Annotated in this window: 60 protein-coding genes and 1 pseudogene (2 of these 61 running past the window's edge); 49 read left to right on the top strand and 12 right to left on the bottom strand. The window is 66.7% G+C overall.

Annotation, left to right across the window (positions count from 1 at the left end):
- From ffh to trmD, 7 genes are all read left to right on the top strand, one after another.
- A protein-coding gene (ffh, locus tag ACFWU5_RS01425; RefSeq protein WP_379240684.1) for a signal recognition particle protein crosses the window boundary here: on the top strand, positions 1-1187 show its 3' portion. 379 nt of this gene lie to the left of the window's left edge; only the last 1187 of its 1566 coding nucleotides appear in the window; its start codon lies beyond the left edge, outside the window; the stop codon is at positions 1185-1187.
- 252 nt (positions 1188-1439) lie between these two features.
- Complete coding sequence (locus ACFWU5_RS01420; protein ID WP_379265757.1) at positions 1440-2258, top strand: nuclear transport factor 2 family protein; 819 nt, start codon at positions 1440-1442, stop codon at positions 2256-2258.
- 149 nt (positions 2259-2407) lie between these two features.
- Entirely contained in the window at positions 2408-3502 is a 1095-nt protein-coding gene (locus ACFWU5_RS01415) for an amidohydrolase family protein (protein ID WP_379265756.1), read from the top strand.
- Between the two features lie 210 nt (positions 3503-3712).
- The gene (rpsP, locus tag ACFWU5_RS01410; protein ID WP_379240687.1) at positions 3713-4150 is read left to right on the top strand and encodes a 30S ribosomal protein S16; all 438 of its coding nucleotides are present in this window, start codon (positions 3713-3715) and stop codon (positions 4148-4150) included.
- On the top strand, positions 4150-4392 hold the full coding sequence (locus tag ACFWU5_RS01405; RefSeq protein ID WP_056811833.1) for an RNA-binding protein: 243 nt from the start codon (positions 4150-4152) through the stop codon (positions 4390-4392). Before rpsP ends, ACFWU5_RS01405 begins: the two co-directional genes overlap by 1 nt.
- Positions 4393-4917, top strand: coding sequence for a ribosome maturation factor RimM (rimM, locus tag ACFWU5_RS01400; RefSeq protein WP_379240688.1), 525 nt, complete (start codon positions 4393-4395; stop codon positions 4915-4917).
- 3 nt (positions 4918-4920) lie between these two features.
- Positions 4921-5595, top strand: a complete 675-nt coding sequence (gene trmD, locus ACFWU5_RS01395; protein ID WP_379265755.1) for a tRNA (guanosine(37)-N1)-methyltransferase TrmD — start codon at positions 4921-4923, stop codon at positions 5593-5595.
- Between the two features lies 1 nt (position 5596).
- Here trmD and ACFWU5_RS01390 read toward each other — a convergent pair whose 3' ends face one another.
- The gene (locus tag ACFWU5_RS01390) at positions 5597-5965 is read right to left on the bottom strand and encodes a VOC family protein (RefSeq protein ID WP_379240690.1); all 369 of its coding nucleotides are present in this window, start codon (positions 5963-5965) and stop codon (positions 5597-5599) included.
- Positions 5966-6199: 234 nt separating this feature from the next.
- Between ACFWU5_RS01390 and ACFWU5_RS01385 the strand changes: the two genes are divergently transcribed.
- The 14 genes from ACFWU5_RS01385 to ACFWU5_RS01320 all read left to right on the top strand — a co-directional run bounded on the left by ACFWU5_RS01385 (position 6200) and on the right by ACFWU5_RS01320 (position 19790).
- Complete coding sequence (locus ACFWU5_RS01385) at positions 6200-7813, top strand: AMP-binding protein (RefSeq protein WP_379265754.1); 1614 nt, start codon at positions 6200-6202, stop codon at positions 7811-7813.
- A gap of 113 nt (positions 7814-7926) precedes the next feature.
- Positions 7927-9096 (top strand): alpha/beta hydrolase family protein, encoded by a 1170-nt coding sequence (locus tag ACFWU5_RS01380; RefSeq protein ID WP_379265753.1) that lies wholly within the window; start codon positions 7927-7929, stop codon positions 9094-9096.
- 47 nt (positions 9097-9143) lie between these two features.
- Positions 9144-11522, top strand: a complete 2379-nt coding sequence (locus ACFWU5_RS01375; RefSeq protein WP_379265752.1) for a Tex family protein — start codon at positions 9144-9146, stop codon at positions 11520-11522.
- A 45-nt stretch (positions 11523-11567) separates the two neighbouring features.
- A complete protein-coding gene (locus ACFWU5_RS01370) occupies positions 11568-12452 on the top strand; it encodes a hypothetical protein (protein ID WP_379240693.1) in 885 nt (294 codons plus the stop codon).
- Positions 12453-12609: 157 nt separating this feature from the next.
- Positions 12610-12951 (top strand): 50S ribosomal protein L19, encoded by a 342-nt coding sequence (gene rplS / locus ACFWU5_RS01365; RefSeq protein ID WP_379240694.1) that lies wholly within the window; start codon positions 12610-12612, stop codon positions 12949-12951.
- An 86-nt stretch (positions 12952-13037) separates the two neighbouring features.
- On the top strand, positions 13038-13802 hold the full coding sequence (gene lepB, locus ACFWU5_RS01360; protein WP_379265751.1) for a signal peptidase I: 765 nt from the start codon (positions 13038-13040) through the stop codon (positions 13800-13802).
- A gap of 22 nt (positions 13803-13824) precedes the next feature.
- Positions 13825-14529 (top strand): ribonuclease HII, encoded by a 705-nt coding sequence (locus tag ACFWU5_RS01355; protein WP_379265750.1) that lies wholly within the window; start codon positions 13825-13827, stop codon positions 14527-14529.
- 46 nt (positions 14530-14575) lie between these two features.
- Positions 14576-14881, top strand: coding sequence for a DUF2469 domain-containing protein (locus tag ACFWU5_RS01350; RefSeq protein WP_011210678.1), 306 nt, complete (start codon positions 14576-14578; stop codon positions 14879-14881).
- Between the two features lie 91 nt (positions 14882-14972).
- Positions 14973-15329: a YraN family protein gene (locus ACFWU5_RS01345; RefSeq protein WP_379234794.1), complete on the top strand. Its 357-nt coding sequence runs from the start codon at positions 14973-14975 to the stop codon at positions 15327-15329.
- A complete protein-coding gene (locus tag ACFWU5_RS01340; RefSeq protein WP_379265748.1) occupies positions 15329-16837 on the top strand; it encodes a YifB family Mg chelatase-like AAA ATPase in 1509 nt (502 codons plus the stop codon). Before ACFWU5_RS01345 ends, ACFWU5_RS01340 begins: the two co-directional genes overlap by 1 nt.
- Positions 16834-18003, top strand: coding sequence for a DNA-processing protein DprA (gene dprA, locus ACFWU5_RS01335; protein ID WP_379265747.1), 1170 nt, complete (start codon positions 16834-16836; stop codon positions 18001-18003). The genes ACFWU5_RS01340 and dprA overlap by 4 nt, the downstream gene beginning before the upstream one ends.
- A 102-nt stretch (positions 18004-18105) precedes the next feature.
- Complete coding sequence (locus ACFWU5_RS01330; protein WP_379265746.1) at positions 18106-19029, top strand: tyrosine recombinase XerC; 924 nt, start codon at positions 18106-18108, stop codon at positions 19027-19029.
- A gap of 87 nt (positions 19030-19116) precedes the next feature.
- The gene (locus ACFWU5_RS01325; protein ID WP_379240701.1) at positions 19117-19482 is read left to right on the top strand and encodes a YidH family protein; all 366 of its coding nucleotides are present in this window, start codon (positions 19117-19119) and stop codon (positions 19480-19482) included.
- Entirely contained in the window at positions 19479-19790 is a 312-nt protein-coding gene (locus tag ACFWU5_RS01320; RefSeq protein WP_379265745.1) for a DUF202 domain-containing protein, read from the top strand. The genes ACFWU5_RS01325 and ACFWU5_RS01320 overlap by 4 nt, the downstream gene beginning before the upstream one ends.
- A gap of 97 nt (positions 19791-19887) precedes the next feature.
- On the opposite strand, the gene ACFWU5_RS01315 is transcribed toward ACFWU5_RS01320, so the two are convergent.
- The 3 genes from ACFWU5_RS01315 to ACFWU5_RS01305 all read right to left on the bottom strand — a co-directional run bounded on the left by ACFWU5_RS01315 (position 19888) and on the right by ACFWU5_RS01305 (position 21339).
- Positions 19888-20403: a DUF1990 family protein gene (locus ACFWU5_RS01315; RefSeq protein ID WP_379266195.1), complete on the bottom strand. Its 516-nt coding sequence runs from the start codon at positions 20401-20403 to the stop codon at positions 19888-19890.
- A 61-nt stretch (positions 20404-20464) separates the two neighbouring features.
- Positions 20465-20947 (bottom strand): M23 family metallopeptidase, encoded by a 483-nt coding sequence (locus tag ACFWU5_RS01310; RefSeq protein ID WP_379266194.1) that lies wholly within the window; start codon positions 20945-20947, stop codon positions 20465-20467.
- A gap of 155 nt (positions 20948-21102) precedes the next feature.
- Positions 21103-21339 (bottom strand): hypothetical protein, encoded by a 237-nt coding sequence (locus ACFWU5_RS01305; protein WP_379265744.1) that lies wholly within the window; start codon positions 21337-21339, stop codon positions 21103-21105.
- 771 nt (positions 21340-22110) lie between these two features.
- Here ACFWU5_RS01305 and rpsB point away from each other — a divergent pair.
- From rpsB to ACFWU5_RS01280, 5 genes are all read left to right on the top strand, one after another.
- Entirely contained in the window at positions 22111-22998 is an 888-nt protein-coding gene (gene rpsB, locus ACFWU5_RS01300; protein ID WP_379240705.1) for a 30S ribosomal protein S2, read from the top strand.
- A 134-nt stretch (positions 22999-23132) separates the two neighbouring features.
- Complete coding sequence (gene tsf, locus ACFWU5_RS01295; RefSeq protein WP_379265743.1) at positions 23133-23957, top strand: translation elongation factor Ts; 825 nt, start codon at positions 23133-23135, stop codon at positions 23955-23957.
- A 169-nt stretch (positions 23958-24126) separates the two neighbouring features.
- The gene (gene pyrH / locus ACFWU5_RS01290) at positions 24127-24855 is read left to right on the top strand and encodes a UMP kinase (RefSeq protein ID WP_379265742.1); all 729 of its coding nucleotides are present in this window, start codon (positions 24127-24129) and stop codon (positions 24853-24855) included.
- Positions 24856-24901: 46 nt separating this feature from the next.
- Entirely contained in the window at positions 24902-25459 is a 558-nt protein-coding gene (gene frr, locus ACFWU5_RS01285; protein WP_379240709.1) for a ribosome recycling factor, read from the top strand.
- Between the two features lie 111 nt (positions 25460-25570).
- Entirely contained in the window at positions 25571-26452 is an 882-nt protein-coding gene (locus ACFWU5_RS01280; protein ID WP_379240980.1) for a phosphatidate cytidylyltransferase, read from the top strand.
- 6 nt (positions 26453-26458) lie between these two features.
- Here ACFWU5_RS01280 and ACFWU5_RS01275 read toward each other — a convergent pair whose 3' ends face one another.
- A complete protein-coding gene (locus ACFWU5_RS01275; RefSeq protein WP_379265741.1) occupies positions 26459-26821 on the bottom strand; it encodes a lipopolysaccharide assembly LapA domain-containing protein in 363 nt (120 codons plus the stop codon).
- Positions 26822-26922: 101 nt separating this feature from the next.
- Here ACFWU5_RS01275 and rlmN point away from each other — a divergent pair, with 101 nt between their 5' ends.
- Positions 26923-28032: a 23S rRNA (adenine(2503)-C(2))-methyltransferase RlmN gene (rlmN, locus tag ACFWU5_RS01270; RefSeq protein WP_379265740.1), complete on the top strand. Its 1110-nt coding sequence runs from the start codon at positions 26923-26925 to the stop codon at positions 28030-28032.
- A 296-nt stretch (positions 28033-28328) separates the two neighbouring features.
- On the opposite strand, the gene ACFWU5_RS01265 is transcribed toward rlmN, so the two are convergent.
- Positions 28329-31613, bottom strand: a complete 3285-nt coding sequence (locus ACFWU5_RS01265) for an AAA domain-containing protein (RefSeq protein ID WP_379265739.1) — start codon at positions 31611-31613, stop codon at positions 28329-28331.
- Positions 31614-32232: 619 nt separating this feature from the next.
- On the opposite strand from ACFWU5_RS01265, the pseudogene ACFWU5_RS01260 reads away from it, so the two are divergent.
- The 4 genes and pseudogenes from ACFWU5_RS01260 to ACFWU5_RS01245 all read left to right on the top strand — a co-directional run.
- Positions 32233-32361, top strand: a pseudogene (locus tag ACFWU5_RS01260) (23S rRNA (adenine(2503)-C(2))-methyltransferase RlmN); the annotation flags it as partial.
- Positions 32362-32426: 65 nt separating this feature from the next.
- Positions 32427-32891 carry a hypothetical protein gene (locus tag ACFWU5_RS01255; RefSeq protein WP_379265738.1) on the top strand — a complete coding sequence of 155 codons (465 nt, stop codon included), beginning with the start codon at positions 32427-32429 and terminating at the stop codon, positions 32889-32891.
- A 149-nt stretch (positions 32892-33040) separates the two neighbouring features.
- A complete protein-coding gene (locus tag ACFWU5_RS01250; RefSeq protein WP_379240714.1) occupies positions 33041-33247 on the top strand; it encodes a hypothetical protein in 207 nt (68 codons plus the stop codon).
- Positions 33244-33840: a nucleotidyl transferase AbiEii/AbiGii toxin family protein gene (locus tag ACFWU5_RS01245; RefSeq protein WP_379240715.1), complete on the top strand. Its 597-nt coding sequence runs from the start codon at positions 33244-33246 to the stop codon at positions 33838-33840. Before ACFWU5_RS01250 ends, ACFWU5_RS01245 begins: the two co-directional genes overlap by 4 nt.
- Before the next feature lie 4 nt (positions 33841-33844).
- Here the strand turns inward: ACFWU5_RS01245 and ACFWU5_RS01240 are convergent, their stop codons facing one another.
- Positions 33845-34648 carry a transglutaminase family protein gene (locus tag ACFWU5_RS01240; RefSeq protein WP_379265737.1) on the bottom strand — a complete coding sequence of 268 codons (804 nt, stop codon included), beginning with the start codon at positions 34646-34648 and terminating at the stop codon, positions 33845-33847.
- Between the two features lie 115 nt (positions 34649-34763).
- Between ACFWU5_RS01240 and ACFWU5_RS01235 the strand changes: the two genes are divergently transcribed.
- The 4 genes from ACFWU5_RS01235 (at position 34764) to ACFWU5_RS01220 (ending at position 39130) form a co-directional block, all read left to right on the top strand.
- Positions 34764-35186 (top strand): uL11 family ribosomal protein, encoded by a 423-nt coding sequence (locus tag ACFWU5_RS01235; protein ID WP_379265736.1) that lies wholly within the window; start codon positions 34764-34766, stop codon positions 35184-35186.
- Between the two features lie 124 nt (positions 35187-35310).
- The gene (locus ACFWU5_RS01230) at positions 35311-36900 is read left to right on the top strand and encodes a serine/threonine-protein kinase (protein WP_379265735.1); all 1590 of its coding nucleotides are present in this window, start codon (positions 35311-35313) and stop codon (positions 36898-36900) included.
- Positions 36901-37008: 108 nt separating this feature from the next.
- The gene (locus ACFWU5_RS01225; protein ID WP_379265734.1) at positions 37009-38133 is read left to right on the top strand and encodes a protein kinase; all 1125 of its coding nucleotides are present in this window, start codon (positions 37009-37011) and stop codon (positions 38131-38133) included.
- 43 nt (positions 38134-38176) lie between these two features.
- Positions 38177-39130 (top strand): LysR family transcriptional regulator, encoded by a 954-nt coding sequence (locus ACFWU5_RS01220; protein ID WP_379265733.1) that lies wholly within the window; start codon positions 38177-38179, stop codon positions 39128-39130.
- 66 nt (positions 39131-39196) lie between these two features.
- Here the strand turns inward: ACFWU5_RS01220 and ACFWU5_RS01215 are convergent, their stop codons facing one another.
- Positions 39197-39466 (bottom strand): DUF2631 domain-containing protein, encoded by a 270-nt coding sequence (locus ACFWU5_RS01215; RefSeq protein WP_379265732.1) that lies wholly within the window; start codon positions 39464-39466, stop codon positions 39197-39199.
- Positions 39467-39561: 95 nt separating this feature from the next.
- Here ACFWU5_RS01215 and dxr point away from each other — a divergent pair, with 95 nt between their 5' ends.
- The 5 genes from dxr to ACFWU5_RS01190 all read left to right on the top strand — a co-directional run bounded on the left by dxr (position 39562) and on the right by ACFWU5_RS01190 (position 46036).
- Positions 39562-40743 carry a 1-deoxy-D-xylulose-5-phosphate reductoisomerase gene (gene dxr / locus ACFWU5_RS01210; RefSeq protein ID WP_379265731.1) on the top strand — a complete coding sequence of 394 codons (1182 nt, stop codon included), beginning with the start codon at positions 39562-39564 and terminating at the stop codon, positions 40741-40743.
- Between the two features lie 39 nt (positions 40744-40782).
- Positions 40783-41979 (top strand): M50 family metallopeptidase, encoded by a 1197-nt coding sequence (locus tag ACFWU5_RS01205; RefSeq protein WP_379265730.1) that lies wholly within the window; start codon positions 40783-40785, stop codon positions 41977-41979.
- 113 nt (positions 41980-42092) lie between these two features.
- Positions 42093-43241 (top strand): flavodoxin-dependent (E)-4-hydroxy-3-methylbut-2-enyl-diphosphate synthase, encoded by a 1149-nt coding sequence (gene ispG / locus ACFWU5_RS01200; RefSeq protein WP_379240724.1) that lies wholly within the window; start codon positions 42093-42095, stop codon positions 43239-43241.
- Between the two features lie 82 nt (positions 43242-43323).
- On the top strand, positions 43324-44187 hold the full coding sequence (locus ACFWU5_RS01195; RefSeq protein ID WP_379265729.1) for a GNAT family N-acetyltransferase: 864 nt from the start codon (positions 43324-43326) through the stop codon (positions 44185-44187).
- Between the two features lie 58 nt (positions 44188-44245).
- Complete coding sequence (locus ACFWU5_RS01190) at positions 44246-46036, top strand: penicillin-binding transpeptidase domain-containing protein (RefSeq protein ID WP_379265728.1); 1791 nt, start codon at positions 44246-44248, stop codon at positions 46034-46036.
- Positions 46037-46056: 20 nt separating this feature from the next.
- On the opposite strand, the gene ACFWU5_RS01185 is transcribed toward ACFWU5_RS01190, so the two are convergent.
- Together ACFWU5_RS01185 and ACFWU5_RS01180 are read right to left on the bottom strand one after the other, a co-directional pair.
- Positions 46057-46260, bottom strand: a complete 204-nt coding sequence (locus ACFWU5_RS01185; RefSeq protein WP_379240727.1) for a hypothetical protein — start codon at positions 46258-46260, stop codon at positions 46057-46059.
- A gap of 227 nt (positions 46261-46487) precedes the next feature.
- The gene (locus ACFWU5_RS01180; protein ID WP_379240728.1) at positions 46488-46985 is read right to left on the bottom strand and encodes a peroxynitrite isomerase; all 498 of its coding nucleotides are present in this window, start codon (positions 46983-46985) and stop codon (positions 46488-46490) included.
- 114 nt (positions 46986-47099) lie between these two features.
- Here ACFWU5_RS01180 and ACFWU5_RS01175 point away from each other — a divergent pair, with 114 nt between their 5' ends.
- The 4 genes from ACFWU5_RS01175 to ACFWU5_RS01160 all read left to right on the top strand — a co-directional run bounded on the left by ACFWU5_RS01175 (position 47100) and on the right by ACFWU5_RS01160 (position 50948).
- A complete protein-coding gene (locus ACFWU5_RS01175; RefSeq protein ID WP_379265727.1) occupies positions 47100-48443 on the top strand; it encodes a TIGR03118 family protein in 1344 nt (447 codons plus the stop codon).
- A gap of 344 nt (positions 48444-48787) precedes the next feature.
- Positions 48788-49231, top strand: coding sequence for a hypothetical protein (locus ACFWU5_RS01170; RefSeq protein WP_379240730.1), 444 nt, complete (start codon positions 48788-48790; stop codon positions 49229-49231).
- A 92-nt stretch (positions 49232-49323) separates the two neighbouring features.
- Positions 49324-50151 carry an ABC transporter permease gene (locus ACFWU5_RS01165; RefSeq protein WP_379240731.1) on the top strand — a complete coding sequence of 276 codons (828 nt, stop codon included), beginning with the start codon at positions 49324-49326 and terminating at the stop codon, positions 50149-50151.
- Positions 50148-50948: an ABC transporter permease gene (locus tag ACFWU5_RS01160; RefSeq protein ID WP_379265726.1), complete on the top strand. Its 801-nt coding sequence runs from the start codon at positions 50148-50150 to the stop codon at positions 50946-50948. Before ACFWU5_RS01165 ends, ACFWU5_RS01160 begins: the two co-directional genes overlap by 4 nt.
- Here the strand turns inward: ACFWU5_RS01160 and ACFWU5_RS01155 are convergent.
- Positions 50942-51820 carry a helix-turn-helix domain-containing protein gene (locus ACFWU5_RS01155; RefSeq protein ID WP_379240733.1) on the bottom strand — a complete coding sequence of 293 codons (879 nt, stop codon included), beginning with the start codon at positions 51818-51820 and terminating at the stop codon, positions 50942-50944. The two genes, ACFWU5_RS01160 and ACFWU5_RS01155, sit on opposite strands and share 7 nt — an antisense overlap.
- A 399-nt stretch (positions 51821-52219) precedes the next feature.
- On the opposite strand from ACFWU5_RS01155, the gene ACFWU5_RS01150 reads away from it, so the two are divergent.
- A complete protein-coding gene (locus tag ACFWU5_RS01150; protein ID WP_101468584.1) occupies positions 52220-52579 on the top strand; it encodes a DUF4254 domain-containing protein in 360 nt (119 codons plus the stop codon).
- A 3-nt stretch (positions 52580-52582) separates the two neighbouring features.
- Here the strand turns inward: ACFWU5_RS01150 and ACFWU5_RS01145 are convergent, their stop codons facing one another.
- Complete coding sequence (locus ACFWU5_RS01145) at positions 52583-53305, bottom strand: GntR family transcriptional regulator (protein ID WP_379265725.1); 723 nt, start codon at positions 53303-53305, stop codon at positions 52583-52585.
- A 97-nt stretch (positions 53306-53402) separates the two neighbouring features.
- On the opposite strand from ACFWU5_RS01145, the gene ACFWU5_RS01140 reads away from it, so the two are divergent.
- The 4 genes from ACFWU5_RS01140 to ACFWU5_RS01125 all read left to right on the top strand — a co-directional run.
- Entirely contained in the window at positions 53403-54530 is a 1128-nt protein-coding gene (locus ACFWU5_RS01140; RefSeq protein WP_379265724.1) for a TIGR03364 family FAD-dependent oxidoreductase, read from the top strand.
- Entirely contained in the window at positions 54530-55210 is a 681-nt protein-coding gene (locus ACFWU5_RS01135) for a phosphonatase-like hydrolase (RefSeq protein WP_379265723.1), read from the top strand. Before ACFWU5_RS01140 ends, ACFWU5_RS01135 begins: the two co-directional genes overlap by 1 nt.
- An 89-nt stretch (positions 55211-55299) precedes the next feature.
- On the top strand, positions 55300-56346 hold the full coding sequence (locus tag ACFWU5_RS01130) for a 2-aminoethylphosphonate ABC transporter substrate-binding protein (protein ID WP_379265722.1): 1047 nt from the start codon (positions 55300-55302) through the stop codon (positions 56344-56346).
- Between the two features lie 28 nt (positions 56347-56374).
- Positions 56375-56526, top strand: partial view of an ABC transporter ATP-binding protein gene (locus tag ACFWU5_RS01125; RefSeq protein ID WP_379265721.1) — the start only. 1036 nt of this gene lie beyond the right edge of the window; only the first 152 of its 1188 coding nucleotides appear in the window; the start codon lies at positions 56375-56377; the stop codon falls past the right edge of the window.

Below are 56526 nucleotides of genomic sequence, written 5' to 3'. Positions count from 1 at the left end.
AGGGACATCAGCCGTTGCTGGTGGCCTGTGACCTGCAGCGTCCCGGCGCTGTCACCCAGCTGCAGGTCGTCGGTGAACGCGCGGGCGTGCCCGTGTTCGCCCCGCACGGCGGCACCTCCATCGGTGGCGGCGAGAACCCTCTCGGTATCACCGCCGCCGACCCGGTCGCAGTGGCCGCCGCCGGTATCGAAGAAGCCAAGGCCAAGCAGTACGACGTGGTCATCGTCGACACCGCGGGCCGCCTCGGCATCGACGCCGAACTCATGCGCCAGGCTTCGGGCATCCGCGACGCTGTGCAGCCCGACGAGACACTGTTCGTGCTCGACGCCATGATCGGCCAGGACGCGGTCAGCACCGCCGAAGCCTTCCGCGACGGCGTCGGCTTCACCGGCGTCGTGCTCACCAAACTCGACGGTGACGCCCGCGGTGGCGCGGCGCTGTCGGTGCGTCAGGTCACCGGCGCGCCGATCATGTTCGCCTCCACCGGTGAGAAGCTCGAAGACTTCGACGTCTTCCACCCCGACCGGATGGCCTCGCGCATCCTGGGCATGGGCGACGTGCTCACGCTCATCGAACAGGCCGAACAGGTCTACGACGCCGAACAGGCCGAAGAGACCGCGCGCAAGATCGGCAGCGGCGAACTCACCCTCGAGGACTTCCTCGACCAGATGCTGGCCATCCGCAAGATGGGCCCCATCGGCAACCTGCTCGGCATGCTGCCCGGCGCGGGCCAGATGAAAGAAGCGCTGTCGCAGATCGACGACAAGTCCCTCGATCGCGTGCAGGCGATCATCCGCGGCATGACCCGCGCCGAACGCGACAACCCCAAGATCATCAACGCCTCCCGTCGACTGCGCATCGCCAACGGCTCCGGCGTGCAGGTCTCCGAGGTCAACCAGCTCGTCGACCGATTCTTCGAAGCCAAGAAGATGATGGCGATGATGGGTCGACAGATGGGGATGCCCGGCGCGCGCCGCGGCAACAACAAAAAGGGCGGCAAGAAGGGCAAGAAGGGTGGGCGCGGACCCACGCCGCCGAAGATGCGCGGCGGATTCCCCGGAATGCCCGCCGGAATGCCGGGACTGCCGCCGGGCATGGACCTGTCGCAGATGCCGCCCGGTCTCGACCAGCTGCCGCCGGGGCTGGAAGGCATCGACCTCTCCCAGCTGAAGTTCCCCAAGAACTGAATCTTCACCAGTGAAAAGCCGTGGGGGGGGGTGTTAATACGTAACCCACCCCAGCGATTATTTGGGGGCGGCACCCCCCGTTAGCGTGTGCCGGGTCGCGCACTCGCGCACGGCCGGAATTAAAACCCCGTGGGGGTATCACTATTTGTACCCCCCACCACGGCTTTCTTGCCGGCCGGACAGCGACGTTTCCGGTTCGCCGTCTCGCACGATCGCCGACGCAGAACTGAAACACGTTCTAGCATGGACCGCATGTCGTTGGATCGGACCGCGCAGGATCTGCTGGCGGCGGTGCGGGAGTCGCCGCGTGCGGTCGCCGCGCACGACAAGGCCGCCTGGGTCGCGTTGTTCGCCGAGAACGCCGAGGTGCACGACCCGTACGGCTCGCGTGCGCATATCGGGGCCGAGGCGATCTCGCGGTTCTACAACGTCTTCATCGCGCCGAACGCCATCGACTTTCACGTCGACCGTGATCTGGTCGCCGGGCACACGGTGGTGCGCGATCTGCTCATCGAGACCAGGATGTCGACCGGCGCCACCGTCAGCGTGCCGATGCATCTGCGCTACGACCTGGTCGCCACCGACAGCGGCTGGCGGATCGCTCGGCTCGCCGCGCACTGGGAGTTGGGGGTGATGATCGTGCGACTGTTGCGCACGGGGCCGTCGGGACTGCGCGCGGGTGCGAAGCTCGGGGCGCAGCTCGTCGCGGAGCTGGGCGTGCATGGTGCGATGGGCATGATGGGGGCGTTGTCCGGCGTGGGCGGGGCGGGCAAGCGTGTCGTCCACAAGCTGTTCGAAGCGGCCGCTGCCGGCGACTCGACCGGCGTACACGCACTGCTCGACGCGTCGGCGGTGGTCGAATCGCCTGCCGGATCCCCGAGCTCGGTGGCGGAGTTTCTGGATCGCACGCGAGAGATGGAGTGGGACAAGATGATCGCCGCCGGGCGCACCGTCAGCGTGAGTATTCGGGTAGGCGCGTCGTACGGCGTGGCATTCGTGGACTTCGCCCGGGGGCGATCGCGCGTCACCGCGGTGCGGGTCTTTCTCGATGGTGATCCGGTGGGCGACTGAGGGTTCAGCCGTGGTCGTGAACCCTGCCGGTGGCCGCACGTGCACGGCTCTGTCCGGTGCGACCTCCTTCCTCGGTGGTGAGCCTCGGGGTCGTGCGTGCGCCGATCGCGCGCGGTAGGTTCGGACTCAGCCGACGTCTGGAGGTTCGTGTGCATCTGCGTGGTGTGGTTCTGCCCGGTGACGAGGAGCGCGACCTCTGGGTCGTCGACGGCACCGTGACGTTCGAGCCGGTGCGCGGAGCCGAAACCCTGTGTAGCGCAGGGTGGATCGTGCCGGGACTGGTCGATGCCCACTGCCACGTCGGCATCACCTACGGCGGCGGCGGCGAGACCCACGACGGCGCGATCGAACAGGCCGAAACCGAACGCGACGCCGGTGCGCTGCTGTTGCGCGACGCCGGATCGCCGATCGACACGCGATTCATCGACGACCATGTCGACCTGCCGCGGATCATTCGCGCCGGACGGCATATCGCGCGACCTCGCCGCTACATCCGCGAACTCGGCATCGAACTCGACGACGAGCGGGACCTGCCCGAGATCGTGGCCGAGCAGGCGCGGTTCGGGGATGGGTGGGTGAAGATCGTGGGGGACTGGATCGACCGCTCTGTCGGCGACCTGCGGCCGCTGTGGAGCGACGACATCCTGAAACAGGCCATCGACGCCGCCCACGCGAACGGTGCCCGCGTCACCGCGCACGTATTCGGTGAAGACGCGCTGCCCGGCCTGATCAACGCCGGCATCGACTGCCTCGAACACGGCACCGGCCTCACCGACGACACCATCGCCCTCATGGCCGCCCACGGCACCGCCCTCGTCCCCACCTTGATCAACATCGACACCTTCCCCGACATCGCCGACAGCGCCACCAAATTCCCCACCTACGCCGCCCACATGCGCGACCTACACCACCGCGTCCGCGACACCGTCGGCAAAGCCCACGAAGCAGGCATCCCGATCTACGCGGGCACCGACGCGGGCGGCTCCATCCGCCACGGCCGCATCGCCGACGAAATCACCGCCCTGACCGGCGCAGGCCTATCCCCCCACGAGGCCCTCGGCGCCGCCTCCTGGAACGCCCGCACCTGGCTACACCGCCCCAGCATCGAAGAAGGCGCCCCCGCCGACTTCGTCGTCTACGCCCACGACCCCCGCACGAACCCCCAATCGCTCACCGACCCACAATGGGTAGTCCTGCGCGGCCTGGTGGTGAAGACCCCCAACCCGGTCACCGGCCACCGCTGAATCGGCGTTGCGCGGCGATAGCGGAGGCGATTTCCTGGCTGGTTCGTTCGTCTGGCAGAATGAAGTCTCGTCCTTCCTGGACAAGTGTCAGCCCGTCTCCGGTTACGTACCGCGCGGCGGTCACGCACGACATGCGCGAAACCGGACCCGCAGCCCATGTGGGTCGCCGAATCGCGTGGTGACCAAACTACTGAAAGAAGACTGAACAGCATGTCTGTCAAGATCCGGCTCACTCGCCTCGGCAAGATCCGCAACCCGCAGTACCGCGTCGTCGTTGCCGACGCGCGTTCGCGTCGCGACGGCCGGGCCATCGAGTCCATCGGCCTGTACCACCCGAAGGAAGAGCCTTCGCTGATCGAGATCGACGCCGAGCGCGTCGCGTACTGGCTGTCGGTCGGCGCGCAGCCCACCGAGTCGGTGCAGCGTCTGCTGGAGATCACCGGCGACTGGCAGAAGTTCAAGGGCCTGCCGGGCACCGAGGGCACCCTGAAGGTCAAGGCCCCGAAGACCTCCAAGCTGGACCTGTTCAACGCCGCGCTCGCCGCCGCCGACAACGCGCCCACCACCGAGGCCGTCACCCCGAAGAAGAAGGCCGCCAAGAAGGAAGAGGCCGTCGCTGAGGAAGCCGTCACCGAGGCTGCCGAGTAATGACTGCTGTTGTTGCCGATGCCGTCGAACATCTGGTTCGCGGCATCGTCGCCAACCCCGACGACGTCCGTGTCGAGCTGCTCACCGGACGTCGCGGGCGCACCGTCGAGGTGCATGTCCATCCTGAGGACCTGGGCAAGGTGATCGGGCGCGGTGGTCGTACCGCGACCGCGCTGCGCACCCTGGTCGCCGGCATCGGCGGCCGTGGGATCCGGGTCGACGTGGTCGATACCGACGCCTAGATGGAACTCGTCGTAGGTCGGGTCGCCAAGTCGCACGGCGTGCGCGGCGAACTCGTCGTCGATGTTCGCACCGACGAGCCGGAGGTCCGGTTCGCGCCGGGCGTTGTGCTGCACGGCAGAATGCCGCGCAGTTCGGCGATCACCGACTACACCGTGAAGTCGGTCCGAGAACACTCGGGCCGACTTCTGGTCGCGGTCGACGGTGTCGATGACAAGACCATGGCCGACACTCTGCGCGGCACTTTGTTCGTCGTCGACAGCGAAAATCTACCGCCGTCCGACGATGACGACGCCTTCTACGATCACGAACTCGAAGGCCTTCGGGTCGAGTTCGCCGACGGAACGCTGGTCGGCACGGTCACCGAGGTGCTGCATTCGGCCGCGGGCGAACTGCTGTCGGTGCGTGCCGCCGACGACGGTCGCGAAATTCTCATTCCCTTTGTCACCGCCATCGTGCCGACGGTTTCGCTCGCCGATGGACTGGTGGTCATCACCCCGCCCGAGGGCCTGCTCGATCCGGAGTAATTCGTGCAACTCGACGTCGTCACGATCTTCCCGGAATATCTGGAGCCGCTGCGCACCGCGCTGCTGGGCAAGGCTGTCGACAAGGGCCTGATCTCGGTCGGGGTGCACGACCTGCGCAAGTGGACGCATGACGTGCACAAATCGGTCGACGATTCGCCCTACGGCGGTGGACCCGGCATGGTCATGAAGCCGACCGTGTGGGGCGACGCCCTCGACGAGGTCTGCCCCGACGACGCCCTGCTCGTGGTGCCCACCCCCGCGGGTGTGCCGTTCACGCAGGCCACCGCGCAACGCTGGGCCACCGAGAAGCATCTCGTGTTCGCCTGCGGGCGGTACGAAGGCATCGATCAGCGTGTGTTCGACGATGCCGCCCGTCGCGTGCGCGTGGAAGAAGTGAGCATCGGCGATTACGTGCTCATCGGCGGCGAGGCCGCGGTGCTGGTGATGACCGAGGCCGTGGTGCGCCTGATTCCCGGCGTGCTCGGCAATCAGCAGTCGCACCAAGAGGATTCGTTCTCCGACGGACTGTTGGAAGGCCCGAGTTACACGCGACCGGTGTCGTGGCGCGAGCTCGACGTGCCGCCGATCCTGCTGTCGGGCGACCACGCCAAGATCGCCGCGTGGCGCCGCGAGCAGTCCCTGGAGCGCACGGCGCAGCGTCGCCCCGACCTGCTGTGAGCTAGCCCGCGATGACGCGGGTGGTGATACAGAACGGGTGCCCGGCCGGGTCGAGGAGTACTCGCCAGCGCGGATCCTGTTGTACCGGTGCGGGTTTAGCGCCGATGGCCAGAGCGTGCTGTTCGCACAGATCCAAGTCGGCGTCGGCGGCCAGGTCCAGATGGACCGCGGCGGTGCCCGGCCACTGCGGCGGAAAATAGTCCTCCACGCGTTGCGCGGCCAGGGTCAGGCCCGACGGGATGCGGATTCCGACGCTGTGCGCGTCGTTCCACAAGACCCGCCCACCCAGCAGTCCGAGGTAGAAGCGGGCGAGGGATTCGGGGTCGTCACAGTCCAGTGAGAGGCCGGCCAGTTGAAAAGGCTCCGTCATCGGACCGACGCTACCGGGGGAGGATGCGTCCCGAGTTTGTTTTGCGGCAAAGACATTTGGGTATCCCACGGGGTAATTCGTTGTGCGAGCGTCCAATCCGAGGATTGCTGGTTCCGTTCGGAATGAAGCACTGCCACCGCTTTCGGTGAGGTTCGGGCGTGCGGTGTGCCACATTCTATGAGGTACCACCGTCGACGTGCGGCCGATCCTGCCGCGCGGCAAGGAGATCTGCTGATGCCCGAAGCCAGCTACAGCCGCGGACCCACCGATATCGCACTTCTCACCGACACCATCGGCGCGAACTACGCGCGCACCGCCGCCGCCCACCCCGATCGCGACGCGCTCGTCGACCAGATCACCGGCCGCACCTGGACTTATCGCGAGGCCGCCGCCGCGATCGACGCACTGGCCACCGGACTGGCGCAGCGGGGGATCGTCGCGGGAGACCGGGTGGGAATCTGGGCGCCGAACTGCGCGCAGTGGTATCTGGTGCAGTACGCGACGGCGGTGATCGGCGCGATCCTGGTCAATATCAACCCCGCCTACCGCACCAGCGAACTCGCTTATGTTCTCGGTCATTCCGGCGTGCGGATGCTGATCGCGGCGCCGGATTTCAAGGGTTCGGACTATGTGGCGATGATCGAGCAGGTTCGGCCGGAATGTCCTGAGCTCGAGCAGGTGCTCATTCTCGGCAGCTCGGAATGGGAAGCAGTGGCGCGCACGACCCCCGACCCGGTCGCGTTGGCCGAAATCGAAGCGACACTGTCGGCCGATGACGCGATCAACATCCAATACACTTCGGGCACAACAGGTTTCCCCAAGGGCGCGACCCTGAGTCATCGCAACATTCTCAACAATGGCTTCTTCGTCGGTGAACTGTGCGACTACACCGAAGCCGATCGCATCTGCCTGCCGGTGCCCTATTACCACTGCTTCGGCATGGTCATGGGCAACCTCGCGGCCACCACGCACGGTGCGGCCGTGGTGATTCCGGCACCCTCGTTCGATCCGGCCGCCACGCTGGCCGCGGTGTCCGCGCAACGGTGCACCTCGCTCTACGGCGTGCCCACGATGTTCATCGCCATGCTGGCCGAACTGGACGCCGGGCTCGACTACGACCTGACGAGTTTGCGCACGGGCATCATGGCGGGTTCGCCGTGTCCGGTGGAGGTGATGAAAAGGGTGATCGACCGGCTGGGAATGAGCGAGGTCGCGATCTGTTACGGCATGACCGAGACCAGCCCGGTATCCACGCAGACCCGTCGTGACGACAGCATCGACCGGCGCACCGCCACCGTCGGTCGTGTCGGCCCGCACCTCGAGGTGAAGGTGATCGACCCCGCCGACGGGCGCACCCTGCCGCGCGGCGAACCCGGCGAACTGTGCACTCGCGGGTACTCGGTGATGCTGGGCTACTGGGACCAGCCGGACAAGACCGCCGAAGCCATCGACGCCGACCGCTGGATGCACACCGGCGACATCGGCGTGATGGACGACGACGGCTACCTCTCGGTCACCGGCCGCATCAAAGACATGGTCATCCGCGGCGGGGAGAACATCTACCCCCGCGAAATCGAAGAGTTCCTCTACACCCACCCCGATATCGTCGACGCCCAGGTCATCGGCGTGCCCGACGACAAGTACGGCGAAGAACTCATGGTCTGGATCCGCCTGCGCGACGGCGCCACTCCACTCGACGCGGACACCCTGCGAGCCTTCTGCACCGGCCGCCTCGCCCACTACAAGATCCCGCGCTACGTACACCTGGTCGACGAATTCCCGATGACGGTCACCGGCAAGGTCCGCAAGGCGCAGATGCGCGAACTCGCCAGAGACCTGCTCGGCTGAATCGCTGGGGCACACCATGTTCCGATCTATCGCGGGCGGTCGCGCGGTTTGCTAGCGTATTCGCGACGGCCGGGCGGTTCGTAGCTCGGTTGCGAATAGTGATGGGGGAGACGGTGTTCCGTCGAGCGGCTGTGGTGTCCATGTCGGTCTGTGCGCTGGTTGCGACCAGTGCGAGCATCGCCGATGCCGGACCCGGTGGTGTCGGCGTGCTGCCGAGTCCCAGCGGTGCCTTGCCGGTGGGGTCGACCACGCTGCATCTGGTCGATGCCGGTCGGGTGGACCCGTTCCAGCCGGACCGGTCCAGGGAACTGATGGTGTCGGTGTTCTACCCGGCCACCGATGTAAGCCGTTATCCGCGTGCGCATTACGTGTCGACCGAGTTGATTCCCGGGCTGGAGAGCAAGCTCGGCATCGAACTTCCCGGCGCGCTGACCCACGCCCATCGGCATGCGCCGGCGCAGGCCGCTAGCAAGTATCCGGTGGTGCTCTACACGCCCGGTGCCGGTGTCTCGCGGGTGCTCGGGACCGGGCTGGCCGAGGATCTGGCCTCGCGCGGTTATGTGGTGGTGACGGTCGATCACACCTACGAATCGGGTCCGGCCGTGGAGTTCCCCGGCGGGCGGATCGTGCAACCCGCCGCGGCGCCGAACGGTTTCGATACCGCCCTTCGCGAAAAGTACATCGCGACAAGGCTGCTGGACTTCCGGTTCGTCCTGGATTCGCTCACGGGGCTGGCCGCGGGGACGAACCCTGATGCCGAATCCGATGCTCTGCCAGTCGATCTGGGCCGTGTGCTGGACATGGACCGGGTGGGTGCCGTCGGGCATTCCTCTGGTGGGTACGCCGCGGTCGAGGCCATGCACGGGGACCGGCGTATCGATGCCGCGGTCGACATGGACGGGCAGATCGGGGTGGACGAGGCGTTCGGGCGCGCGGTCACCGAGGGGGTGGATCGGCCGAGCTTGGTGTTGACCAGTGCGCAGATCGAGGAGGTCGGGGACGCGAATCCGTCGTTGGACGCGTTCTGGCAGCGGGCCACGGGGTGGAAACGTCATCTGGCCATTGCGAATTCGGCGCACTACGACTTCACCGACATGCCGTCGCTGGTGCCCGCCATCGCCCGGCCTGCCGCGTCGACGTATATCGGCAGCATCGACCCGGATCGGATGGCCGCGCTGGTGCGCGGGTACGTCGCGGCGATGTTCGACAAGTTCCTGCGCGACCGCACCGACACCCTGCTGGATCGGCCGATCACCGAACCCGAGGTCACCACTGTGCGCTGACCAGGAGGTATGTCGGGTGTCGGTGGGGCGCTGTAGTCTCTGCGGCTGTGACGACAGCGCCTGAGATCGCCGACAGCACCACCATCATCGCCAGCGTGGGCAGGCGGATCGCCGACGAACTGGGAGTGCGGGAAGCCCAGGTTCGGGCTGCCGTCGAACTGCTCGACGGCGGTTCGACGGTTCCGTTCATCGCGCGATACCGCAAGGAGGTCACCGACGGCCTCGACGACGCCCAGCTGCGTCAGCTCGAGGAACGCCTCGGTTACCTGCGTGAGCTCGACGAGCGGCGCGGCGCGATCATCGAATCCATTCGCGGCCAGGGCAAACTCGACCCCGCCCTGCACTCGCAGCTCATGCTCGCCGAGACCAAGGCGCGCCTGGAAGACATCTACCTGCCGTACAAGCCCAAGCGCCGCACCAAGGCGCAGATCGCCCGCGAAGCCGGGCACGAACCCGTGGCCGACGCGCTGATCAGCGACCCGAACACCGACCCGGCCGGCTACACCGCCGAACAGCTCGACGGTGCCCGCTCGATCCTGGTCGAGCGTTTCGCCGAAGACGCCGACCTGGTCGGTGAGCTGCGCGAGCTGATGTGGAATCGCGGCCAGGTCACGTCGAAGGTGCGCGCGGGCAAGGAGGAAGCGGGCGCGAAGTTCGCCGACTACTTCGAGTTCAGCGAGCCCTTCCACAAACTGCCCTCGCACCGGATCCTGGCGCTGCTGCGCGGGGAGAAGGAAGAGATGCTCACGCTGCATCTGGAAGCCGATATCGATGAGCCGGAGCCCGGCGAGCGCACGATCTACGAGGGTCGCATCGCGGTGGCCTTCGGCATCGCCGACAAGGGTCGCCCGGCCGATTCCTGGCTGCTGGACACCGTGCGGTGGGCCTGGCGCACCAAACTGCAGGTCAGTCTCGGTATCGACACCAGGATGCGGTTGCGGCAGGCGGCGGAGCGCGACGCGGTCGACGTGTTCGCCGCGAACCTGCGCGACCTGCTGCTGGCCGCGCCCGCGGGCACCCGCACCACCATGGGTCTTGACCCCGGTTACCGCACCGGTGTGAAGGTCGCCGTCGTCGACGCCACCGGAAAGGCCGTCGCTACCGAGGTCATCTACCCGCACAAGCCGCAGGGGCAAACCGAGAAATCCCTCGCAGTGCTGGCCGCGCTGGTCGCCCGGTTCAACGTGGAGCTCATCGCCATCGGCAACGGCACCGCCTCGCGCGAGACCGATGCCCTTGCCGTGGAACTGATTTCGCGCATCCCGGAGAACAAGCCCACCAAGATCGTGGTGTCCGAAGCGGGCGCCTCGGTGTATTCCGCCTCCGCCTACGCCTCGGCCGAACTGCCCGATATGGACGTGTCACTGCGCGGCGCGGTCTCCATCGCGCGACGATTGCAGGACCCGCTCGCCGAACTGGTGAAGATCGATCCCAAGTCGATCGGGGTCGGCCAGTACCAGCACGACATCTCCGAGACGCTGCTGGCACGCTCGCTGGGCGCGGTGGTCGAAGACGCGGTGAACGCGGTCGGCGTCGACGTCAACACCGCCTCGGTGCCGCTGCTGTCGAGGGTGTCGGGCGTGTCCGGGTCGGTCGCGGAAAGCATTGTGGCGCACCGTGATCAGAACGGGCCGTTCAACAGTCGCAAAGCACTGTTGGCGGTTCCGCGCTTGGGTCCCAAAGCTTTCGAACAGTGCGCGGGCTTCCTGCGCATTCGTGGCGGCGTCGATCCCCTCGACACCTCCGCCGTGCACCCCGAGGCCTACCCGGTGGTGCGCCGCATTCTCGAGCACACCGGTCGGGAAATGTCGGAGGTCATCGGCAACACCAGCACGTTGCGCGCGCTGAAGCCCGCCGACTTCACCGATGAGAAGTTCGGTGTGCCCACGGTCAGCGACATCATCGCCGAGTTGGAGAAGCCGGGTCTGGACCCGCGTCCGGAATTCAAGACCGCCGAATTCGCCGCGGGGATCGAGAAGGTCGCCGATCTGAAACCGGGGATGGTGTTGGAAGGCGTGGTCACCAATGTGGCGGCGTTCGGTGCGTTCGTCGATGTCGGCGTGCACCAGGACGGCCTCGTGCACGTGTCGGCGCTGTCGCACAACTTCGTCAAGGACCCGCGTGAAGTGGTGAAGTCCGGTGATGTGGTGAAGGTGAAGGTGCTCGAGGTCGATATCGCTCGTCAGCGGATCGGGTTGACGCTGCGGCTGGATGACGAGCCGGGTAAGCCCGCGCAGGGGGACAATCGTGGTGGCGGTGCGCCGCGCGGTCAGGGTCGTGGACCTGGTGGTCAGGGTCGTGGGCAAGGCGGGCAGGCGCCGGCTCGTAAACAGGGCAGCGGCGGTGGCAACCAGCGCACCCCCGCGGCTCCACCGAGCGGGTCGATGGCCGACGCTTTGCGCGCGGCCGGTTTCGGCAAGAAGTAGGGACCGCACGACCACAACACTGCACTCCACGACAGGGCGGGCGACATGCGACGGTGGCTCGAACACGAGGTGATCGCGCATGGCCGCCTGCCCCTGCTGTGCTTTCTGCTGGGGTTCATTCTCGGCTTCGTGGTGATCCGGATCAGCGTGCGGATGATCCGCGCCAACGTGCGCTGGTGGCCGGGCAATGTGAAGGCCGGCGACACCCACATCCACCACATGGTGTTCGGCGTGATCACCGTGCTGCTGTCGGGCATCGGACTGATCGCCACCGCCGAGGACTCCACCCAGATCACCTCGAGCGTGCTGTCGGCGTTCTTCGGCATCGGTGCCGCGCTGGTCCTGGACGAGTTCGCGCTGATCTTCTACCTGCGTGACGTGTACTGGTCCGAACAGGGCCGCACCTCGGTGGACGCGGTGTTCGTCGCGCTGGCGGTGACCGGCTTGCTGCTGCTGGGCGTGCAACCCGCCACCTTCCTGGACTACGACGACTTCCGGCGGTCGCGCGGTGTCGGGGTGCGGGTGGGCGTGGCGATCACGGTCGTGGTGAATCTGGTGTTGGCTGCGGCGGTGATCGCCAAGGGCAAGATCTGGACCGGGCTGTTCGGCATGTTCTTCACCCCGCTGCTGCTGGTCGGGGCGGTGCGTTTGAGCAGGCCCGGTGCGCCGTGGGCGCGCTGGCGGTACGGCAACCGGCCCAAGACCATGAGTCGGGCGATCGCGCGGGAGCGGCGGTATCGTCGACCGGTCATTCGCGCGAAGATCTTCGTCCAGGACCTGATCGCGGGCAAACCCGACGTCGAACACGCACGCTCGGCCGCGGAGGCCGTGTTGGCCCGTACTGTGGTCGCCGCACCGCCCGCACCGCTGCCGCACCCGCACCTGCTGCCGCGTCGCCGCACCGACGCCGACCAGCCTGACCAGGAATAAGCCCCGATTTCAGTCGCGGCTACCCGGTCTGGCACAATGAACCGGTTGCCTTGGAGCAGTCATGTCCGAGAGCACTCCTGTTCTGAGCACGAACCGGTCGAGCGCGCGAGTGCCGCCAGGTTCCTCTGTTCACGCAAAGAATCCGAAAAGGTGGAAAATGAACACCCTCGATTTCGTCGACGAGAAGTCGCTGCGCAGCGACATCCCCGCGTTCCGCGCGGGCGACACCCTGAACGTGCACGTGAAGGTCATCGAAGGCTCGAAGGAGCGCATCCAGGTCTTCAAGGGCGTCGTCATCCGACGTCAGGGCGGCGGCATCGGCGAGACCTTCACGGTCCGCAAGGTGTCCTTCGGTGTCGGTGTCGAGCGCACCTTCCCCGTGCACAGCCCCAACATCGACCACGTCGATGTCGTGACCCGCGGTGACGTGCGTCGCGCGAAGCTCTACTACCTGCGCGACCTGCGCGGTAAGGCTGCCAAGATCAAGGAAAAGCGCTGATCTCGCAGTAGCACTTCGCAGTACCAGATTTCTTCAGGTAGCCCGGCACCCGACTCACGTCAGGGTGCCGGGCTACTCTGTTCGGCGTGGCAGACGAAAGTGGGTCGGTGTCGGTGTCCGATTCAAATGACGAAGGTGGGCGGCGCCGGAAGAAGCGCGGCGACAAGAAGCAGCGCCCGTTCTGGCAGGAGCTGCCGATACTGGTGGTGATCGCCGCGGTGATCGCCGCGTTGATGGTGACCTTCGTCGGTCGGCCGTATGTGATCCCGTCGCAGTCGATGGAGAACACGCTGCAGATCGGTGATCGCATCTACGTGCAGAAGATCAGCTACTACGGTTCCGAACCCGGACCCGGTGACGTGGTGGTCTTCGTCGGGCCGCCGTCGTGGAACGGGCACTACAAGTCGGTGCGTTCGGACAATGCCGCCGTGCGCGGGGTGCAGAATTTCCTTTCCTACTTCGGGCTGGTCCCGCCGGATGAGAACGACCTGGTCAAGCGCGTGATCGCGGTCGGCGGGCAGACCGTGCAGTGCTGCGATCCGCAGGGTCGGGTCATGGTCGACGGCAAACCGCTCGACGAGCCGTACATCAAGAAGGATTACCCCTGGTCCGCCGATCGGCCCAACGCGGTGTACCCGGCGGGGCGGATGTTCGGGCCGGTCAAGGTGCCCGAAGGCCACCTGTGGGTGATGGGCGACAACCGCAACGAGTCCGCCGATTCGCGCGCGCACGTCAGCGACGATCTGCAGGGCACGGTGCCGGTGGACAACGTCCGCGGTAAGACGGTGTTCAAGATCTGGCCACCCAGCCGGATCGGGCCGGTCAAGACCCAGAACGCGCAAGAGAACTAACCGCGAGAAGGACAATCGAACTGTGGGGCAGGATCGGACCAGCTGGCCGCCGCGGGTGGTGATGCGCCGAGCGAGCGGACTACGCACGCTCGAGGCCGCACTGGTGCGCGGTGGCCTCGCACCGGTGGCCGGTGTCGACGAGGCGGGCCGTGGACCGTGCGCGGGTCCCCTGGTGGTGGCCGCGTGCCTGCTGGCGCCCAAGGCGTACGACAAGCTGTCCGGGCTGGACGACTCCAAGAAACTCACCGAGGCCGCGCGTGAGGAGCTGTTCCCGGTGGTGCAGCGGTTGTCGTTGGCGTGGAGCGTGGTGGTGGTGCCGGCGTGGGAGATCGACGCGATCGGCATCCACGTGGCCAATATCGAAGGCATGCGACGCGCGGTGGTCGGCCTGGAACGCACTCCCGGTTACGTGCTGACCGACGGATTCAAGGTGCCCGGCCTGCCCGCGCCCTCGCTGCCGGTGATCGGCGGCGACGGCACCGCGGCCTGTATCGCCGCGGCGAGCATCCTGGCGAAAGTGACCAGGGATCGGATGATGGTCGAGCTGGACGCGCAGCTCCCCGGCTACGGTTTCGCCGCGCACAAGGGCTACAACACGCCCGAGCACACCGCTGCCCTGCGGGAGCTCGGACCCAGTACTGAACACCGCCGTTCCTGGCGGAATGTGCGCGAGCTCGAGGTGCCCGGAGGTAGCCGAGTGGCTACCCGCGCGGCGCATGCGCGATGATGACACCAATGAACGCGGCGCTGCTAGCAGGAGGACGTCCCACCCGATGAGTGCTGAGGACCTCGAGAAGTACGAAACCGAGATGGAACTGTCGTTGTACCGCGAGTACAAGGACATCGTCGGCCAGTTCTCGTACGTGGTGGAGACCGAACGGCGCTTCTACCTGGCCAATTCGGTCGAACTGCGCCCACAGAACGCCGACGGCGAGGTGTATTTCGAAGTGCGGATGAGCGATGCCTGGGTGTGGGATATGTACCGCCCGGCACGGTTCGTCAAGCATGTTCGGGTGATCACGTTCAAGGACGTGAACATCGAAGAGCTGGAGAAGCCGGACCTGCGCCTGCCGGAGTAGTTATCCACAGGGGAAAAGTTATCCACAGGTTTTCTGTTTCCCCAGGTCGCGTGGGGTAGCTGCGTCGGCCGTTGTGTTCATGATTTCGTTCATGGCACACAAACAGGCGCTCGGCGCATACGGGGAGAAGCTGGCCGCGCAGTATCTGTGCGAGACCGGGATGGAGATCGTCGCCCGCAACTGGCGGTGTCGATACGGGGAACTGGACCTGATCGTCCAGGACCCGTCCACCACGGTGTTCGTCGAGGTCAAGACGCGGTCGGGGCTGGGTTTCGGCACGCCCGCCGAGGCGGTCACGTTCAGCAAGCAGCAGCGGATCCGTCGGCTGGCCCTGCTGTGGCTGGCCGAACAGGGCGGGCCGTGGCGGCGGATTCGGTTCGACGTGGTGTCGGTGCTGGTCCCGCGGGGGCGCGGGCCGGTCATCGACCACCTGACGGCGGCGTTCTGATGGCACTGGGGCGGGCGTTGTCGGTGGCGGTGACGGGGGTCGACGGGCAGCTGGTGGAGATCGAGGCCGATATCGGTCAGGGTCTGCCGTCGGTGAATCTGGTCGGGCTGCCCGACGCGGCGCTGCAGGAATCACGCAATCGGGTGCGGTCGGCGGTGGCCAACACCGGGGAGAAGTGGCCCGACGGTCGGGTGATCCTGGCGCTGTCGCCTGCGACGTTGCCCAAAGTGGGCTCCGTGTACGACCTGGCGTTGGCGATTTCGGTGCTCGACGCCTCGGGGGCGGTGCCGGGGGAGCGGCTGGTGAAAACGGTGCTGCTGGGGGAGTTGGCGCTGGACGGGCGGGTTCGGCGGGTGCGTGGGGTGTTGCCCGCGGTGATCGCGGCACGCGCGGCAGGGTTGCCCACTGTTGTCGTGCCCGCCGAGGCGGTGGCCGAGGCGGGGTTGGTCGAGGGGATCGAAGTGCTCGGGGCGACGAGTTTGCGGGCGGTGGTGGCGTGGTTGCGCGGGGAGGGCAAGCTGCTCGAACCCGACGGGCTCGCACCGGGCACGCAGACGCCGTGCGGTGACCTCAGTGATGTGGTCGGGCAGGACGAGGCGCGGTGGGCGTTGGAAGTCGCCGCGGCGGGCGGACATCACCTGCTGTTGACGGGGCCGCCGGGAATCGGCAAAACGATGCTGGCGCAACGACTTCCGGGATTGTTGCCTCCGCTGTCGGAGGCGGAATCGTTGGAGGTGACCGCTATTCATTCGATGGCGGGGTCGCTGTCGGCCGAGCAGCCTTTGCTCACGCTGGCTCCCTTTGTCGCACCGCATCATTCGACGTCGGTGACCGCGATGATCGGCGGTGGTTCCGGCATGGCTCGACCGGGAGCGGTCAGCCGGGCGCATCGCGGGGTGTTGTTTCTCGACGAATGCGCCGAGATCGGCACCAAGGTCCTCGAGGCGCTGCGGACTCCGCTCGAGGAAGGCGAAGTGCGCATCGCGCGGCGCGACGGTGTCGCCCGGTATCCGGCCCGTTTCCAGCTCGTACTGGCGGCCAACCCCTGCCCGTGCGCGCCCGCACGCGACGTGGACTGCATCTGTGCGCCGCTGGCTCGTCGTCGCTACCTGGGGAAACTGTCGGGGCCACTGCTGGATCGCATCGACATCTGGGTGCAGATGCACGGTCAGGCCGGCGCGACGTTCACCGACGAGCAGGTCGAGGACAGTGCCACCGTGGCCGCGCGCGTGGCCGGGGCCAGAGCCCGAGCCGCGCAACGGTGGAGCGAGGACGGGTGGACGACCAATGCCGAAGTCCCAGGCCACATTCTGCGCAAGCGCTTCAAGCTGCCACGGGAGTCGATCGCGCCGATCGAGACGGCTTTGCGGCTGGGGCGGATGTCGGCGCGTGGTGCCGACCGGGCGATCCGGGTCGCCTGGACGGTCTGCGATCTGCGCGAGGGAGAGATGCCCACCGTGCAGGACGTGATGGCGTCGTTGAACTTTCGGCAGCGGGGTGCGCAATGAGTGGGTTGCGGGTGGTGGACCTGGACGGCGATCCAGACGAACGGCGGCTGGCCTGGGTGTATCTGTCGCGGGTGGTGCAGGGGCCGTGCGCACCGCTGTCGGCGCTGATCGCGTCGGTCGGGGTGTGTGAGGCGGCGCGGGCTGTTCGCGAACACGAACTGCCGACGGCTTTGCGCGGGCCTACTGCGGCGCGACGTGAAGTCGATTCGGCGGCACGGGATTTGGACACCATCGCCAGTCTCGGTGGGCGAGTCATCACGCCCGACGACCAGGAGTGGCCCGGGTGGCGGATGCTCGGACTGGACCAGCTCGATGCCGAACGCGATCGCGAGGCCGCGGTTCCCCTGGTGCTGTGGGCCCGCGGTCCGCTGTCACTGCACACCGCGTCCGAACGTGCTGTCGCGGTGGTGGGTTCGCGGTGCAGTAGCGGGTACGGGGTGCAGGTGGCCAGCGAGGTGGCGTGCGATCTGGCCGGCCGGGGGTGGACGATCGTGTCCGGCGCCGCCTTCGGCATCGACGCGGCGGCGCATCGAGCGGCACTGGCGGTGGGCGGGCCGACCGTGGCGGTGCTGGCCTGCGGCGTCGACCGGCCCTACCCCGCACAACACGACCGACTGCTCGCCGCCATCGCCGACAGCGGTCTCGTGGTCAGCGAATACCCGCCGGGTGTCGCCGCTCAGAAGCACCAGTTCCTGGCCAGGAACCGATTGATCGCGACGCTCGGCGACGGTGTCCTGGTGGTGGAAGCCGGCTTGCGCAGCGGTGCCCGCAACACTGTGAAGTGGGCCCGCAGATTGGGCCGACCCGCCATGGCCATACCCGGACCGGTCAGCTCGGCCTCCTCGGTAGGCTGCCACCGCATGATCAGAGACGGCGAAGCACTGCTGGTAACCCGCGCCGAAGACATCATCGACGAGGCTGGGCCTCTTCGTCTTCCGGTCGCCGAGGGCAACTCGGTCGACCCCGCCGCTCACTTGCGCGGCGCCGAAGCCGACATCTACGCGGCGCTGCCCATCGTCGGTTCTCGGCTCCCGCGAGAACTGTCTCAACAATGCGGCCTCGACCTGGCCACTGTCCGGGCGGTTCTGCCGAGTTTGGAACTGGCCGACCTGGTCGGCTGTGATTCCGATGGATGGTTTAGGACGTCCGGTCGACGGGCGAGTTGACGAGGTTCGGGCCAATTTTCTCGCGGGGTCGCGGCTGGTGGCTTGTCGGGGGAGGCGGCGTGGGGGGTTGCGTGGGGGGCGGGGAACGGTGACGGTGGGGGCATGGATGTGTTGCCTGATGATCTGACCGCGTTGCTCACCGAGTTCGGGCGGCATCTGCGGTTGGGGCGGAATCGGTCGGCGCATACGGTGCGGGCGTATCTGGGGGATGTGCGGTCGCTGTTGGAGCATCTGTACGCGCGGTCGGCGGATTCGGCGGTGCGGGAGTTGGATCTGCCGCTGTTGCGGTCGTGGTTGGCCGAGTTGGCGGCGGCGGGCGTGGCGCGTACGACGTTGGCTCGGCGGGCTTCGGCGGCAAGGACTTTCACGGCATGGCTCACCGAAACGGGGCGACTGAGCATCGATCCGGGGTTGCGGCTGCAGGCACCGAAGGCGCACCGAGTGCTGCCGGCGGTTCTCGGCCGCGACCAAGCCGAGCGGGCAATGGGCGCAGCGGAATCCGGTGCGGCACAGCAGGATCCGATGGCTCTGCGGGACCGGCTCGTGGTGGAGTTGTTGTACGCCACCGGTATTCGCGTCAGCGAGCTGTGCGGCCTCGACATCGACGACATCGATCGGGAACGTCGCCTGGTGCGGGTGATCGGAAAGGGCAACAAGGAACGCTCGGTGCCGTTCGGCGGGCCCGCCGACACCGCACTCGCCGCGTGGCTGCGCGCGGGCCGCCCGTCCCTGGTCAACGACCACTCCGGCCGCGCCCTGCTGCTGGGCCAACGCGGCCGCCGCCTCGACCAACGCCAAGCCCGCACCGTCGTCCACGAGGTCATCGCCGCAATCCCCGGCGCCCCCGACATGGGCCCGCACGGACTACGCCACACCGCCGCCACCCACCTCCTGGAAGGCGGCGCCGACCTGCGCGTAGTCCAAGAACTGCTCGGCCACGCCAGCATGGCCACCACCCAGCTCTACACCCACGTCTCCGTCGAACGCCTCAAACGAGTCCACGACCAAGCCCACCCTCGAGCGTGAGGGTCATCGCTGATCGGCGGACGCGCTCGCGTTGCTCATCGGCGCAGGGCGGGTGTCGGCGCATGATGGGACCAGGAGGTGGTCGTCGTGACGTTGCCCGAGGTCGGGGCAGAATCCGGGGACGGCGAAGAGGAGGTCGACTACCGGTTCACCCTCGCCAACGAGCGGACCTTCCTGGCCTGGATCAGGACGGCGCTCGGCCTGCTCGCGGGCGGTGTCGCGGTGCACACGCTCGTTCAGCCGACGCGCCTGGCCGGATTCGCGGGCGCCATTTCGATGATCTGTCTGGTCCTGTCGCTGGCCGTCGCCCTGGTCGCCTTCTGGCACTGGCGCCGGGTGAACTTGGCGATGCGGGCCGGCGGACCGCTGCCGGGGACGATCCTGGTTCCCGTCCTGTCAGCCGGTGTCGCGGTAGTCGCCGTGCTCGCCTGTGTGGCGGTCGTGCTGTCGTGACCGCACCGACTCTGGCCATGGAACGCACCGCGTTGGCCTGGCGGCGGACCTCTCTGGGTGCGGCGGGGTGCAGCGTGCTCTTCGCTCACGAGGCCGCCGTCGACAGTAGACAGTCCGTGGTGCTCCCACTGGCCGCGGCCACGGTCTCCCTCCTGCTGGCCTACGTCGGCTGGCACCGCAGCCGCGCACTCGGCAGTGGTCGCGCACCAGGCAGCGGGCGCGCAGGTATCGGAACCGTCGCGACCACCACCGTCGCCGTCGCGCTCGTCGCGCTCATCGCCGTCGTCAGTGTCCTGTACAACGGCTAGCGAGTGCCCTGTACAACGGCTAGCGAGTGCCCCTGCAACGGCTAGCGAGGGTCCTGTACAACGGCAAGCGAGTGTCCCGTTCAACGGCTGGTGCGGGTCAACTGGTGGTGGGCAACGTATTCAAGTAGCGATGGGCGAACCAGCGCTGGATCAGGCGGACGACGGGACCGCCGAGCCTGACGTACCAGGCGCCTGGCTTGGAGAAGGCGGCGATCAGCCCGTAGACGGTTCCGTCGGAGGGGTCGTACTCGACCGCGAACAGTTCCTCGCCGATCTCGGGGTGGCCGGGCAGGGTGCCGTAGGCGAAACCGCGGCGGTCGGGTTCGTCGAGGACGTAGACCACGCGGCAGGGCGCGCTGATGATGCCGACCGGGCCGAGACCGAGTACGACCGTGAGTTCTGTTCCGGGCTGGGCTGTTTCGGTGTCGGCGTAGCGAAAGGTGCGCACCCCCTTCTGAATTCCGAAGTCGAGGATGTGGGTGGCCGCGTGGTCGAACAGTTCACGGCCGTGGCCGATCGGCCGACGAAGACTGAATCGGTGGTATCCGTCGGGCATCGTGGTGCGGGTGGCACCTACCTCTGGATAGGTGAAAGGCGCTGAGTTCTCGGGCACCCCTGGATTCTCGTCCGCCGACAGCCCATACGGTGGCTCGGTGGTGGAGTGGTTCGTCACGTCATGCCTCCAGCGGTTTCAGGCGGACCGGCACCTCGTGCAGCAGTCCGAGCGGGTCGATGTATTCGCGCCGGTTGTGCGCTCCGGTTTCGCGGCGCGCACCCCAGTGCAGACAGGCGGCGACCGGACATCCCTCGTGCCCGGCTTCCAACGTGCCGACCGCTGTGCCCCTGCTCACCCGGCTTCCCACGCTCACCTGCGCCAGCACCGGTTCATAGGTGGTGCGCAGGCCGCCCGGATGATCGATGGACACCACCGGCTTGTCAGCCACTTTCCCCGCGAACACCACGATGCCGTCGCCCGCCGCCAGCACCGGCTGCCCGGCGACGCCCGCCAGATCGACTCCACGATGCCCCGGCAACCAATTCCGCTCCGGTTTGTCGAACTTGCGCTCCACGGCGGGCCGCGGCCGCAACGGCCACCCGAACGATCCGGATTCCGCCGCCTTGGCAGGCACCGCCCCGCTGAGCACAATTGCCACCAGGCAGGCCACCCCCAACACGTGCCCGAGGATCGACCGCGCCCGCCGCGCCACACGACGAACAGCGGTAGGCCTCGGCGGCCATTCGTCGGACGCAGGCACCACAGGCGCGACTTGGGGTGGGCAGCGCTTCTTTTGCAACATCGCAGCCCCCGATCTCAGCGATGCGGTCGCGGCGTCAACGCGATCAGCGCCCGCAACATGTCCCGGAGCACGGCGGGAAGCTGTGTCGCCGATCCGCTTCCGCCGGCCGGCACCACGATCTCGACCTCCGACCGAGCGCCCGCGCTGCGATCCACACCCTGCGGTCGGCCCGGAGCAGACCCGAGGTCATGCACGGTGACCTGCACCGGAACAGGAGCGGGAACCAGTTCGCGCCGAGGCACGACGATCACCGGCACCACGGTTGTGCCTCCACACGACGTCGCACCATCAGCGGGCGGATCGCCCTGAGCGGTCCGATTCCCAGTCGAGGTCGGGTGCGAACGTGGAGGCGCCGCCGGAACAGTGCCCGGCGTTGCCGCACGTGACGGCGGCGAAACCGAGCCGGTGCTCCGACGCGCAGGCGGCTGGGCGAGCACAACAGCCCCACCGACACAGTTCGACGGCGGCGCCTTCTCTCCGGGCACAGTCAGCGCAGGGCCGGCGGCATCACCCGAAGTAGGGTGAGCGGCGGCCGGTGCGGCGGCGACGGTGACCGCGCAGAGCAACGGAAACGTAGTGATCAGAGTGCGTGTCAACGGGTTCATGCCACCAACTGTGAACGTCGCATAACCCCTGCGGGACAACGATTTCCCGATTGTGGACAACTTTCCCATATGTGGATATCGCGTACTTCATTCACGAAATGGGCGGCCGATGCACAGGGGGCGATTTCGGACCTGGCCCTGCTCCGCGTAGACTGAACAAGCGGTTTGTGCTCAGCAGCCATTGCGTGTGCACAGCACGGACCGACTTCGCGCGCCACCCGTGCTCGTCCATCCGGTCGTCGCTCGCAATGCAGACGGTCCGCAGGGCATGTCAGCGCGAGTTCTTCAGCGGATGAACAGGGAAATCGTCGGCTGGTCCCGGATTCTTCGAATCGGGTCCGGCGGTTTCGGTGGCGCCAGGGCAGTCGATCGCCGATCGGCTGCGTCAACCGGCAACGAAAGAGAGATACGAAGGCTATGCCTGTCGTAACTATGAAGCAGCTGCTCGACAGCGGCGCACACTTCGGCCACCAGACTCGTCGGTGGAATCCGAAGATGAAGCGGTTCATCTTCACCGACCGCAACGGCATCTACATCATCGACCTGCAGCAGACGCTGACCTTCATCGACAAGGCCTACGAGTTCGTCAAGGAGACTGTCGCCCACGGTGGCACCGTTCTCTTCGTCGGTACGAAGAAGCAGGCTCAGGAGTCGATCGCTTCCGAGGCGCTGCGCGTCGGAATGCCCTACGTCAACCAGCGCTGGCTGGGTGGCATGCTCACCAACTTCTCCACCGTGCACAAGCGCCTGCAGCGCCTCAAAGAACTCGAGGCCATGGAGCAGACCGGTGGCTTCGAGGGTCGCACCAAGAAGGAAATCCTCATGCTCACGCGTGAGATGACCAAGCTGGATCGCACCCTCGGTGGTATCCGTGACATGGCCAAGGTTCCCTCGGCCATCTGGATCGTCGATACCAACAAGGAGCACATCGCCGTCGGCGAGGCGCGCAAGCTGAACATCCCGGTCATCGCGATCCTGGATACCAACTGCGACCCCGACCTGGTCGACTACCCGATCCCGGGTAACGACGACGCGATCCGTTCCGCCGCACTGCTGACCAAGGTTGTCGCTTCCGCGGTGGCCGAGGGCGTGCAGGCCCGTGCGGGCCGCGCTTCCGGCGATTCCAAGCCTGAAGCCGGCGCGGGCGAGCCCCTGGCCGAGTGGGAGCAGGAGCTCCTGTCCTCGGCGACCCCGGCCGCCGAGGTCGAGGTCACCGAGGTCGTCGAGACCCCGATCGAGACCCCGGCCGAGGCCGAGGCCGAGGTCAAGGCCGACCCGGCACAGCACACCCCGGCTGACTTCTGAGCTGACCGGTAGCACACTGTTCACCTTGCCGGCCCGTCTGAATTCAGATGCGGTCGGCAAGGTGGCGTAAAACCCCTGCCGAGAATCTTCGAGCGCGCCAGCGCGCTCCACAAATACAGGAGGGTCGCCCCCACATGGCGAACTACACCGCTGCTGACGTGAAGCGGCTCCGCGAGCTCACCGGCTCCGGCATGATGGACTGCAAGAACGCGCTGGCCGATTCGGACGGCGATTTCGACAAGGCCGTCGAGGTGCTGCGTATCAAGGGCGCCAAGGATGTCGGCAAGCGTGCCGAGCGGGCCACCGCCGAGGGTCTGGTCATCGCCAAGGACGGCGTCATGGTCGAGATCAACTGCGAGACCGACTTCGTCGCCAAGAACGCTGAGTTCCAGGAAATGGCCGATGCCATCGTGACCGCGGCTGCCGCGGCCAAGCCGGCCGATCTGGACGCCCTCAAGGCGCTCAAGCTGTCCGACGGCACCGTTGACGACGCCGTGCAGGCGCTGTCGGCGAAGATCGGCGAGAAGCTGGAACTGCGTCGCGTCGTGTCCTTCGACGGCCCGGTCGCCACCTACCTGCACAAGCGTGCCTCGGATCTGCCGCCCGCCGTCGGCGTGCTGGTGGAGTACGAGGGCACCGGCGACGCCGCTGCCGAGGCCGCGCGTGCGGCCGGCATGCAGGTCGCCGCGCTCAAGGCCAAGTACCTGACCCGCGAAGACGTGCCTTCCGAGATTGTCGACGCCGAGCGTCGCATCGCCGAGGAGACCGCGCGCGAAGAGGGCAAGCCCGAAGCCGCGCTGGTGAAGATCACCGAAGGCCGCGTCAACGGCTTCTTCAAGGACGTCGTGCTGCTCGAGCAGTCCGCCGTCACCGACTCCAAGAAGACCGTCAAGGCGCTTCTGGAAGACGCGGGCGTGACCGTGAAGCGTTTCGCTCGTTTCGAGGTCGGCCAGGCCTGATCCGCCTGAGCTTTCACGAACAGCCTCCTCGGCGCGGTGCGATGCCGCGTCGAGGGGGCTTTCCTCGTCCGGGGACCGACCCCAGTTCTGGGTGGTCCCCCCTTGATAGGGCAGGATGGATGCCGCCTGCTCGCCCCGCCGTAGACCTCGCTGAAGGAGACCGACACCCATGACCGACCCGGGTAACGACCGCCCTGGATACAACCGGGTGCTGCTCAAGCTGGGTGGGGAGATGTTCGGTGGTGGTGGCGTCGGCCTCGACCCCGATGTCGTGCAGGCCGTGGCCGAGCAGATCGCCGAGATCGTCGAAACCGGTGTGCAGGTGGCCGTGGTGATCGGCGGCGGCAACTTCTTCCGAGGCGCCGAGCTGGAAGAGCGCGGCATGGAACGCGCCCGCTCGGACTACATGGGGATGCTCGGGACTGTGATGAACAGCCTCGCGCTCCAGGATTTCCTGCAGCAGCAGGGCATCGATACGCGCGTGCAGACCGCCATCACGATGGGTCAGGTCGCCGAGCCGTATCTGCCGTTGCGCGCCAAGCGTCACCTGGAGAAGGGGCGCGTGGTGATCTTCGGTGCGGGCATGGGTATGCCCTACTTCTCCACCGACACCACTGCCGCCCAGCGTGCGCTGGAGATCGGCGCGGAGGTGGTGTTGATGGCCAAGGCGGTCGACGGCGTGTTCGACGCCGACCCGAAGGTGGACCCCAATGCGAGCATGTTCACCGAGATCACCCACAAGGAAGTGATCGAAAAGGGGCTGAAGGTGGCCGATGCCACCGCGTTCAGTCTCTGCATGGACAACCAGATGCCGATGCTGGTGTTCAATCTGTTGATCAAGGGCAATATTGCCCGTGCGGTCGCCGGTGAACCCATCGGCACCCTGGTTCGGTCGTGACCCCGCACCTGCGGACGATGACGATGACGCTGTGGAGGATTCGGTCGTGATTGATGAAACGCTCTTCGATGCCGAGGAGAAGATGGACAAGGCCGTCACGGTGGCGAAGGACGACCTTGGCAGCATTCGTACCGGCCGCGCCAACCCGGGCATGTTCACCCGGGTGCTGATCGAGTACTACGGCTCGCTCACCCCGATCACCCAGGTGTCGAGCATCACCGTGCCCGAGCCGCGCATGGTCGTGATCAAGCCGTACGAGCAGAGTTCGCTGGGCCTGATCGAGAACGCGATCCGCAACTCGGATCTGGGCGTGAACCCGACCAACAACGGTGACATCCTGCGCATTTCGGTGCCGCAGCTCACCGAGGAACGTCGCCGCGAGATGGCCAAGATGGCCAAGTCGAAGGGCGAGGACGCCAAGGTCTCGATTCGCAACGTCCGCCGCAAGGCGATGGACGAACTGGGTCGCATCCAGAAGGATGGCGAAGCGGGCGAGGACGAGGTCGGGCGCGCGGAGAAGGAGCTCGACAAGACCACCGCCAAGTATGTGGCGCAGGTCGACGAGCTGGTCAAGCACAAGGAAGCCGAACTGCTCGAGGTCTGAGCGTCAGATCACGCCAGTCCCGCTCGTGCGGGGGATGAACGGAACGACGAGTTGAGCGACGGGACAATCGTGGCCGAAGACGCCGCCGCCACCGGGGCGGCACCGGATCCCATGCCGGATACGGTCGACGAGACCGTGACCGCGGTGCAGCAGCACGAACAGCCGCCCGCCCCGGCGTCACGGGCTGGACGCAACCTGCCCGCGGCGTTGGCGGTCGGGCTGACACTGGGGTTGTCGCTGATCGCGATCCTGTTGTTCGTGCCGTTGGTGTTCATCGCGGTCGCGGGTCTGGGCGTCGGGGTGGCGACCTGGGAGGTCACCAAGCGGCTGCGTGAAGCCGACGTGCTGGTGCCCCGGATTCCGCTGCTGGTGGGCGGCCAGGCGGTGTTCTGGCTGGGCTGGCCGTGGGGACCGAGCGGGGTGCTGGGCGCGTTCGCCGCGACCGCGCTGGTGTGCATGGTGTGGCGGCTGTTCGATCACGGCATCGATACCGCGCCGAAGAACTTCCTGCGCGACACCGCGATCGCGGTGTTCACCCTGACCTGGATCCCGCTGCTGGCCGCGTTCTCCACGCTGCTGCTGCTGGAACCCGACGGCAACCTGCGGGTGCTCACCTTCATGATCCTGGTGGTGTGCTCGGACGTGGGTGGCTATGTGGCCGGGGTGCTGTTCGGTCGGCATCCGATGGTGCCCGCGATCAGCCCGAAGAAGTCGTGGGAGGGGTTCTGCGGTTCGCTGGTGTTCAGCGTGATCGGCGGTCTGCTGACCGTGACCCTGCTGCTCGAGGCGAATTCGATGATCGGGGTGGTGCTCGGTGTGGGTCTGGTGGTCGTGGCGACCATCGGTGACCTGATCGAGTCGCAGGTCAAGCGGGAACTGGGGATCAAGGACATGGGCACGCTGCTGCCGGGGCACGGCGGGATCATGGATCGTCTCGACTCGATGCTGCCGTCGGCGTTCGTGTCGTGGCTGGTGCTCAGCGCACTGATCTAGTCCCGGTCAGGACGCCTTTTTCGCGGCGTGCCGCAACTGCAGGATGCGGACGCCGCCGACCAGGCCCATCACCAGCGCGCCCGCGATCACCGACAGCAACACCGTGATGCCCAGCGGCAGTTCGAAGTCCCAGAACAGCATGTTGGTGCGGACCTTGTCCAGGTTCTGGATGATGAAGATCAGCAGCACGATGCCCAGCAGGGCCGCGGCCAGTAGTCCGATCCAGGTGTAACCGGTGCGTGAGCCGTGCACCGCGTCGTGCGCGGCCGGTGCCGGTTCGACGTGTTTCGCGTGCTTGCTCGGCTTGTCGCTCGCGGTCGGCGGGTCGTGTTCGGCCGGTGACGCGCCGGATTCCGCATGTGTACTCATGGATCGATCATTGCCGACGGCTATCGCTGTTGCACGCATCTTCTCGATAACGTCGCCCGGCGTGGCGGGCCCGACCCCACGTTTGGGACAATGGTGGAACTATGGCCACCTCCCTGCCCCTCGTGTTCGATGCCCCGCGCCGCGGTATGCCGCCGCGCCACCTCGCCGATCTGGATTCGGACGAACGCAAGGCCGCGGTGCAGGAGCTGGGTTTGCCGAAGTTCCGGGCCGACCAGTTGGCCCGCCAGTACTACGGCCGCCTGCAGGCCGACCCGGCGCTGATGACCGATCTGCCCGCCGACGTGCGCGAGAAGGTCGCCGAAACGCTGTTCCCGCCCCTGCTGTCGGTGGTGCGCAATATCGCCTGCGATGAGGGCGACACCCGTAAGACGCTGTGGAAGGCGCACGACGGGACGCTGCTCGAAAGCGTGCTCATGCGCTACCCCGACCGCAACACGCTGTGCATTTCCAGCCAGGCCGGTTGCGGGATGGCGTGCCCGTTCTGCGCGACCGGGCAGGCCGGGCTCACCCGCAACCTGTCGACGGCGGAGATCGTCGACCAGGTGCGTGCCGCGGCGGCCGACCTGCGCGACGGTGAGGTGCACGGTGGTCCCGGTCGCCTCTCCAACATCGTGTTCATGGGCATGGGCGAGCCGCTGGCGAACTACAAGCGAGTGGTGAACGCGGTCCGCCGGATCACCTCGCCCGCACCCGACGGGCTCGGCATCTCCCAGCGATCGGTGACGGTCTCCACCGTGGGCCTGGCCCCCGCGATCCGCAAGCTCGCCGACGAGGACCTCTCAGTGCGCCTCGCGGTCTCACTGCACACCCCCGATGACGAACTGCGCGACACCCTGGTCCCGGTCAACAACCGCTGGTCCATCGCCGAAGTGCTCGACGCCGCACGCTATTACGCCGACAAGTCCGGCCGCCGCGTCTCGATCGAATACGCACTGATCCGCGATATCAACGACCAGCCGTGGCGGGCGGACCTGCTCGGCAAGAAGCTGCACAAGGCCCTGGGCCCGCTGGTGCACGTGAACCTGATCCCGCTCAACCCGACGCCGGGTAGCGAATGGGACGCAAGCCCCAAACCTGTTGAGCGTGAGTTCGTTCGGCGCGTGATCGCCCAGGGTGTGTCGTGCACTGTGCGGGATACGCGTGGTCAGGAGATCGCTGCGGCGTGTGGGCAGCTGGCAGCGGAAGGCTAAGTGCTGGGTGGTCGGCGTTGTTGGTTCGGCTATGGCCAGGTCGATAGGGGCAGACGTGGTCATCGTGTGCTACTTCGTTGGCAGGGACCAGCGCTCACGTGGGTCGAGGCTGATGTTGAGTCTGCCTCGTCACGCGCCGACATGGAGACCCTCGCCACCAAGCACGGCCTCACCCCAACCAACTCCGTCACCAAAACCAAATCCGACCCCTAGTCGCCACTGAACCCGACACCCCCTCCACCAGAGGCCGCAAAGCCCGCGACTTCAACCAACCCACCTTCACCGCCCTGGAGTCCTCACCTGGGCAAACTGACGTCCCTTGTCCAAGCCTTGGTCCCATTTCGGCTGGGGCAGTCCCGGTTCCAGCATCGCCAGTACCAAATCCCATTTTTACGCCGCCGCAAGTCAACGTCGCGACGTTGACACCCAGGGCATTCCGGCGGCCGGGCGAAGGTCTCCGCGTGTTGGGCGTCGAGGAGCTTCTTGGCTAGGTGACTGCCGCGCATTGTTACCATGATCTCGCGAGTCCAGCTCTGCGACAACGGGTTCAGGCTTCCGAGCATTACCGTCTGCTCGTCGATGACGATGATCTTCTGATGCATGACGTTGACGCGAACCACCGTGCCAACATTCGCCGCCAAGTCGGCCACGAGCTCCTCGTGCTGCTGTTGCAGTTGATCGCCCGGATCGCGAATGAAGACCACGATCCGTACTCCCCGTTGAGCAGCTTCGGTCAACGACGGCAGGATAGCGCGCATCCGGTTCGCCACCCAGGGCGCCCAGATCCAAATTGACTTTCGGGCACCTTGCAGCTGTTTGGTGAATGTCTGGTAGAACTCGATCTCGTCTTGAATGTCGCTGATTTCCACGTGTCGGGAGAGCACTTCGGCAAGCTTGCTCCCCACGGGACCGAGCGGCTTTCCGGTTGCCGTCGGCGCAATCAGTTCGGTTGCGGCGATGATTCGTACGCGTTTCCCCGTGAGCATCGCGTGCAACCCGCCGAGCGCAGCGTGCGGGTCAGCCGCCTCGACTCGATGCCGACTGCCGACGATGTACACCCGCTCTTGCACGCGGGTGACGGCAACGTTGAACAGACGCAGGCCACTGCGCGCCCACTTCCCGGTCCCTGGGGCGCGACTGGCGTTCGCCATCCACATCCGCGGACCATCTACCGATTCGACCAGGTCGAAGACCACAACGCCGAACTCGCGCCCCTGAAATCGGTGCGCCGTACCAACCTCAGCGACGATCGCGCCGGACGACTCGGCCTGGCGTAAGGCTTCCAAGGTCGCGTCCGCCTGTACTGAGTAGGGCGTAACTATCCCGACCGTCGCGCCGTCCTCGGCATGCATTTCCGCGAGCGCACGCGATAGCAACATCCCGGCCGCCCACCAGCCCGACTTCGCCCCCACCAGATGAATCTGTCCAAGGTCTGCGAGTCCGTCGGTATCGATCAACACGATTTCCGCATCGCCCGATGACGCGGACCTCGCCCGCTGTGCAATTGACGGACCTGCGGCCAATTCGTTGTCGTAGGCCACGGTGTTCGCGAGGTGCATAACATCGGGCCCGAAGCGATGCTGGACGTTGAGCGTGATACAGCCCGGGTTACGCTTCGCGCTGGCCGCCGAATCGATTCGGCAATGGTCGTAAACCTCTGTCAGCAGCCATTTTTGAATATCATGCCGTTGCGATCCTTCCAGCACCGTCGGCGGGATAGGCCCCAGTTGCATGAAGTCTCCGAGCAAGACCGCGGTTTGACGAGCAGCGGATACGGCGAGAAGAACCTCTGGAAGCGACGCCGCCCCAACCTCATCCACGATGACGACATCGTAGGGTCCAGCCATCGCAGCCGGTGTGGTCCGAAACTTAGCCAGCGTGCATGCAACGACAGCCGCCTCCCTGATGATCGCGCCCTGAGCATCCTTGGCGAGAGCCTCGTATTGCTCCTGGACCAGGTCGTGGCGTTTACGCAGCTCAGGTTCCCGTTGTGAATCGCCGGCACCAATGATCCGAAGTTGGGCGGCCTCGTAATGGAGGGCTACGTAGTTCTTCTTCCGCGCCCTGCCGACGAGGGCGATGGCATCTCGAGTTTTATCCAGCTCCAGTTTGGTCCGAGTCAGCTTGGTGGCCAGTCGATTTTGCTCCGCGCGCGCTTCCGCGAGCTGGCGGCCCGTGGCCCGTACGAGCGCCTCAGCCTGGTCAATTGTTTTGCGCGCCACGGAGATTTGAGCCTTGCGATCAGTGATGCCTCGTCCAAGGTTGTCAAGCTGTCGATCGAGAACCGTCACCACTTGGTCCCGCCGTAGCTCCTCTGCGGCGAGTTCCTCCAATGCCAGCGCCAGCTCCTTCTTTGCCGACTTCATTGGCGTGCCAGGCTCGCGCACCCGCTGCCATTTCGACATCATCTCGATCTCAGAGACGCGGCGTTTGGCGTCCGAGACCCGCCGTTGGGCGCGTATCACCGCGACGCCCTCCTCGGCCTTCCGCATCTCCACCTGGTTCACGTCAAATGTCAAAGCATCGACCGCATACCAGTTCTCGCGGTCTTTCTCGTGTCGTCGCGACTCCGACTCCGCTGTTGCCGCAGCCGTCTCGGCCGCCAAAACGGCGGCTGCCGCACCCTCAAGTTCCGTTTCTACAATCGCGGAGCTCTCTGCCAAGGTGACCTCAGAGAAACTGCCGTCCGCGAGACGGCGTTCCGCCAGGTCGAAGGCACTCTTGTCGAAGCCGACAAGGGCGGCGTCGAGATGAGCTAGCTTCGTCGTCCGATCCTTGATCCGAGCTAGCTCGGCAGCTACTTCCTGTCGCTCGCGATCCACCTCGGTCAGCCGCACACGAACCATCAGGGGCAGACAAACGTCACCGTTTTCGCCGACCTCGCGCAGGTGAGGGGTTCCTATTCGGACGACGGTGCCGGGCTGGTCACGCGCTTCCTTCGCGACTCGAACGACAACGTTGTCGACCGCGATGTTGGTCGACGAGACGAGCAGCACCCGCTTTCCATCCGCGACCAAGTCAACGATCGCGCGCAGGATCACCGATGTCTTTCCAGTGCCCGGCGGCCCCCACACCATCCACAATCCGGTGCCCCGACAGGCCCGATAAGCCGCGTCCTGGGCGGGAGACAGCACGTCCGCTGGTGTACCGATCGGGGCCAAAGTACCGCCGAGTTCGCCCCGGGCGAGACGACCGGCTAGCCGTTCGTCTGCGATGCCTGCGATGCCCCTGATCAGCGAGTCGATCAAGAACGTGGGTGGCTGCTGATGCAGCCACAATGTCGGGTCGGCGAGGTCGACGAACTCCGGGACGCGAACTCGCACTGTCGAACCATCATGCGAGACGTCCATCACGTGATGACCCTGGTCTGCTATGGCTCGATCAGGTTCACCAAGTCGCAGGCTTTCGGCCTGCAACTGGTCAGCGGAGAGCTTCGAACCACGGACATCGACCTCAAACTCCCCTGCGGTGCTACCTCGGACAGCGCCGCCAATTCGACGCCACGTGGGCGAGGCCCCGCCACCACCCTCCGCCGCCAGCCACGACCGCAGCGCCACATCGACTTCTTCTCGCCAACCCATGAGCTCCCCTCAAATCAACTACGGCGTCGACGGTACAGAACCATCAATCATGTTGCACCACAACAGGAATAGCCATGATCGACGGCAATGCCCGGCCCCCTCGCGAGGACTGCCGAATGGCATACGTGGTTCCGCGATACTCACCGTGTGACCATCCGCTGAGGCTCATTCGGTTGTCGCATAGCCGATTGCGGTCAGCCACCGAACGATGATTGGTTGGGCGCGATGGTCCCAGTCTGCGAAACTTGCCTCACCACAATGAGTTTCAAGCGCCCAAAGACCACCGCGCTTTGTGCAATGCCCCCGGCCTCACGCGTGCTCGGTATGCCGATTTGGCCCCCCAGGTCTGCGAGTTCGTCGCGGTCGCACCCCACGGATGGCCGCCGACGTTAGGATTGCTGGCCTCGCTGCGCGCGACATTGATTTCCCTGCGGCGAAATCCAACCCAAGCTGACATCGCCGAAACGGTCGGCACCTCTCAATCCTCGATCAGCCGCGCGATCACGGCGATCCGCCCGCTGATCGAGGCCGACCGTGCACGTCACGCCCTGCGCCTGGACACGGCGCACGAACTCGTCCTGCATAGGCTTCGGGCGTGCAGCAGTCCCATCTGTTGGCCGCCAGCCCCAAACCCGTTGAGCGCGAGTTCGTTCGGCGCGTGATCGCCCAGGGTGTGTCGTGCACGGTGCCTGACACCCGCGGGCAGGAGATCGCCGCGGCCTGCGGTCAGTTGGCAGCGGAAGGCTGACCAGCTCGACCGAATCTGGCGATATGGCCGAAGGGTGCGGCGGGCTTGGAATTGTGTCAGTGGGTGTGGCTACGCTGGCGATCGTCGTTGACCACTGTCTCGATCGAGCCCTCAAAGGTTGCATCATGGTTGCTGAAAGCTCCACCGCCCTGCGAGTTCGGGTATCGCACGTGCGGGAACTGCTGAGAACCGCAAAGCAATTCGACGTTCCGTGGAGCTACTTCCATGACGAGCTCGCGATGAAGGCGGACTTCATGAGCGCGGGACAGGTGGGCGAGAGCCCCCTGATCGACGCGGCACTCGAGCGCATCGCGGACAGTCGCGGTTGGCAGCGACCACGATCCGAGCACCCGACCGTGCGCATCCCGGAATTCACGTTCTGGCACGGCTTTCGGGTCTTCGGAACGAGGACGGGCATCTTCTTCTACGACGAGCACACCTGTCAGGGGCTGATCGGGGTAATGGGCAATCTCAATGGACAGGTCGACCTCGTTCGCTTCACAACGGTCGCGGTACCGCAGGGGGACTGATTCGCGAGGTCAACTGGTGGTCGACACGAAGATGAAGCGCCAAGGCTCTCAACGCCAATGGATGGCCAACTCGTTCAGCCGAGGAACGTGGTTTGCAGGGGTTGCGGATGGTCAAGGTGTGTAATCGACGCCGACGGTAGGCTTTGTGCATGGACGACGACTCACCTGCGGATCGGCTCCGGCTTGCGATCGATATGTTCGAGTTCGGCTTGGGCATGCAGCGCGCTCGACTTCGTCGCCAGCATCCGGACGCGGATGAGGCGGTGATCGATTCAGCGATTGACGAGTGGTTGCTGTCGCGACCGTTCGAGCCGCTTGGTGGAGGGCGAGGCCGACCGTCGGCCAGGTTCGCGTGAATCCGCTCGAGGCAGCGCTGCGGAAGGCAGCTTCCGATCTTGATCAACGCGGATGCCGGTGGTCGATCGTCGGCGGGTTCGCGGTGTCGGCCCGATCGAATCCAAGGTTCACGGCGGATATCGACATCGCTGCCGCGGTGCTCGATGACACTCAGGCCGAGGGCCTGGTGCAGTCGCTGATGGCGGCCGGGTACCAGTTTTTCGCTTCGGTTGAGCACGATAACGGGCGGTTGGCGACTGTCCGGCTCAAGCGGCGTATCGACGGCGTCCCAGTTGTCGTTGATCTGCTTTTTGCCAGTTCGGGTATCGAGCCGGAGATTGTTGGTGCGGCGGAGCGGCTCGAGATATTTCCCGGTTTGGTCATGCCTGTTGCTCGCACCGGCCATCTCATCGCATTGAAGCTGCTTGCTCGCGATGACGAGAGTCGGCCACAGGACGGGGCGGATCTCAGGAGTTTGGCCGTGGTCGCAACCGATGAGGACTTCGCGGATGCTGCTGAGGCGATTCGGTTGATCACTGAGCGTGGGTTCAATCGGGATCGTGACCTTGCTCAACTGCTGGTGGAGATGCAGACCCTGTCGACCGGCGGTTGAGGGGCTAAACGATGCTGGTCGGGGTGGTGAAGTCGTCGTAGGGGAGGGGGCCTTCGACGAAGGCGTTGACGGACATGAAGTTCAGGGTGATGTCGCCGCCGTGGTTGTCGAGGAAGGCTATGTCGGAGGCGTCGCGGCCGGTGGCGATGCGGACCAGGCTCGAGCGGGGGGCCAGGCCGGTGGGGTCGTAGGCGCGCCAGCTGCCGTTGATGTAGGCCTCGCACACGGCGTGGAAGTCCATCGGGACGCAGCCGGGTGCGTAGACCGCCGCGACGCGGGCGGGTACGCCTACCGCGCGCAGCAACGCCACCATCAGGTGGGAGAAGTCGCGGCAGACGCCGGTGCCCGACAGCAGGGTTTCCACGGCGCCGTCGATGGGCGTGCTGCTGCCGGGGAGGTAGGTGATCCGTCGGCCGATCCATTGGGCGACGCGGTTGGCGACCTCGGGATCGGCTATGCCGTAACCGAATTCGGCCGCCGCGAAGCCCAGCAGTTTGTCCGACTCCGCGTACCGGCTGGGTCGTCGATACAGCGCCAGGTCGTAGTCGGACAGCGGCTCGACGAAGGCGGTGCCCAGCACGGTCGCCTGATAGTCGATCCGCAGGGTGCCCGCGCGCACGTCCAGCACGTGGATCCGGGAACCGAGCGGGCCGAGAATCTCACGCGGGGTGAGGAACTCGCCGTCGATCGAGCACGTCATGGACTCGATCAGGTCCAGCCCGGGTCGTCGGGCGGCAGCGATCTGACACTGCAGCACCGAATCGGCATGGACCGCGACCTCCAGGTGAGCGGAAACGTCACGTTTCACCGCATCAGAGTGACAGGCGAACCCGGATCAGGCGAACCGAACGCTCGTCGGGGGTTGCGGCCCAGGCGTTATCGCCGCGGAACCGCAACGATGCGCGCGTCAGAGATCGTTGATTATGGCGCGCGAAACAGCCTCTGTCACAGTCACTCTCGAGCTCGAAGCGGGCAACGCCTCGCTGATGACCTTGGGCAAGATGCTCGGCCCCACCGGCGTCCCACCCTTCGAGGTCAAACGCCGCTACGACGCCGCGACAGCGGACCGCCGCGGCGAGATCATCCCCGCCGTCATCACCATCGACGCCCGCAAACGCTGGACCATGCGCCTGAAAACCCCACCGACGGCGTCGCTGATCCGCAAGGCACTCGGCCGTCCCGGCTCGCCACAGCCAGGCCACAAGGCCGTGGGCGCGATCACCCGGGAACAACTGCGCCGCATAGCAATTCGCAAACTACCCGATTTGAACACCACCGACGTCGAAGCGGCGATGCGCATCGTCGCAGGCACCGCACGTTCGATGGGCGTGCGCATCGAGGAGTGATCCCGCCACCCTGCCGATTCGGTGACGCGTACCAGCTACCCAGCGCGGGGGAGGCAGACGCTAGGTTGGTCACGGCCCGCGACAGCGCGCGCCATGTACTGATTCGGTCGGACAACGGGGGACCATGCTGACGACGGGTGATGTCTTCGCCGGGTACGCGATCGAGCGTCTGCTGGGGCGTGGGGGGATGGGGTCGGTGTATCTGGCCCGACATCCCCGTTTGCCACGACAGACCGCGCTGAAGATGCTGAACGCGGAGCTGTTCTCCGACAACGAGATCCGCGCACGATTCGAACGCGAAGCCGATCTCGCGGCACAGCTGGAGCATCCGAACATCGTCACGGTGTACGACCGGGGCGTCGACGAGGGCCGACTGTGGATCAGCATGCAGTTCGTCGACGGTGTCGACGCGGCGAATATCGACCAGCCGATCCCCGTCGAACGCGCGGTGCACATCATCGAGGGGACCGCGGCCGCGCTCGATCACGCGCACCGCAACGGCGTGCTGCACCGCGACGTGAAGCCGGCCAACATCCTGCTCGCCGGCGCGACCGGCCGGGAACGGGTGCTGCTGACCGATTTCGGCATCGCCCGCCCGACCGACGACGCGCACCATCTGACGCAGACCGGCACCTTCACCGCGACGCTGGCCTACGCGTCGCCGGAGCAGCTGACCGGTGCGCCCCTTGATCACCGATCCGATCAGTATTCGCTGGCATGCACGCTGTATTCGCTGTTGGCCGGGGCCGCGCCGTTCGCGTCGACGAATCCGGTGTCGGTGATCCAGGGGCATCTGCAGGGACCACCACCGTCGATCCGGGCTCGTCGTCCCGAGTTGCCGCCCGCTGTCGATGCCGTGTTGGCGCGTGCACTGGCCAAACGCCCCGCCGACCGCTTCGACTCCTGTGCGGAGTTCGCGGCAGCTGTGCGCTGGGCGTTGCACGGAACCGGTACCGGGCCCACGGGTTTCGGGCCACGGCCTGCCCAGCCACGCGTGCATGTCCCGTCTGCGCCGCATCAGCCGTCTCCAGGAAGAGCGCGCCCCGCCGGGAATGCCGTGCCGTTCGTTCCCGCCCGGGCCAGACGCACCTCGCGTGCCTGGGCCCCTTCGGTGCTGCTCGTGGTGCTGGCGGTAGTGGTGGGCGCGGGGGTGTGGGTCTGGCGTGACGAGAGCACCTTTGTGGCGGACATTCTGAATCGCACGCAGGCCCACAAGGACATCGCCGCGATGTCGGCGGCCTTTCCGCAGCTGCTGCCGCCGGGGGAGGTCGCCGGTCTCGAGCACCGCAATCCTTATATCGAAGGCATCGGTTTCGGTGGCCGGAACTGCAGGGCCTACGTCAATACGACGACTCGCAACGAGCTCGAGTGGGAGATCACCTTCCAGGCCGCGGGCGCCAAGTGGGCCTGCAAATCCGCTGAGATCCGCGATTCGCACTTCTCCTTCTACACGTTTCCCACCGCGGAGTCCGCGGCTGCGGCCGTCGCCGATTTCGAGAGCAAGTCACGAGATGTGGGCAGCGGGGCGTCCGGCACGCGCAGCGACGACCACCGGACCCTGTACTACAACAACCGGTACGTACTCGCGGCGGTGGTTTCCACCTTCAGCGACCCAGGTCGCGAACGCTGGGTGTTGCTCTCGCACCGCAGCTCGACATCCGGTAATGACCTCGCTCCCTTGCTGAAGGACTTCGTTCGCTTTCCACTGCACTGACCGGAGGTAGCTCGGTGCTGCCCGTGCGCGGCCTGTCACCCGCCACGCCGCGTTCCGCGCTTTGGTAGGGTCCAGCGGTCGGACGACGAGCGAGATTGTGGGGTCAGAGTGGTTTCTGACGGGACGGTGTTCGCCGGCTATACGGTTGATCGGCAGCTGGGGCGTGGCGGGATGGGGTCGGTGTATCTGGCTCGGCATCCGCGGTTGCCCAGGTGGACCGCGTTGAAGTTGTTGAATCGGGAGTTGTTCTCCGACAAGGAGATCCGGGCCCGGTTCGAGCGCGAAGCCGATCTGGTCGCGCAGTTGGATCACCCCAATATCGTGACCGTGTTCGATCGCGGGGTCGAGGGTGATCAGTTGTGGATCAGCATGCAGTACGTCGACGGGATCGACGCGTCGTCGCTGAACCCGCACAATCTGCCCACCGATCGCGCGTTGCAGATCATCGGTGAGACCGCCGCCGCGCTGGATTACGCGCACCGCGCGGGTGTGCTGCATCGTGATGTGAAGCCCGCCAACATCCTGCTGGCCCGGTCCAACAGTCAGGAACGGGTCTACCTCACCGATTTCGGCATCGCGCGCCTGCGCGACGATTCGGGTCACCTGACCGAAACCGGCTCGTTCACAGCGACTTTGGCCTATGCCGCCCCCGAGCAGCTCACCGGCGCGGCCCTGGATCACCGCGCGGACCAGTACTCGCTGGCGTGCACCCTGTACACCCTGTTGACCGGCAGCGCACCGTACGAGTCGACGAGCCCGGCCGCGGTGATCACCGGCCATCTGCAGTCGCCGCCACCGCCGATCAGCCCGCGTCGCGCGGGTCTGCCGCCGGTGTTGGACGCGGTGATGGCGCGCGCGTTGGCCAAGCGACCCGCCGACCGGTTCAGCTCGTGCGAGGAGTTCGTCGACGCCGCCAAGCGGGCGATGCGCACCGGCACCACCGGTTCGACCCCGCTGGCCCGTCCGGTCTCGGGTTCGCATGCGCAACCGTTCGTCGGTATGCAGCCCATGCGCCCGGTGAGTTCACCGGCGCAGCCGATCCCGCCGTACAGCCAGCCGCAGATGCCGCAGCCGCAGTACAACGCGCCCCCGCAGTACTGGCAGCAACCGGCCAGGATCCCGACTCCGCCCCCGGCACGCGGCGGTTGGGGGTCGGCGTTGGGCGTCTACGCGGTGATGATCGTGGTGGTCCTGGTGATCGCCGGAGTGATCGCGTTGCTGACGAACCTGTGATCGCCTGACCGACCGGTCGCGTGAGTGCCATATTCTGGTCAGAATGAGCGACTTCGACGTCACCGCCGCCGACTCCATCGACCTCGCCCGGTTGCGTCGATTCGTCGCCGTGGCCGAGGAACTGCACTTCGCGCGCGCCGCCAAGGCCCTGCGGATTCCCCGTCAGGCGCTGAGCGCCACGGTGATCGAGCTGGAGGAAGAACTGGGCACCCGCCTGTTCGTGCCCGGCGCGTCGCCCACCCAGCTCTCCGACGACGGTAGTGCCCTGCTCGCGCATGCCAGGGAGCTGATCAGGGTGCAGGATCAGGCCGAACGCGAGCAGAAGCCCGATGCGCCCGCGAGCCTGCGGGTGGGGTTCGTGCCGGGGGTCACGGTGAAGAAGTGGGCGCGGATCTGGGCCGATCGACTGCCCGACCATCCCCTCGAGGTCATCGGGATCGCGCAGGGTGAGCAGGAGGCGGCGCTGCGCGAGGGCCGCGTCGACGTGTGCTTCGTCCGCCTGCCGATCGACCGCACCGCGACGAACGCGATCTCACTGTGGCAGGAGACCCCGGTCGCCGTCGTGCAGAAGGACGACGCGCTGTCGCTGCTGGACACGATCACCCCGGCCGAGCTGGCCACCGAAACCGTCCAGGACACCACCGATCTGGACCAGGCCGTGGACGCGCTGGCCATGGTGGCCGCGGTCGGCGGTGCGGCGATCGTGCCGCAGTCGATCGCCCGCCTGCATCACCGCCGCGACCTGGTCTACCGCCCGGTCAGCGATACCGACTTCACCGAGATCTCCCTGGCCTGGCCCACGGGCACCGATTCCGACCTGCTCGAGGAGTTCGTCGGCATCGTGCGTGGTCGTTCGGCCAACAGTTCGCGTGGCGGGGTGGCGGAACCGGACAAGCGCACCGAAGCGCGCAAGCCGGCGCCGAAGAAGTCGGCCAAGAAGCCGCCGCCCAAGAAGCCTGTCGCGCGCGGTCGCAAACCTGCCCGTCGAGGTCGCTGACCGACGAAAACGCCTGCGGCGCAAGATCATTGCTGCCGCAGGCGGGGTTCGTGAAATGCCGAAGAGTTACTTCGGGATGCGATGGGTGAGCGAGTCGATCACCAGCATGAGCGCCATCACGGCGGCGAGGCTGACGAGGAAGATGTCCTCGACGTGACCCTGGTGGTTGCCGATGGTCATGCCGAGCAGGGCTACGACAACGAACCATCCCGCGATCTGGGCGGCCCGGCGCGATTCACCGCTCCAGCCCCATGCTGCCGAGGGCACCTCGGCGGGGTCGACGCTGGTGGCGACGGCGCGCTCGGTGCTGGCTTTATCGAGGTCCGTGGCTGCCACGATCGCTCCTTAGGGCTCGAGTTCTGGTTGGGCGAGTGAGCATATCGTGGCATACGACCGTCCGTCGTAGCCAGTAGCCCTGTCACAATGGGGCCGTGTCCCACCCCGCAACCAGTGCCGCGCACGGCCGTTCCCAGTCCTCCGATCGGGTGAAGGTGCTGCTTCTTGGCAGTACCGGTTCGATCGGCACGCAGGCGCTCGAGGTGATCGCCGCCAATCCGGACCGCTTCGAAGTGGTGGGTCTGGCGGCGCGCGGCGGCAATCCGGCGCTGTTGGCGCAGCAGATGGCCGCTACCGGAACTCGCAATGTCGCTGTCGCCGATCCCGCGGCCGCGCAGGCGCTGGATCTCGAGCTCGGCGGGCCGGATGCGGCGACCGAGTTGGTGCGCCGCACCGAGGCCGACGTCGTGCTCAACGCCCTGGTCGGTTCGCTGGGACTGGAACCCACTCTGGCCACCTTGGAAGCGGGCACCCGCCTGGCCTTGGCGAACAAGGAATCTTTGGTCGCGGGCGGTTCGTTGGTGACACGCGCCGCCGCACCCGGCCAGATCGTGCCCGTGGACTCCGAGCACTCCGCGCTGGCCCAGTGCCTGCGCGGCGGTCGCGCCGACGAGGTGGATCGCCTGGTCCTGACCGCCTCGGGCGGCCCGTTCCGCGGCTGGACCACCGAAATGCTGGAATCGGTGAACCCCGCCGAGGCCAAAACCCACCCGACGTGGTCGATGGGTCCGATGAACACGTTGAACTCGGCGTCGCTGGTCAACAAGGGCCTCGAGCTGATCGAGACCCACCTGCTGTTCGGCGTGCCCTACGACCGCATCGACGTCACGGTCCACCCGCAGTCGATTGTGCACTCGATGGTCACCTTCACCGACGGTTCCACCCTGGCCCAAGCCAGCCCGCCGGACATGAAACTGCCCATCGCGTTGGCACTGGGCTGGCCCGACCGCATCGCAGGAGCGGCCGCCGCCTGCGACTTCGGCACCGCCTCGACCTGGACTTTCGAACCGGTCGACGACAAGGTCTTCCCCGCGATCCTGCTGGCCCGCCAGGCAGGCGAGGCGGGCGGCAGCGTCACCGCGGTCTACAACGCCGCCAACGAGGTGGCCGTGCAAGCCTTCCTCGACGGCAAGATCACCTTCCCCGCGATTGTGCGCACCGTCACCCGCGCGGTAGAGGCCGCGGACCGCTGGCACGCCGAACCCGATACCCTGGACGACGTCCTCGCGGCCGACCGCTGGGCACGGGAGTTCGCCGCGAAGATCATCGCGTCCTGACTCACTGGTTCGGTCGCCAACAAACACGGCAGGGAGAACATGGTTTTCGCGCTGGGGTTCGCCCTGTTTGCCCTCGGCATCACGATCTCGATCGCGTTGCACGAGTGTGGGCACATGTGGGCCGCGCAGGCCACCGGTATGAAGGTGCGCCGCTACTTCATCGGCTTCGGCCCGAAGGTGTTCTCGTACCGTCGCGGTGAGACCGAGTACGGCCTGAAGGCGCTGCCACTGGGCGGGTTCTGCGATATCGCGGGCATGACGGCGCTGGACGAGCTCGAGCCGGAAGACCTGGACCGGGCGATGTACCGCCAGGCGACCTGGAAGCGGCTGTTCGTGATGTTCGGCGGCATCGCCATGAACTTCCTGCTGGGATTCATTCTGCTGTTCATCCTGGCGGTGGGCTGGGGGTTGCCGCAGCTGGAACAGCCGCCGGCCACCGCGCTGGGCTCGATGAGCTGTGTCGCCACCGAAACGCCTCAGAAGACCCTTAACCCCTGCACCGGCGAAGGCCCAGCTCAGCGCGCCGGGTTGCAGCGTGGTGACGTGGTCAAGGCCGTCAACGGCGTCGCGGTGACCACGTGGGCGCAGTTCCAGGCCGAAACCCAGAAGCAGACCGGCACGTTCACGTACACGATCGAACGCGACGGTACGCAGCTCACCGTCCCGGTCACCGCGGAGCGGGTCGTGCGCACGCCCAAGGAAGGCCCCAGCCGTGAGGTGGGCGCGGTCGGAGTCGGCCCCGATTTCGCCGAACCGCAGAAGTACGGCCCGATCGCCGCGATCCCGGCCACCATCTCCTTCACCGGCGACTTCTTCGTCGAAACGGTGAAGTCCCTGGCGAAGATGCCGCAGAAGGTGACGGCGCTGTGGGAAGCAGTCACCGGCGGCGAACGCGACCCGGAGACTCCGGTCAGCGTCTACGGCGCCAGCCGCCTCGGTGGCGAGACCGCCGAGCGTGGCCTGTGGGGCATGTTCATCCTGATCCTGGCCAGCCTGAACTTCTTCCTCGGCGCGTTCAACCTGCTGCCGCTGTTGCCGCTGGACGGCGGTCACATCGCGGTGGTGCTCTACGAGAAGATCCGCAACACGTTGCGAGGTTGGCGTGGCAAGGCCCCTGCCGGCCCCGTCGACTACCTCAAGCTGTTGCCGCTGACATACGTGGCAGTGGTGATCGGCGGCGCGTTCATGCTGCTCACCCTCGCCGCCGACATCGTCAACCCGATCAGCCTGCGCTGACCGCAAAACAACCGGTGTAGCGCCCCTCACAGGGCGCTGCGTCACCCCGCGCGACTAAGCTCGGCAACAGACACCCGGTCAATCCGATATCCGTACGAAAGAAGGCGCCGACCGTGACCAGCACCATCGGATTGGGGATGCCCGCCGCCCCCGCTGCTGTTCTCGCACCCCGGCGCAAGACCCGCCAGCTGATGGTCGGCAAGGTCGGCGTGGGAAGTGACTCGCCGATCTCGGTGCAGTCGATGACCACCACCAAGACCCACGACATCAACGCCACCCTGCAGCAGATCGCCGAGCTCACCGCCTCGGGTTGCGACATCGTGCGGGTGGCCTGTCCGCGTCAGGAAGACGCCGACGCGCTGGCCACGATCGCGAAGAAGTCGCAGATCCCGGTGATCGCCGACATCCACTTCCAGCCGCGCTACATCTTCGCCGCGATCGACGCCGGTTGCGCCGCGGTCCGCGTGAACCCCGGCAACATCAAGGAATTCGACGGTCGCGTCGGCGAGGTCGCCAAGGCCGCCGGTGCCGCCGGTATCCCGATTCGCATCGGCGTGAACGCCGGTTCGCTGGACAAGCGGATGCTGGAGAAGTACGGCAAGGCCACCCCCGAAGCGCTGGTCGAGTCGGCGCTGTGGGAGGCGAGCCTGTTCGAAGACCACGGCTTCGGCGACATCAAGATCTCGGTCAAGCACAACGACCCGGTGATCATGGTCGAGGCCTACCGCCAGCTCGCCGCGCGCAGCGACTACCCGCTGCACCTGGGCGTCACCGAGGCGGGCCCCGCGTTCCAGGGCACGATCAAGTCCGCGGTGGCGTTCGGCGCGCTGCTGTCCGAGGGCATCGGCGACACGATCCGCGTGTCACTGTCGGCCCCGCCCGCCGAGGAGATCAAGGTCGGCGGCCAGATCCTGCAGTCGCTGAACCTGCGCCCGCGCAAGCTCGAGATCGTGTCGTGCCCGTCGTGCGGTCGCGCCCAGGTGGACGTGTACACCCTGGCCGACGCCGTCGCCGCCGGTCTGGAAGGCCTGGAAGTGCCGTTGCGCGTGGCCGTGATGGGCTGTGTCGTGAACGGTCCCGGCGAGGCCCGCGAGGCAGACCTGGGTGTCGCGTCCGGCAACGGCAAGGGGCAGATCTTCGTCAAGGGCGAGGTCATCAAGACCGTGCCCGAGCACATGATCGTGGAGACCCTGATCGAAGAGGCGATGCGCATCGCCGAGGAGATGGGCGAACAGGGCGAGCCGATCGTCACCGTCAGCTGACGACGGATCTTCACTCTCACGGTAAGGCGTCGGATTCGACAGACCCGTACCGTTGCGCGGGCATTCGTGGCAGGCTGGTGCCGTGCGGAGCTTGCTGGAGCCGACGCGACGGTCCAAGACCGGTCCTGCGCGCCCGGTGTCCGTCCGAGACCTGAACGAAGTGCTGCGCGTGCTGGACGCCGACCCGGTCGCCTCGTGCATGATCGCCGCCCGAGTGCAGGAATTCGGCCTGGACTCCCGCAACGGCGTCGGTGAACTCTGGAGCCGCGGCGGCCCGGGCGACTCCCTGTGTTTCTCCGGCGCCAACCTCGTGCCCCTACTCGGTGACCGCCCGGCCCTGCGCGCGTTCGCCGACCGCGCGGGCCGCTGGCCCCGGGTGTGCTCCTCGGTGGTCGGCCGACAGGAACTCGCTCTGCCGTTATGGGAGATGCTGCTCCCCTCCTGGGGCCCGGCGCGAGAGCTGCGCGAGGACCAACCCCTGCTGGCCATGGCCCAACCCGCGATCACCCGCGCCGACGGGGGAGTGCGTCGCGTGCGCCCCGACGAGATCGACCGCTACCTCACCGCCGCGATCGCCATGTTCATCGAAGAAGTCGGCGTCGATCCGCGCACCGGCGACGGCGGCCGCGGATACCGACGCCGGATCACCAGCCTGATCGAATCCGGCAGGGCCTGGGCACGTTTCGAAGACGGCGAGGTCATCTACAAGGCCGAGATCGGCGCACTGTCACGCCGCACCGGCCAAATCCAGGGCGTGTGGGTGCATCCCGAGCACCGGGGTGCGGGCATCGGCACCGCGGGCACGGCGTCGGTGGCCAATGCTGTTGTGGCAACAGGCCGTACAGCCAGCCTGTACGTCAACGACTACAACCGCGTCGCCCGCCGTGCCTACAGTCGGGTGGGTTTCCGCCAGATCGCCACGTTCGCAACGGTGTTGCTGGACTGAATTTTCGGTCGCGTGGCGCGCAGGTCACCGCCGAAGTTCGGCGCTACCATCGGTGCCGATGAGGACTCGGATGCTCACCACCTGCGCGGTAGCTGCCCTCGCGGTAGCGGCAACCGCCTGTTCGGCAGGCACACAGGGGCCGGTGCCCGCCGCCGACGCGTTCGCGGCGGCGTTCGCCGAGCACGACCTGTCCGCGGCCGCCGCGCTGACCACCGCGCCGGAAAAGGCAACGGCCGCACTGGCTTCCACCTGGCAGACCCTGCAGGCGGAGAAGCTGTCGATCCGCACCGGCGACGCCCGCGTCACCGGTGACACCGCCACCGTCGACTACACCTACCAGTGGACGCTGCCCAAAGGCCGCCAGTGGACCTACACCGGCGAACTGCAGATGGGCCGCAGCGACGGACGATGGCTGGTGCGTTGGACTTCCGCCGACATCCACCCCGAACTCGGCGACACCCAGACCATGGAACTGCGCACCCGGGCCGCACCGCGCGCGAGGGTGAACGAGTCCGCGGGCAGCGATGTCCTTGTGCCCGGCAAGGTTTCGCGGGTGAAGTTCACCGTGTCCGAGGCTCCCGACCCGAACCGGGTCGCGGGCGCACTGGCCGCGGCACTGAGCCGCATCGACCCCGTCGCCTACACCCCGAACACCATCCTGGCGTCGGCGCGCAAGGCCGAAGGCGCGCACACGGTGATCCTGCTCAACGAGTACGAGGCCGACACCATCGGCGGCGAACTGATCGGCCTGCCCGGCGTGACGCTGACGCAGGAGTGGGACATGGTGCCCACCGACCGCAAGTTCGCCCCCGACCTGCTCACCCAGGTCAGGAAAACGGTGATCGCCGAGGTCGACGGCAAGGCGGGCTGGAGTGTGGTCACTCGCAACGCCGACGGCGCCGACCTGGCCGTGCTGCACGAGGAGCCCGCCGAACCCGCCCCGTCGTTCGCGCTGAGCATCGACCGTTTCGTGCAGAATTCCGCCCAGCACGCGGTGGATCTGCGTACCGAGCAGACCATGATGGTGGTGCTTCGCCCGTCGACCGGCGCGATCCTGGCGGTGGCCCAGAACAAGGCCGCCGACCGCGACGGCCCGGTGGCCACCAGCGGCCAGTACCCGCCGGGCTCGATCTTCAAAACGGTCACCGCGTCGGCCGCGATGGCGGCGGGCCTTGCCACCCCGCAGACCGTGCTGGCCTGTCCGAGCAGCACGATCATCGGCGAGCGCACGATCCCCAACTACAACATGTTCTCCGTGGGCGAAGTGCCGATGGCCACCGCCTACGAACGCTCGTGCAACACCACGTTCGCCCGACTGGCCAGCAAGCTCGAACCCGACGCGCTCACCAAGGCCGCGGCACGGCTGGGCGTGGGCCAGGACTATCGCGTCGAAGGCCTACCGACGATGTCCGGCTCGGTGCCCGCCGCCGACGGCCTGGTGCAACGCGCCGAGGACGGCATCGGTCAGGGTCGCGTGGTGGTGAGCCCGTTCGGCATGGCTGTGATGGCCGCGACGGTGGCCAACGGTGCCGCGCCGGTGCCCTATCTGATCGCGGGCAGGCCCACCGAGATCACCGGCGAGCGGCCGCCGATCGATCCGGAGGTCGTGCAGGGGTTGCGTTCGATGATGCGCATGGTGGTCACCGGCGGCACGGCCGAACGCATCAGGGACCAGGGCGAGGTCTTCGGCAAGACCGGCGAAGCCGAGGTCGACGGTGGGTCGCACTCGTGGTTCGTCGGCTATCGCGGGGATATCGCGTTCGCGACCCTACTGGTGAAGGGCGGCAGCTCCGACAATGCGGTGGCCGTGACCCGGGATATGTTCGCAGCCCTGCCCGCGGGCTACTGATACGTCGCGGTGAAGTCGGGTCAGTCGGCGTTCTCGGTCGCCAACAGGCCCCGCACCACCGCGAGCGAGGTGCTCTCGGTATGGGATGACGCCGTGTCGTGCAGCACGTTGTAACTGGCAACAGGTTCGGGTGCGGCGGTGACCGCCCCGTCGAGAATATCGATGGCGGCCGCGCCGCCGAGAATCATTCCAGCTGTGGTCAAGATCAGGGTGGATCGCCTCATTGCACGTCTCCCTCATTGTCTGAGGATTAGCTGACGCACAACCGTAGAACGGCGGTTACCCGTGCAACAGGCGGCGGCAGTAAGCGACACACAATTGTTGCCCTATGTGCGGGCGTGTTCGAACATGCCAGCTGACGGCCATGATGAAAAGGTGAATTTTCCATTTCGATTGCGCATAGGCGCTGATCAGAGGCCATCTTCGGGTAAGTTGTCGAATTCCTGGCGACTCAGCCGCGTTGCAGAGTCGCGGCAAGGTGATGCTGCAAACTCTCGCCCACCGCCGCCATTCGCAACGTGTACTCGATCGTGTCCCCGGTGACATGAAACGATCGACTCACCGCGGTCACGGGTTTTGCCGAATCGCTCAATCCGATATTCGTGGAGTTCAATTCCAAGCGAATTCCGTCGACCGTTTCGGTGATCGTGCCCTCGCAGATCTCGGTGATTCCGGTCGGATGCGCGAGCACCAACTCCACCCGCCCCGGCGCGGGACTGCGCAGGTATCCGGTCTCCGCGTGCAGCGGTCGGCCGTCGGAGCCGGCCTTGGTGCGCTGCCGGTAGGTGAGGAAGGGTCGACCCAGGTGTCCGAAGGTGATTTCCTCGGTGTAGTCGAACGATTCGATGGTCGGGTATTCGCCGTGTCCGCGTCCGCGCCAGGTACCCAGTAGTGGTGCCAGAGCGGCGATGTCGGGGTGCGGGGCGACTGCGGGGGAGGGTTCGGCCACGGGCACGAGCGTAGACCTGCGGTCGCGGGGGCGGTCACGGCGCACCGCCGCGCGCGTCACGATAAGGTCAGCGTCGCCTGAATGCCGTGTGGCGGAATGTCGAAAGGAACGAACGTGAACGGACATGACAGGGGTGCACGCACGGTGCGGTCGGGGCTGGTGCGTGGCGCGGTGCTCGGTGCGGCAGTGCTGCTCGCCGCGGCGTGCTCGAACACGCAGGCTGCCACCGAGGTGGCCGCGCTGGACGGAAACCGGTACAGCCGAACAGAATTGGCTGCGACCAAGGACTCCTCTCACGCCCAGTTCACGCTGCCCGACATGGTCGGTGCGTGGGGTCTGGCCGGTCAGCCCAAGGGCGCCGGCGGACACTTCTGGGTCGGCGCGGGCGGTAAGTCGTTCCAGTTCCTCGGTGATGTGCAGTCGTCCTCGGATCCCAAGCTGCAGAAGCTGACTCAGGATCAGTTGAAGCTGGTCGGCATCCCCGGCGCCGACGCCGACACGTCCGACAAGAGCGTCGGCAAGGCCACCGGCGTGGTGTTCAACCCGGCGCCGATCACCTCGGACCTGTTCGTGGTTCGCGACCAGTGGGTCGACGTGGACGGGATGCCGCTTCCGCTGGGCGGTTCCGCCCGGTACATCTTCGCCACCGATTCGGGCAAGATCTCGGCCTGGACCGAGCAGGCCCCCGACGGTGCGATCGTGCGCCGCGACGGTGGCGCCAACCAGGTCTTCGACGGCACCGCCGCAGGCATGTCCTTCCTCGGCCTCGCGCTGAACCCCACCGGCGACAAGCTGCTGGCCGCCGATTTCGGCACCGACCCGCAGATTCGGACCTTCGACAAGAACTGGCAGCCGATCGCGACCACCGGTTTCGCGAACCCGTTCGCCACCGGCGAGGTGATCGACGCGTCCTCGCCCGAGAAGGGCAACAAGGCCGTGCCGGGCGATCCCGCGCCGTTCAACATCACCACCCTGGGCAGTCGAGTGTTCGTGTCCTACGCCGTGACACAGCCGGACAAGAAGGACGCGAAGGCCTTCGACAAGGGCAAGGCAGCATCCCTGGACACCGATCAGGACAAGGCGTCCGACGGCAAGCCCGACAAGGGCAAGGTCGCCGAATTCGACGGCACGGGCAAGCTGGTGCGCATCATCGACGACGGCGGCAGGCTCAACGCCCCCTGGGGTGTGGCGATCGCGCCGTCGAACTTCGGTGCGCTGTCGGGCAAGCTGCTGATCGGCAATTCCGGTGGGCTGGGTCGCGTGCTGGCCTACGACGACACCACGGGCACCTTCGTGGACTCCCTGCGCGACGGCAAGGCGAACCCGGTCGAGATCGCCGGGCTGCGGGCACTGATGTTCGGCAACGGCGAAAGCCTGGGCGACACCAACGCCCTGTACTTCACGGCGGGCCCGAAGAACCAAAAAGACGGGCTTTTCGGCAGCCTCCGCGTGCAGTAGGAAGCACATGGGTAACTCGCCGGGTACGGGCAAACGGGACCGATCACGCCACCGCCGGCCGCACGCCCGGTCGACCACGCTCCAGAGTCTGGCCAGAATTCGCGGAGAGGCGGTCTAGCGGCGCAGCGGACAATCAGAATGTCCTGTCGCTAAATCGCTTCCGGCTCGGGGTTTGTGAGGGACAGTGGTGGCGGGATTGTTGCCGGGTTTGCGTGATCCGCGCGGGTCGGTGCGTTCCGTTGCACGCGATGGCACCCCCACCGGGGTGTCGTGCCCCGAGCCGGAGGTGTGCCAGATGAAGGTTTCGCGCGTTGACGTCGTCGGTTCGGCGGGGGAGCGGTGAAATGCGGCATTGCGCGCGCGAGGAGATGCTGCCCGGTCGCGATGTGCTGCTCGCGGCTTTTCGCGGGTTGCCCCACGATGACCACCCGATCCTCGACGCTGCGGGCGAGCTAGCGATCCTGCACCAGTTGCGCGAGCGCATCCCGTGCGGCGAGGCCGACCGCATCGATCGCCGCCGCGCCCAACTGATGCGCTCGATCGACCGCTGGGTCATCCTCGCCGCCCCCGTCCCGCCCGCGGCCGCGGACGAACACTGCGAGACCCTCGGCGACCTGGTCGACCGACTGGCCCAGCACAGTTCGCAAGCTTTCGTCGCCCTGGCAGGCGCCCCGGAGTCGGTGTTCTACGACGAGTGGATCCGCCTGGACGACCTGGCCGACAGCTACGAACGCCTCATCGACGACCTGTGGTCGGGAGCGCGCAGCCTGCCCGCGCACACCTACTGAACCGAAAGCATTGGCCCGCCGCCGAACTGGCGCGCCCGACATGCGCACGCCAGTTCCCCACGGCGACAACCCGCATCCACCACGATGGACCGGTGCACACCCTCGACGATCCGGTCACCGCGAACGACCGGTCGCGCACCGCTGCCCTGACGCAATGGTGGGTGCTCGCGCTACGGCTGATCCGCCCCGCCTGGCGCACCGGCGAGATCCTCACCGCCGTGCTGGCCCCCGTCGTGTTCACGATCGGTTTCTACGTCCCGCTCAACCTGGTGATGACCGTCTACGGCCACGGCCTGAGCAGCTACGCCCAGTTCCTGATGCCGATGATCGTGATGCAGGCGGTCGCGTTCTGCGCCATCGCCGCCGCCTTCCGCTCCGCCACCGACGCCCGCGAGGGCCTTGACGTCCGCTTCGCCACCCTGCCGATGCCACGCTGGGTACCGTTCGCGGCCAGAATCACCGTGGCCGCACACCGCGCGCTGATCGCGATCGCCGCCGCACTGGTCTGCGGTGCCGTGATCGGCTTCCGCTTCTACGGAAGCTGGTGGCACACAGCCGGTTTCCTCGCCTTCGCGCTGCTCATCGCGATAGCCCTGTGCTGTGGCGCCGACCTGCTCGGCAGCCTGTCGTCGAGTCCCGAGGCGACCACCCAGATCTTGGTGCTGCCCCAGTTGATCTTCGGCATGGTGTCCACCGGCTTCGCCCCTGCGAGCCAATTCCCCAGCTGGCTACAGCTTTTCGTCCGCAATCAGCCCGTCTCCCAGTTCGTAGGCGGGCTGCGGGCACTGGCGGGTGACTCCACCGGAAACGCGGGCGCGGTCGACATCGCTACGTTAGGACCAGGCCTGGCCTGGGCGATCGGCATCTTGATCGTCTGCGCCGCGCTCGCCGCGCATCACGCCGCCCGGCGGACCTCATGACAACAATGGCCATGTCGCAGGGCGCCGAGTCGCTGCGAATGCTGCTGCCGCAGACGATGATCCACACCAAGCGACTGCTGATGCGCTGGAGCCGAGACCCGTTCACGGTGATGCAGGCTCTGCTGTTCCCCGCACTGCTCCTGGTGATGCTGAATGCCGTACTGGGCAAACAGGTCTCATCCTTCGCGGGTGCTAACGCCCTCTATGGCTCGGTCCCGATGGTCGCACTGGTCGGCGTGATGTCGGGCTCGCTGGCAGGCGCCGTCACCCTGGGACGCGAACGCGACGAAGGCCTGCTGTCCCGATTCTGGGTCCTGCCGGTCCACCGCGCATCGGGCCTGCTGTCACGAGTGCTGGCCGAAGCCGTCCGAATCCTGTTGTGCACCATCGTGATCTTCGCCGTCGGCCTAGCCCTGGGCTTCCGCTTCACCCAGGGCCCCCTGGCAGCGATAGCCCTGTTCACCATCCCGGTCCTGTTCGGCCTCGGCTTCGCCACCATGGTCACCGCACTGGCCGTCTACACCGCCAAAGCCACACTGGTAGAAGGTGTTTCGCTGGCCTCATCGATGATGATGTTCTTCAGCACCGGCTTCGTCCCACTCATCGCCTACCCGCGCTGGGCGCAACCGATCGTGGAGAACAACCCCCTGTCGCACGCCATCGACACCATGCGCGGCCTGTCCCTCGGCGGGCCCGTCCGAGGCCCACTACTGGCGACCGTTGCCTGGTCCATCGGCGCGATAGCCGTTTTCGCGATACCCGCCGCGCTCGGCTTCCGCCGCGCCAGCCGCTACTGATCCGCGGCGGACCGCACGATCTCGTCGCGCGCCTCGGTGATCAATTTCGCCGAATCGCGCGGACTCAACGCCATCGCGCGCAGCTGATCGAAGATCACACCGAACCGCCGGATCTCGGAATGCCCCTCCACCAGGTCGTGCACCGACATCGACTCCACATACACCAGCTCCGGGTCGACCGGATTGCGGAAGTCCAGCAGCGTGAACGACCCGGCCATGCCGGGGTGCGCGCCCGCGTCGAATGGAAGTACCTGCAGGATCACGTTTTTGCGCTTGGTCTCGTCGAGCAGCCGATCCAGCTGACCCGCCATCGTCGCCGCGCCGCCGACCACCCGGCGAATGGCCGCCTCGTCCATCACCACCCACAGTTCCAGCGGCTCGTCCTTGGTGAGGTTGATGGCGCGATCCATCCGCGCCTGCGCCCGGCTCTCCATCACCGCGGCGTCCAGTCGTGGCATCGAAGTGTCGATCACCGCGGCGGCGTATTCGAACGTTTGTAGCAGTCCGGGGATCGTCGAGGTCTGGTATTGCCGGGCCGACAACGCCTCTGCCTCGAAATTGATGTAATTGGCATAAACCTCGGACACCGCGCCCTCGTAAGGTCGCGACATGCCGGGTTTCAATGCGTCGGTCAGCAGGCTGAGTGCCTCGTCGCGCATTTTGTCGTCGACCTGATAGAGATCGAGCATCGCGCCCAGCGTGCGCCGTTGCGGGCGCGCCTGCGCCATTTCGATCCGGTACAGCGTGGTGACGTTGATTCCGGTGCGCGCGCTGACGTCTTCCTTGCTCAGTCCGGCGCTTTCGCGCAACTCACGCAGCATCGCGGCGAGCCGGCGGAGCCGGACGGTCAGGGTCGTACGCTTGCCTGCCATGAAACGCATTATTGCGCTGCGAGGCCCCGCTGTCACGCGTTCGGCGAAGACAGCAACATAGCGGTTGCCATGGTGTTCGGCGCGTCGGGCAGGCACGCCGGAAGGCTGTGTGGGACTGCGGATGTGACCGCCGGTTCTGTCGAGGAGGCTTTACTGCGGCAGTGCTAACGCAATCTTGCGTTTCCTGTTCTGAGCGAGCATGATCGGCGTTAGCCTGGTTGCGAACAATCCGAACAGATGACCGGGATAACCGAATCGAGAGCCAATCATGTTGGTAGACAAATCTTGGGTGTCGGGTGAATTCGGGGCCTTGCGATGAGCGCGCCGGTGATGGGGTTGCTGCCGACCGCTCCGCAATTGTTGTGTGCGTTTCAGGGGCGGCGATTTCAAGATCGCGAATTGTTGCGGTCAGCGCACGCACTGGCTGAACTGCACGAACGGCGGGGGCAGGTGCGTGACACGGCATTGATCGCCGAGATCGATTGCCGTCGAAGTGAACTGGTCGACGACATCAACGACTGGTGTGTGCAGGAGATCCCGTTGCATCGCAACGGCGCCTCGCTGCACACCGAAAGTCTGGGTGCGGTGGTGGACCGGATGGCGCGTAGCTGGGTGGATGCCAACCAGGCCATCGACATCGACGGCGCGCGAAGCGATAACACACACAAGCACTGGTATCACCTTGCCGAGCTTGTGGATGGTTACACAGATCTGGTCACCGATGTGGCCGGCGGACGGCGAAGGCTGCCCGAGCAGTAGGGGTTACGCGTGCTCCGGTGACAGCCGCGCCTCGAAGGCGATGCGGTCACCGCGGTACAGCGAGCGCACCCGTTCGATGGGCGCGCCGTCGGCGTCGACACTGCGCCGGTGCAACAGCAGCATCGGCAGTGCGGTGGTGCATTCCAGCAGTCCTGCTTCTCTCGGCGCGGCGAGTACGGTTTCGATGCGTTCGCGCGCACTGGCGAGTTCGACACCGGTGGCGCGGATCGCGGCGTACAACGACGTGGTCGGGTCATACGTACCGCGCAGAATGGCGAATCGATGCAGCGGTAGGTAGGTGCTCTCCAGTCCGACGCGTTCACCGTCGGCGAGCAGGACACGTTCCAGGTGCATCACCTCGGTGCCCACCTCCACCTCGAGGTCGGCAGCGGTCGCGGCGTCGGCGGCGATGTCCTCCCATGCCACCAGCACGCGGCCGGGGGTGCGACCCAGACTGATCGCGCCCTCGGTATAGGAGCGCAGCGACAGCGGCTGCGTCAGTTTGGGCCGCGACACCACGGTGCCCCGGCCGCGTCGGCGAATCCTGCCCTCCACCAACAGTTCTCGCAGTGCGTGCCGAACTGTTTCGCGGGCGACGCCGAAGCGGGCGGCCAGGTCGCGTTCCGAGGGCACCGGGTCGCCTTCGTCGAGCTCGGTCAGGATGAGATCGATTTCGGTGCGGACCAGGAACACCTTCGGAACACGGGTTGTCGGCGGCGAATCCATGCCATCCAGGGTACATGGATTGGTCTATACCAAAATTTAACTTGCCGTTCTCACGGCCCACACCTATAGGTCTAGACCATTTGCCACTATCGGTGCCATGCGATTGGTCATCATCGGTGGAGGGATCCTCGGCACCGCACACGCCTGGGCGGCAACAGCCCGTGGACACGAGGTCGTGCACCTGGAACGCGAACGCGAAGCCCGCGGCGCGACGGTCCGCAACTTCGGTCTGGTCTGGGTTTCGGGCCGCTCGGCCGACGAGCTCGAGCTGACGCTGCGCTCACGCGAGATGTGGGAGGAGATCGGCGGCCGGGTCCCCGGCGTCGGCTTCCGCCCCGCCGGTTCCATCACCCTGGCGCGCACCCCCGCCGAACTCGCCGTCGCCGAAGCCGCGGCCGTCGGTGCCACCGCCGAAGCGCGCGGCTTCTCGCTGCTGGACCCCGACGAAGTCCGCGCGATCAACCCCGCCCTGCGCGGCAAATACCTTGCGGGCCTGCACTGTTCGACCGATGCCGCGGTGGAGTCGCGCCAGGCGCTGCCCGCCCTGCGCGCCCACATGACCGCGACCGGCCGCTACACCTTCCACGAGAGCACCGAGGCCCGCTCGATCCTGGACACCGGTTCCGGCGCGGTCGTGCTCGACGATCACGGTCGCCGCCACGAGGCCGACCTGGTCATCCACTGCCCCGGCGCCGCCCATTCCGGCCTCACCCGCGAACTGGCAGGCGACCTCCCCGTGCGCCGCGTGCGACTGCAGATGATGCAGACCGCGCCGCTGGGCGAACCCCTGACCACCGCGATCGCCGACGGCGACAGCTTCCGCTACTACCCCGGTTTCGCAGGGCCGCAACTGGATTCGCTCAACGCCGAGCAGTCGCAGTCGGCCACCGCCGCCGAGCACAAGATGCAGCTGCTGTGCGTGCAGCGCCTGCACGGCGGCCTGACCATCGGCGACACCCACGAATACACCGAACCCTTCGCCTTCGACGTCGACGAAGCCCCCTACGACCACCTCACCGAGGTGGCCGAGGAACTGCTGGGCCGCAAGCTGCCGCAGATCGTGCGCCGCTGGGCGGGCGTGTACAGCCAAAGCGTCGACCCCGGCGCCATCGTCACCCGCGTGCAGGCCGACACCAACGTCTGGGTCGTCACCGGCCCCGGCGGCCGCGGCATGACCCTTGGCCCCGCCATCGGCGAACAAACCATCGACCAGATCGGACTGTGATGTCGGACCACAAGATTCAGCTCGCTGTGCTCGACATGGCAGGTACCACCGTCGCCGACGGGGGACTGGTACTGCAGGCCTTCGAAGCCGCCGCGACCGCCGCCGGGATCGAAGCCGAGGGCCCGCGTCGCGAGGAAGCTCGCCGCTACGTCATCGACACCATGGGCCAGTCCAAGATCGAGGTGTTCCGCGCCCTGCTGCCCGGCGACGAGGCCGCCGCCCAACTCGGCAACCGCGCCTTCGAAACCGCCTACGACGCACTGGTCGAGCAGGTCGACATCGCGCCGATTCCCGGTGCCGTCGAAGCGATCACCGCGCTGCGTGACGCCGGTATCAAGGTCGCGTTGACCACCGGATTCAGCCGCGGCACCCAGGACAAGTTGCTGGCCGCGCTGGGCTGGATCGACCTGGTCGACCTGACCCTCGCCCCTTCCGACGCCGGTCGCGGTCGCCCCTACCCGGACATGATCCTGGCCGCCGCACTGCGTCTGGGCGTGGACGCGGTCGACCGGATCGCCGTGCTCGGTGACACCACCAGCGACATCGCCACCGGACGCAACGCGGGCGCGGGCATCGTCGCGGGCACCCTGACCGGCGCGCACACCGCCGACCAGCTGCGTGCCGCCGGTGCCACCCATGTCGTGGACTCCGTCGCCGATTTCCCGGCACTGGTCCTTTAAAGCTTGCGTCGCGGTACCGCCGCGGCGTCCCCCTCCGATCCTTCCGTCCCTGCGATTCCCCCGGCATCTGAACGAAAGTTGTTGCAATCGTGCGTACTTCCCTCACCGCGCGCCGCCTGTCCAAGGCCGCGCTGCTGCTGGTCGGCGTCACCGCCGTCGCCTTCACCGGCGCCTGTGGTGGCACCGGCACCGAATCCGCCAGCGGCAAGACCGTCACCGTGTACTCCGCCGACGGTGTCGGTGGCTGGTACAAGAACCAGTTCGACGCGTTCACCAAGGAGACCGGCATCGCGGTCAACCTGGTCGAGGCGGGTTCGGGCGAGGTCGTGAACCGCGTGGACAAGGAACAGTCCAACCCGCAGGCCGACGTCGTGGTCACCCTGCCGCCGTTCATCCAGAAGGCCAAGCAGTCGGGCCTGCTGCAGCCAAGCGGCATCGACACCGCCGCCATCCCGGCCGCGGCCAAGGACGCCGAGGGCACCTACGTGACCATGGCGAACAACTTCCTGTGCTTCATCGCCAACCCCGCGGTCGACGCGTCGGCGCTGACCTGGGAAGACCTGCTGAAGCCCGAGTACAAGGGCAAGCTGCAGTACTCCACCCCCGGCCAGGCCGGTGACGGCACCGCGGTGCTGGTGCTGCTGCAGCAGTTGCGCGGCAAGCAGGGCGCGCTGGATTACCTTGCCGCACTGCAGGCCAACAATGTCGGCCCGTCGTCGTCGACCGGCAAGCTGCAGGCCAAGGTCGACAAGGGTGAGCTGCTCATCGCCAACGGCGACGTGCAGATGAACCTGACCACGGTCAAGGAGAAGGGCTCCAAGTTCAACGTCTTCTTCCCGGCCAGCGCCGGCGTGCGCTCCACCGTGGCCGTCCCGTACATGATGGGTCTGGCCAAGGGCGCCCCGCACAAGGACGACGCCACCAAGCTGATGAGCTTCCTGATGGCCCCGGCCGCGCAGGCGAAGCTGGGTCCCGATGCGTTCGCCGTGTCGCCCCGCACCGACGTGCCCGCCCCCACCGACGGTGGCCCCGCCGCCGCGATGACCGGTGTCGAGGTTGTGGCGGTCGACTGGAACAAGGTGCTGACCGACCTGGACGCCGATGTCGCGGCGTACCAGAAGGCAACCGGCAGCTGAATTCGGCTGTGAGCTAAGGGAGTTGACGATGTCCGACGGCGATGTCCAGATGAAATCCGCTACCACGGCGGCGGCAACCAGCGAACCCGCGATCGTGTTCGACCGGGTCGGGGTCAGTTACGGCAGGGGCCGCAAGGCCTCGGTCGCGCTGGCCGATTTCACCCTGCGCGTCGCCGTCGG

Origin of the sequence: Nocardia sp. NPDC058640, from assembly GCF_042716995.1 — a bacterium.
GTDB lineage: Bacteria > Actinomycetota > Actinomycetes > Mycobacteriales > Mycobacteriaceae > Nocardia.
This window is presented reverse-complemented; position numbering and strand designations above follow the sequence as displayed.

Coding starts and splice junctions, on each gene's coding strand:
- rpsB (WP_379240705.1), top strand. CDS start 22,111: ATGCCTGTCGTAACTATGAAGCAGCTGCTCGACAGCGGCGCACACTTC.
- ACFWU5_RS01135 (WP_379265723.1), top strand. CDS start 54,530: ATGTCGGACCACAAGATTCAGCTCGCTGTGCTCGACATGGCAGGTACC.
- ACFWU5_RS01340 (WP_379265748.1), top strand. CDS start 15,329: ATGGCACTGGGGCGGGCGTTGTCGGTGGCGGTGACGGGGGTCGACGGG.
- ACFWU5_RS01235 (WP_379265736.1), top strand. CDS start 34,764: ATGGCGCGCGAAACAGCCTCTGTCACAGTCACTCTCGAGCTCGAAGCG.
- ACFWU5_RS01405 (WP_056811833.1), top strand. CDS start 4,150: ATGACTGCTGTTGTTGCCGATGCCGTCGAACATCTGGTTCGCGGCATC.
- ACFWU5_RS01330 (WP_379265746.1), top strand. CDS start 18,106: ATGGATGTGTTGCCTGATGATCTGACCGCGTTGCTCACCGAGTTCGGG.
- rimM (WP_379240688.1), top strand. CDS start 4,393: ATGGAACTCGTCGTAGGTCGGGTCGCCAAGTCGCACGGCGTGCGCGGC.
- dprA (WP_379265747.1), top strand. CDS start 16,834: ATGAGTGGGTTGCGGGTGGTGGACCTGGACGGCGATCCAGACGAACGG.
- ACFWU5_RS01265 (WP_379265739.1), bottom strand. CDS start 31,613: ATGGGTTGGCGAGAAGAAGTCGATGTGGCGCTGCGGTCGTGGCTGGCG.
- tsf (WP_379265743.1), top strand. CDS start 23,133: ATGGCGAACTACACCGCTGCTGACGTGAAGCGGCTCCGCGAGCTCACC.
- ACFWU5_RS01385 (WP_379265754.1), top strand. CDS start 6,200: ATGCCCGAAGCCAGCTACAGCCGCGGACCCACCGATATCGCACTTCTC.
- ACFWU5_RS01370 (WP_379240693.1), top strand. CDS start 11,568: ATGCGACGGTGGCTCGAACACGAGGTGATCGCGCATGGCCGCCTGCCC.
- ACFWU5_RS01275 (WP_379265741.1), bottom strand. CDS start 26,821: ATGAGTACACATGCGGAATCCGGCGCGTCACCGGCCGAACACGACCCG.
- ACFWU5_RS01420 (WP_379265757.1), top strand. CDS start 1,440: ATGTCGTTGGATCGGACCGCGCAGGATCTGCTGGCGGCGGTGCGGGAG.
- ACFWU5_RS01390 (WP_379240690.1), bottom strand. CDS start 5,965: ATGACGGAGCCTTTTCAACTGGCCGGCCTCTCACTGGACTGTGACGAC.
- ACFWU5_RS01220 (WP_379265733.1), top strand. CDS start 38,177: ATGAGCGACTTCGACGTCACCGCCGCCGACTCCATCGACCTCGCCCGG.
- ACFWU5_RS01140 (WP_379265724.1), top strand. CDS start 53,403: ATGCGATTGGTCATCATCGGTGGAGGGATCCTCGGCACCGCACACGCC.
- ACFWU5_RS01160 (WP_379265726.1), top strand. CDS start 50,148: ATGACAACAATGGCCATGTCGCAGGGCGCCGAGTCGCTGCGAATGCTG.
- ACFWU5_RS01185 (WP_379240727.1), bottom strand. CDS start 46,260: ATGAGGCGATCCACCCTGATCTTGACCACAGCTGGAATGATTCTCGGC.
- rplS (WP_379240694.1), top strand. CDS start 12,610: ATGAACACCCTCGATTTCGTCGACGAGAAGTCGCTGCGCAGCGACATC.
- rpsP (WP_379240687.1), top strand. CDS start 3,713: ATGTCTGTCAAGATCCGGCTCACTCGCCTCGGCAAGATCCGCAACCCG.
- ACFWU5_RS01350 (WP_011210678.1), top strand. CDS start 14,576: ATGAGTGCTGAGGACCTCGAGAAGTACGAAACCGAGATGGAACTGTCG.
- ACFWU5_RS01190 (WP_379265728.1), top strand. CDS start 44,246: ATGAGGACTCGGATGCTCACCACCTGCGCGGTAGCTGCCCTCGCGGTA.
- ACFWU5_RS01145 (WP_379265725.1), bottom strand. CDS start 53,305: ATGGATTCGCCGCCGACAACCCGTGTTCCGAAGGTGTTCCTGGTCCGC.
- ACFWU5_RS01230 (WP_379265735.1), top strand. CDS start 35,311: ATGCTGACGACGGGTGATGTCTTCGCCGGGTACGCGATCGAGCGTCTG.
- ACFWU5_RS01205 (WP_379265730.1), top strand. CDS start 40,783: ATGGTTTTCGCGCTGGGGTTCGCCCTGTTTGCCCTCGGCATCACGATC.
- ACFWU5_RS01155 (WP_379240733.1), bottom strand. CDS start 51,820: ATGGCAGGCAAGCGTACGACCCTGACCGTCCGGCTCCGCCGGCTCGCC.
- ACFWU5_RS01170 (WP_379240730.1), top strand. CDS start 48,788: ATGCGGCATTGCGCGCGCGAGGAGATGCTGCCCGGTCGCGATGTGCTG.
- pyrH (WP_379265742.1), top strand. CDS start 24,127: ATGACCGACCCGGGTAACGACCGCCCTGGATACAACCGGGTGCTGCTC.
- ACFWU5_RS01280 (WP_379240980.1), top strand. CDS start 25,571: ATGCCGGATACGGTCGACGAGACCGTGACCGCGGTGCAGCAGCACGAA.
- rlmN (WP_379265740.1), top strand. CDS start 26,923: ATGGCCACCTCCCTGCCCCTCGTGTTCGATGCCCCGCGCCGCGGTATG.
- ACFWU5_RS01250 (WP_379240714.1), top strand. CDS start 33,041: ATGGACGACGACTCACCTGCGGATCGGCTCCGGCTTGCGATCGATATG.
- ACFWU5_RS01345 (WP_379234794.1), top strand. CDS start 14,973: ATGGCACACAAACAGGCGCTCGGCGCATACGGGGAGAAGCTGGCCGCG.